The sequence below is a fragment of the Micromonospora sp. NPDC049151 genome, from assembly GCF_040648395.1.
Taxonomy (GTDB): Bacteria; Actinomycetota; Actinomycetes; order Mycobacteriales; family Micromonosporaceae; genus Micromonospora.
The window spans coordinates 1-56,980 of the sequence record NZ_JBEZDP010000019.1; the positions used below are offsets into that span (position 1 = coordinate 1).

The window sequence follows — 56,980 nt, forward strand, 5'->3', positions numbered from 1 at the left end:
ACCTGCCGCGGGCGGGGGGGGGCCGGCGGGGGGGGGGGGGGGGGCGCCGCCCCCCCCCCCCCCCCACGCCGTGCCTCACCCGCGGCGCGCCGCGCTGAGTTCGGCCTCGATCAGGTCGGCGGCCCGGTCCGCGCCCCCGGCGGCGCGGGCCTGCCGCTTCAGCTCGGCGCTGCGGGCCACCACCGTCGGGTCCGAGGTGAGGGCCAGCAGCGTCTGGCGCAGCTCCACGGCGGTGACGCCGGCCGAGTCGACGACCCGGGCGACGCCGAGGGCGGCCAGCTGCTCGGCGTTGGCGAACTGGTCGGCCGCCTGTGGCACGGCGATCATCGGCGTCCCGCAGTAGAGACCTTCGCTGCTGCCGCCCATGCCGGCGTGGGTGACGAAGGCATCCGCCTGTTCCAGGACGGCCAGCTGCGGTACCCACCGGTGGACCTCCACGCTGTCCGGGACGGGACCGAGCTCGGCCGGGTCGACGTGCGTGCCGATCTGCAGCACGGTGTGCCAGCCGGGCAGGTCGCCGAAGGCGGCGACGCAGCGGCGGTAGAACTCGGGCCGCCGGGTGAAGGCGGAGCCGAGCGAGACGAGCAGCACCTTCTCGGCGTGCTCCGGCCGTACCCAGGAACCCTGGTCGGAGCGGTCGGCCAGGACCGGGCCGACGAAGCTGTAGACCGACCGGTCCACCCGGTCGGCGTTCGGCTGGAGCGCCTCCGGCGGCAGGACGAGACTGCGGAGCGGCCGTCCCTGGAACGCCATGCTGTCGGTGACAGACGAACCCTCCGTGGTCAGCCACGCCGTGAACCGTCGGTAGTAGTCGGCGCCGCGCGGATCGGCCCGCATCGCCTCGACCACGGGTGCCATCTCCTGCTCGTAGCCGTCCCAGGCGACGAACGTCGAGGAGAGCTGTACGGCCGGAATCCCCCACTGCTCGCCGAGCAGCCGGGCCGGCGCGCCGGCGATGTCGTAGAGGAACAGGTCCGGCCGGTCGTCGTCGTAGGCGGCCCGCAGCTGCGGCAGCATGGCGATCGCGTCGTCGAGGAAGAGCGTGAGCTGCTCGATCGGGTCGTCGGTGCCGGCGCCGCCGTCGGCGGGCAGCGTCGAGGCGTACGGCTTCAGCTCCGCGCCGGTGGATCGGATGACCTCGGCGAAGGCGGGGTCGTTGGCATAGGTGACCCGGTGACCGCGCCGCACGAGGGTACGGATGATCTCCAAGCTCGGGTTGACGTGGCCGTGGAACGGAATGCTGACCATGGCGATGTGCGGCACGGGGTCTCCTGAGTTTCGCTGAGACGAGACGTTGCGTCTCGCCACAGCGGAGCACGGCGCCGCCATCCCGTCAAGACGATACGTCTCGTCTCGCTGTAGGCTCGCGGCGTGACCCCGCAGCCCACCCGCCGCAACGAGCAGTCCCGCCGCGCGATCCTCGCCGCCGCCCTGGAGCTGCTGACCGAGACCGGATACCCGGCCCTGACCGTCGAGGCGATCGCCGCCCGCGCCGGAGTCGGCAAGCAGACCATCTACCGCTGGTGGCGTGGCAAGGGCGCGGTCATCCTGGAGGCGCTCGCCGACGACATGCCGGAGGTCATCGTCCTGCCCGACACCGGTGACCTGCGGGCCGACCTGCGTGAGGTGCTGCGGGCCACCGTCGCCGAGTTCGCCGACCCCCGGCTGTCCGCCACCACCCGTGCCATCACCATCGAGACACTCGCCGACGAGGACCTTGCCGCCCAGGCGCGCGACCGGCTGCTCCGTCCCCAACTGAATGCGGTCCGCGTACGCCTGGAGGCCGCCCGCGAGGCCGGCCAGGTCCGCCCCGACGCGGCACTGGACCAGGTGGTGGAACTGCTGTTCGGCCCGCTCTACCACCGCTGGCTGCTGCGCAACGGCCCGCTGACCGACGACTACGCCGACGGGATCGTCGACCTGGTCGTCGCCGCGGTCACCCCGTCAGCGGGCGCCGGCCGCTAGCCAGTCGTCGAAGCTGGTCGGCGCGATACGCGCGCCGTCCCCGGGCAACAGCACGTCGCCGGCCATCGACGTGCCGTACAAGCCCGACCAGGTCGGGATAAGCCGGACCCGGCGGCCGCGCGCCTCATGGGTACGCCGAGCCATGTCGACGAGATCCTCCGTCGCGGGTCCGGCGATGTCGACGTGGCGTCCCCGCGGTTCGCCGACAGCGACCTCGGCGAGGATGTCGGCGACGTCCCGGGGTGCGATCGGTTGCACCAGCAGCGGCGCGACGGTGGCGGCGCCGTCGCGCTCGGTCCAGCCGGTGACCATGGCGGCGAAGTCGTGGAACTGGGTGGCCGGGACGATCGTCCACGGCACCGGCCCACCTGCCACCAGCCGCTCCTGCTCCCGCTTGCCCGCGTAGTGGGCGTTGTCGTCGACCCGGTGGATGCCGACGATCGACAGCAGCACGTGGTGCCGTACGCCGGCGCGCTGCTCGGCTGCCAGGAGATTGCGCGTGAGGCCGCCGAGATACGCCATCGTCTCGGAACGATCGCCCGCCGCCACGTTCGTCGTGTCGACCACCGACTCGACGCCGGTGAGCGCCTCGTCCAGCCCGTCGCCGGTCATCAGATCCACGCCCAGTGAGCGGCTGATGCGTACGACGTCGTGGCCCTGCCGCTCCAGCGCGGCGACGGTGAGGGCTCCGATCCTGCCTGTGGCTCCGGCAACCGCGATCCGCATCGCCATCGGCCTCCTCTCGGATGCGACCGCCTCACCGTAGTCGGCGGAGCGGTCTGAGGCGGTCCCGCATCGCGCGCACATAACTGTCATTATGGTGCAGTGACGGTTTGCACCCTTTGTCGGGTCAACTTATTGGATTACTATTACCGATAATCCGGTAATCAGGTTCGGCGCGGGGGTTCCCTCGGCGCCGAGGTTTGACAGGATCGAGGCATGCGAGCCGCGAGCCGGAGATGGGGGCACCTCGTCCTGACCCCCTGTCTGCTGCTCGCGACGACCGGTTGCACCAGTGAGGACGATTCGGAGCGACCTGAACCTGCCGGCTCCGACTCCACCTCCCCCGGCGCACCGGCCGCGACGCTGCCACCACTGCCTGAGGGCGGACAGCGCCTGCGGTGCGCCGATGCGGTTGCCGCGACTCCGGCTCCGGGTGATGGGTACCGGGTCGTGGCCGACGCCGTGGCGGTGCCGTCGACTGTGGTGCGACCCGACGACTCAACCGACGCACGAGGGCCGACGCGTCTCTTCGCCAAATGGGGCCTGTACGTGCGCGCCGGAACAGCAGTGGAAATTCGGGTGGCGCCCGGCTGGGCGGATCGCGCCCGCATCGGGTGGGGCCCGGGTGCCGTCCCGGCGACCACGGTGCAGGTCGGGGCGTGCCCGGCCGCTTCAGCCACGTGGTCGGTCTACACCGGCGGCACCTGGGTGGCGGGCCCGGCGTGCGTGCCGCTGGTGATCCGTTCCCAGGGACGGCAGGTCGAGGTGCGTCTCGCGATAGGCGCCGCGTGTGATGACAGCACCTAGCGTACGAACGGCCTGACGACCTCGAAGGGCTCCGGGAACCGTACGGCGATGCCGCTCTCCCGGCTCTTGCCGTCGAGAAACGCCCTGGCCACGGCGAACCTGTCGAAGAACCCTGGCAGCGGCCGCAGCCCGCGGTCCAGGGAGACGAAGAAGTCGTCCCAGTGGATCGGCACGATCAGGGCGGGCCGGGTCGCGTCCACCACGTGCCGCCAGTAGTCGTCCCGGAACCGTTCGGACTGCACACCCAGCGCGCCGATCGCGAGGTGGAGGACGTCGACGTCGAGCCCGTCGAACGCGTGCGGGACGAAGTTGGCGCTCGGGTGGATCAGCAGCGAGCCGTCGGGGTGGGTGATGAGGAAGGAGAAGCATCCGCCGTCGCGGTACCTGCTCGCCCGGACCGGCGGGACGAGCGGCTTCTCGATCGTGCCGGGGAACCGGTTGCCCGGGCTGTGGAGGCCGCCGAATACGCGCACGGTGAACGCGCCGACGCGGTACTCGCAGCCGTCGGCGATCCGGGTCATCGACTGTTCGCCGAGGCCCGCGCCGCGTCCCACGTTCAGCGTCGACTCGGAGCCGAACAGCCTGCCGCCGAGGTGCTTGACGACAGCGGGGGCGTCCATGACGTGGTCGTAGTGGGAGTGGGAGACGAAGAGCGCGTCGAGGCGGGACACGCCGGCCCGGGAGAGCGCGGCGGTGATCCGCCCGAGGTCGGGAGCCACGCGACCAAGCGCGACGCGCAGCAGAGAGGGCCTGCTCAGGAAGCCGTCGATCAGGATGCCCGAGGTCCCGTCGGACACGTGCACTGTCGACGTGCCGAAGAAGGTGGACTCGACCGACGCTCCACTGGAGCCCATTCGCACATGGTAGTGCCGTCGCTACGGCGAATACCATGCCGCGGTGATCAAGAACCAGCCGGAACCTCCGGCCGACCCGGAACAGTTCCGGGCGCAGCGGCGAACCTGGAAGCCGTAGGCGCTGGAGACGAGCATCGGTGAGCTCTCGCGCAGTGTGGACGGTTAGCCCGGCGCGATGATCGCCCGTCGTCGATAGGGTGACCGGATGGACGAAGACGCACGACGCCGGCACTCGTCGTCGTTCGGCGCGGCGGCCACCGCGTACGCCGAACACCGTCCGGACTACGCGCGCGCCGCCGTGCGGTGGGCGCTCGAACCCGCGCCCGGTACGCGGGTGCTCGACCTCGGCGCGGGCACCGGCAAGCTCACCATGACGCTGGCCGAGGTGAGCGGCGACGTGACGGCGGTCGAGCCGGACGAGGCGATGCTGGCCGAGCTGCGCCGCGCCGCACCGGGCGTACGCGCGTTGCCCGGCAGCGCCGAGATGATCCCGCTGCCGGACGCCGCCGTCGACGCCGTGGTGGCCGGCAACGCCATGCACTGGTTCGACATGGCCGTGGCCGGGCCGGAGATCGCCCGGGTCCTCTCCCCCGGCGGCGTCCTGGCCGGGTTGTGGAACGTGGTGGACGACCGGGTCGACTGGGTGGCCGGGCTCGCGGCGGTCAGCGGAAGCGCCGCCATCGGCCCCCGGGACACGCCCGCGAGCTGGCGCGCGGCCACGGCCGGCATGCACCTGCCGACGGCGGGCGAGGCCCGGTTCGGCTCGCCCGAGCAGGCGGAGTTCCCGCACGGGCAGCGCCGTACCGCCGATTCGCTCGTGGCAACGCTCGCCACCCGGGCCGGGATGCTGGTCATGCCGGAGCGGGAACGTACGCGGACGCTGGACCGCATCCGCGCGTACCTGGCGAGCCGGCCGGAGACGGCCGACGGGGAGTTCACGCTGCCGATGCTCACCTGCGTGCTGCGGGTACGGCGCAGGTGAACAGCGCCGACGTCCGGGCCGCCGCCACCGGGATGACGGCCGTGCTGCGGCCCGCCGTCGGGCGGGACTGGACGGTACGCGCCGGGGATCTGGACTGGTCCTGCTGGACCACCGCCGCGCACATCGCGCACGACCTGACCGCGTACGCCGGTCAGGTGTCCGGCCGGCCCGGCGGCGGCTATCTCCCGTTCGACCTGCGGGTACGCGCGGACGCCGCGCCCGCCGAGGTGCTGACCGTCGCGGGGGCGGCGGCCGGGATGCTCGCCGCCACCATCGACGCCGCGAGCCCGGACGACCGGGCGTGGCACTTCGGCCCGTGCGATCCGGGCGGCTTCGCCGCGATGGGCGTGGCCGAGATCCTGCTGCACACCCACGACCTGACCCGAGGGCTCGGGCTGGACTGGTCGCCACCGGCCGAGCTGTGCGCCCGGGTGGTGCGCCGGTTGTTCCCGGACGCGCCGGAGGGCGACCCGGCGCCGGTGCTGCTGTGGCTGACCGGACGCGCACCGCTCGGCCACCGGCCACGACGTACCGCGTGGACCTGGCAGGCGGCGCGCCCCTGAGCGCGTGTCAGCGGCGCCACCAGCGCCAACGGAGGCGCGGGCGGGTCCGGGCGGCGTGCGGCGGCGCGGGCGCCGTGACGAGCGGCGTGACGCGTTCCCGGTCGGCACGCCAGCGGCGCACCGCCTCCTCGACGTTCACCGGGCGGACGACCACGCGTGGCCCGGTCGGGGTACGCAGCCAGGCCACCACCTCGGTGTTGAGCGCCGCCACGTACGACCGGACGGCCTCCTCGGTGGGCAGGTCGCGCAGCTCGGCCGAAAGCTGTTCGATGCGGCGGCGCAGTTGCAGCGGCGTGGGCAGCAGCAGGTCGGACGGGATCTGCTCGCGCTCCATGAAGCTGCGGATCCACCAGCCCTCGTCGTAGGGCATGTCGCGCCCCGGGATCGGCTTGCCGGCGCCCGGCAGGTTGTCGAACTCGCCGCGCTCCTGGGCCGAGCGGATCTGCGCCTCGACCGCGGCCTCCCAGCCTGTCGTCACCGCCGTCACCTCCCGTACCCACGGTAGCCGCCACCGTCCGGCAAGGGTCAGCGTCGCGCGGCGCCGGGCTGTTCCCGGGCGCCGGGCGACGCCGCCGCGTAGCGTGCCACCGGGTACGAAAGGGGTGACGGCGTGCGGGAGTGGCTCATCGGCCTCGCTGTGGCGACGGCCTGCCTGGTCGTGAGCTGGGGGGTGCTGGTGCTGCTGGCCCGGCGTCTGCCGCCGGGGCTGCTGCGCGATCTGGCCGCGTTCGTGCCCGACTGCGTGACGGCGGTGCGGCGGCTGCGCCGCGACCCGCGCGTGCCCCGCCGCGCCCGGGTCGCGATTGTCGTCGCCGGACTCTGGGTGGCCAGCCCGATCGACCTGATCCCGGAGTTCCTGCCGGTGATCGGCCCGCTCGACGACATCGTGGTGGTGGCGCTCGCGCTGCGCTATGCCGCCCGGCAGGTGCCCCGGCAGGTGCTGCTCGACGCGTGGCCGGGCGAACCGCGTCTGCTGCTGCGCCTGCTCGGCCCGGCCGCTGCCGCCCGAACCGACAGGTGAGCGCCGCCGGCGTCAGGGCCGGTGGCGGACGTGGCGGTGGCCGTCGCGCGGGTACGGCGGGCGGGCCGGCAGCACCTCGGCGAAGGCGTACCCGCTCTTCTCCGCCACCCGGCAGGAGGCCTCGTTGTCGACCTGGTGCAGCAGCTCCAGGTGGGTCAGCCCGGTGGCGGCGAACCGGGCGAACGCCCACGCGGTGACCGCCTCCACCGCTCGTGGCGCGACGCCCCGGCCGCGTGCCGGCGCGGCCGTCCAGTAGCCGACCTCGGCGGCCGGGCGGCCCGGGCGGACGTCCTTGAGCACCACGCAGGCCACCACCCGGTCCTCCTCCAGCACCGCGAACATGAACCGGTGCCCGGCGGCCCAGCCCTGGTGGCTGCGGCGCAGGAACACCCGCGCCTGCGCCGGCCCGGTCACCGGATGGCTGGTCCAGGCGCGCAGCACCGGATCCCGGTACGCCTCGATCAGCGCGTCGGCGTCACCGTCGCGCCACGGGCGCAGCAGCAGACCGGGCGCGGTCGAAGTGGCCGGCGCGGACAGCACGATCGACATGCGACAAGTATCACCGCCGCCCTCCGATCACGTGACCCGCACAACACCCCCATCAGCGCCCCACGGGTACCCGCGGACAACGGCAACCGGCGTAGGGTCCGGTTCACTGGCGGCAACGGGGAGGCGACATGGTGACTGTCGGCGCGGTCATGGGAATCGCCCTGGTGGCGCTCGGTCTGGTGCTCACGCCCGGGCCGAACATGGTCTACCTGGTGTCCCGGTCGGTGACGCAGGGGCGGCGGGCCGGGCTGGTGTCGCTGCTCGGCGTGGCCGCCGGGTTCCTTGTCTACCTGGCCGCCGCGGTGGCCGGCATCGCGACGGTGTTCGTGCTGGTGCCGCCGCTGTACACGGCGGTGAAGCTGGCCGGTGCGGCGTACCTGCTGTGGCTGGCCTGGCGGACGCTACGCCCGGGCGGCACGTCGGCGTTCACCCCGGCGCCGCTGCCGCCGGACCGGCCCCGGCGTCTGTTCACCATGGGCCTGGTCACCAACCTGCTCAACCCGAAGATCGCCATCCTGTACGTGTCGCTGCTGCCGCAGTTCGTCGACCCTTCGCGCGGGCACGTGGCGGTGCAGAGTCTGCTGCTCGGCCTGACGCAGATCGTGGTCGCGCTGACCGTGAACGCGCTCATCGTGCTCAGCGCGGGCTCGGTGTCGGCGTTCCTCACCCGCAGGCCGGGCTGGGCGCGTCTCCAGCGGTGGGTGATGGGCACCGTGCTGGCGGCGCTCGCGGTGCGGATCGCCGCCGACCGCTCCCGCGCCGCCGTCGCCACTCCCTGACGGGGGTACGCGCGCGAACACCGTCGGGGCGGCGTCACGACGGCTCCTCGCGCACCACCGCCACGCCACCCGGTGCCACAGTCAACGCGCTCCCGACCGCCTCGCCGGTCAGCATCTCGACCCCCGCAGCCGGCACCCGCTGCGGTTCGTCGGTGTGGTTGAGCAGGTAGAGCAGGCTTCCGTCGCCGTCGTGGCGGCGTACCGCCTCGACGCCCGGCGGCGCACCTGGACAGGCCGGGGTCACACCGGCGAGCCGGGCCGCGTCGGTGAGCAGCCGCCGGTAGGTGTCGTCGTCGGGGCGGGTGGAGACGTACCAGGCGTACGCGTCTCCGACCCGGTGCCGGGTGATCGCGGGCCGGCCGTCCAGCACTCCCCCGACGTACGCGCTGACCGTCTCCGCACCGGCCGGGTGCACCGTCTCGGACCAGATCCGGCCGGTCCCGCCGCCGGTCAGCGGCACCCGCTCCCCGTCGGCGAGCGGGTGGAACTCCTCCACCCGCACGCCGAGCAGGTCCCGGTACGCGCCCGGGTAGCCGCCGAGGCGTACCCGGGCGTGCTCGTCGGCGACACCGCTGAGCCAGGTCACCAGCAGGTGCCCGCCGCCCTGGACGTGCCGGCGTACCCAGTCGACAGTGGCGTCCGAGGCGAGGTAGAGGGCGGGGAGCACGAGCAGCCGGCAACCATCGAGCGGGGCGCCCGGCGGCACCACGTCTGCGGTGACGCCCGCGTGCCACAGCGCCCGGTGCGCGGCGGCCGCCTCGCCGCAGTGGTCGAGTCCGGCGCGGGGCATCCCCGGGTGCCGCAGCGCCCAGTCGCTCGCCGCGTCGTACCCGATGGCCACCGTCGCCTCGACGCGGCCCGGCGCGGTCCCGGTGAGCCGGCCCAGCGCGGCGCCGAGCGCGGTGGCCTCCCGGAACACGCGGGTGTCCGCCCCGGCGTGCGACACCACGGCGGAGTGGAAGCGTTCCGCGCCGCCGGCCGGGGCACGCCACTGGAAGAACATCACCCCGGCGGAGCCGCGCGCGACGTGGGCGAGGCTGTGCCGGGTCATCCGGCCGGGCTCCTTGGTGTGCATCCGCCCGGCGGTGTGGAGCTGGTTGGGGGCACTCTCCATCAGCAGCCACGGCGCGGGCTTCCCGGCGCCGTGGCGGGCCCAGCCGCGGGCCAGGTCGGCGGCGAACGCGGTCTGCTCCTCCGCGCCCCTGCCGGTCGCCGACGGGTAGTGGTCGACGGCGACCAGGTCCACCTCGCGCGCCCAACGGGCGTGGTCGACAGGCACCCAGTCGCCGAGCACGTAGTTGGTGGTGATCGGCACCTGCGGGTTCGCCGCGCGCAGCAGGTCCCGCTGCTCGGTGTACGCGGACAGCAGCGTGTCGGACCAGAAGCGGCGGAAGTCGAGCAGCTGGCCGGGGTTGGCGAGGTACTGGGTGGCGCGGGGCGCGCCGACCTGCGCCCAGTCGGAGTAGTGCTGGCTCCAGAAGCTGGTGGCCCAGGCGTCGTTCAGCGCGTCGAGGTCGCCGTGGCGGGTGGTGAGCCAGCGGCGGAACGCCGCCTCGGCGTGCGGGCAGTGGCAGGTGGTGCCGTACTCGTTGTGCGCGTGCCACAGCGCCAGCGCCGGGTGGTGTGCGTAGCGCGCGGCCAGCACCTCGGTGATGTTCCGGGCCGCGTCGCGGTACGCGGGCGCGGCGGCGCAGTAGGTGTCCCGGCTGCCGTGGGTCAGCCGTACGCCGTCGGCGGTGACCGGCAGCGCGTCCGGGTGGCGCAGCGAGAACCACGGTGGCGGCGACGCGGTGGGGGTGGCAAGCGCGGCCCGGATGCCGCCCGCGTGCAGCAGGTCCAGCACGCGGTCGAGCCAGCCGAGCGTGTAGCGGCCGGGTTCGGGTTCCAGCCGGGACCAGGCGAACACGCCGACGGTGACCAGGTTGACCCCGGCGGCGCGCATCAGGGCGACGTCCTCGCGCCACACCCCGGGCGGCCACTGCTCCGGGTTCCAGTCCCCGCCGTAGCAGAGCCGGCCGTCGCCCCACAGCGCTTTAGTTGGCATCCCGGCCAAAATAGGAACAGGTGCGACGGAAAGTCAATGCCGTCGATCATTGACAGTTAGTTGGGGTTCCAAAGAAACTGGCGGGACCGCCCGTGGACGCCGCGAGGAGACGCCCATGCCGTACCGCCCGCCGCTGGTCCCGTACGAGACGTTCGTGGCCGACCCGCCCGACCTGCCGGTCCGCGCCCCCGGCGAGGAGGGCGCCGACGACGTGCTGCGGGCCGAGGTAGCCGCCACCGACGCGCATGGCGTCACGCTCACCGCGACCTGCACGTCCGGCCGCACGCTCGTCGCGCGCGTCGAGGCCGCCGGCGACGGGATCATCCGGGTACGCCTCGCCGACGACCTCTCGGTCCGCAGCCGCTCCGCCGCGGCGCTGACACTGGTCCACCCGCAGCCGCACCCGGCCACCGTGACAGTCGACGGTGACCGGGTGCGAGTGAGCGCCGGCGGCGTGGTCGCCGAGCTGCGCCTGGACCCGTGGGAACTGCGGTTCCGCACTCCCGACGGGCGGCTGCTGCTCGCCTCCGACGGCGGCACCCGGGACATCAGCGGCCGGCGCCGCACGCTGCCGCTGGGACGCTCCACAGTCGACGGTGAGCCGGTCGCCTGGCACGAGAGCTTCGTCGCGCCCGGCGACGAACGGTTCGTCGGCTTCGGCGAGAAGTTCACGCCGCTGGACAAGCGCGGCCAGCGCCCGCTGATGTGGAACTTCGACGCCTTCGGCGGGGAGTCCGACCGCTCGCACAAGAACGTCCCCTTCTACCTGTCCGACCGCGGCTACGGCGTCCTGGTCGACAGCGGGCTGCCGGTGCAGTTCGACATGTGCGCCAGCACCCACAGCACCGTGCAGATCCTCGTCCCGGACGACCTGCTCGACTACTACGTGCTGGCCGGTCCCACCCCGGCCCAGGTGCTCGACCGGCTGGACACGCTCACCGGGCGGCCGTACCTGCCGCCGAGGTGGGCGTTCGGCGCGTGGATCTCCTCCGGCTTCTTCCCGGACAGCCAGCAGCGGGTGCTGGAACGTGCCCGGCGCCTCCGCGAGCGGGACATCCCCTGCGACGTGCTGCACCTGGACTGCTACTGGCAGGTCGCCGGGCACTGGTCGGACCTGCGCTGGGACGCCGACGCCTTCCCCGACCCGGACGGCATGCTCAAGGACCTCACCGAGCAGGGCTTCCGGGTGTGCCTGTGGATGAACCCTTACCTGATGACCGGCAGCCCGCTCTACGCCGAGGCCGAGGCCGCCGGGTACTTCCTGCGCCGCCCCGACGGCGAGACGTACGTCGCCGACACCTGGCACGGCAGCTACCCGGCCGGGGCCATCGTGGACCTCACCAACCCGGCCGCGGTGCGCTGGTTCCAGGGGCTGCTGCGGCCCCTGCTGGCCCAGGGCGTCGCGGTGTTCAAGACCGACTTCGCCGAGGGTGTGCCGGCCGACGCGGTGGCACACAACGGCCTGACCGGCGTCGAACTGCACAACGTGTACGCGCTGCTGTACAACGACGCGGTGGCCGATGTCACCGAGGAGGTCGCCGGGCACCGCGCGGTGTGGGCGCGCTCGTCGTACCTGGGCGGGCAGCGGCACAGCGCGCAGTGGAGCGGCGACGTCAACGCCACCTGGCCCGGTATGGCCAGCACGCTGCGTGGCGGCCTGTCCCACGGGCTGTCCGGGGTGCCGTTCTGGAGCCACGACACCGGCGGCTTCAACGGCACCCCCGAGCCGGACCTCTACGTGCGCTGGACCCAGTTCGGCGCGCTCTCCCCGCTGGTGCGGCTGCACGGCACCACCAGCCGGCTGCCGTGGGAGTTCCCGCCCGAGGCGGAACGGCACGCGGTGGACGCGCTGCGGTTGCGCTACCGGCTGCTGCCGTACCTCTGGTCGGCCGCGGTGGCGAGCGCCCGTACCGGCGGTCCGATGATGCGGGCGCTGCTCGTCGACACCCCGGACGACCCGGTCGCGTGGGCCACCGACCTCCAGTACCGCCTCGGCCCCGACCTGCTGGTGGCGCCGGTGCTCGACCCGTCCGGCGAGCGCGCCGTCTACCTGCCGGCCGGCGACGACTGGCTCGACGCGTACACCGGGCAGCGGCACCCCGGCGGACGGCACCTGCGGGTGAGCGTGCCGCTGGACCGGCTGCCGCTGTACGTGCGGCACGGCGCGCTGGTCCCCGTGGTGGCGCCCGCCGCGACGGTCGGGACGGGCCCGTTCCGGGACGTCACGCTCGTGGCCTGGGGCGGCGTCGACGGCGTGAGCGTGGTGCGGGACCCCGACGGCGACACCACAGTCACCGCCGTGCGCGACGGCGACACGCTGCGCGTACGCGTGGAGGGGCCGCTGGACGTGCGGCGCGTCAGCGTGGTCGGGACGGACCCGCCGCGCCGGGTCGTGCTCGACGGCGAACCGGTGCCGCTGACGCCGTTCGCGCAGTGGTTCGGCGGCGGGGACCGGCCGGCCGGGATCTCCCCTATTTAGTTTAAGCTGTAGCCGAACCCACGGCCGGGCGCAGGAGGCGGGCAGTACGTGATCAGCATCGACCGGCCGACGGCCGACCTCGGCGACGTGCGGGTGACCAACCGGGCCGCCGTGCTCCGGCACGTCCGCCGGCACGCCCCCTGCTCCCGGGCGGATGTGGCCGCGCGGACCGGCCTGAACAAGGCGACCGTCTCCAGCCTGGTCGCCGAGCTGATCGAGCACGGCCTGCTGCGCGAGACCGGGCTGACCGAGAACCGGGTGGGCCGCCCGGCCACCATGCTCGTCCTCGACGGCGCGCGTTACGTCGGGCTCGGCCTGCGCGTGGGCGCGGACGAACTGGTGGCGGTCGCCGCCGGACTCGGTGGCGACCCGGTGCTCACCTGGCGGCGCGCGTTCCCCGCCGCCACCGCCGCTCCCGAGGAGACGGTGAAGGCGCTCGCCGCGCTGGCCCGGCGTGCCGTCACCCGGGTCGGGGCGGACCGTACGGTGCTCGGCCTGACAGTCGCCGTACCAGGGCTGGTGGACCCCGACGGCGACGTGCCGGCCGCCCCGGCGCTGGGCTGGCGCGGCGTGCCGCTGGCCGCGTCGGTCCGCCGCGCGCTGCGTGATCCCGGCTTCCCCGTCGCCGTCGACACCGAGGCCAACCTGGCCGTGCTGGCCGAGCGGCGGCACGGCCCGTACGCCGCCACGACCGACCTGGTCCACCTCACCGGCGGCCCGGCGATCGGCGCGGGCCTGATCAGCGGCGGCCGGCTGTTGCGCGGCGGCCGGGGCTTCGCCGGGGACATCGGCCACCTGCCACTGGCCGCCGACGGCCCGCCGTGTGACTGCGGACGGCGCGGCTGCCTCACCGCGCTGCTCGGCGTGGACGCGGTGATCGGCCGTCTGCTGCCGGACGCCGGGCGGGTCACCGACCATCTGCCGGAGATCGAACGTGTCCAGGCCCTGGCCCGCGCCGGGGACGAGCCGGTACGCACCGGGCTCACCGAGATCGGCAGGCTGCTCGGGCAGGCGGCGTCGGTGCTGGCCGGGCTGCTCGACCCGGAGGTGGTGGTGGTCGGCGGCCACCTGGCGGCGCTCGCGCCGTGGCTGCTGCCCGCCGCCCACGCCGAGATCGCGTCCCGCGCACCGGTCCCGCCCGGCGTGCGGCTGGAGGCCAGCACGCTCGGGTCCGCTGCGGGTGCGCTGGGCGGGGCCACCGCCGCGCTGGCCGGGGTGGAGGCGGGGCGGCTGCCCGCCGGATGACCTCTTGACCGCACCGGCCGGAAGGTGTCAACCTCGGTAGCGCCGCGTTCCGGGACCGGGCAATCCCGAAGCGGCGTGTTTTTCGGCGGTTGTCGAAGCGCTTCACCACCGCTCCGGGCCGACCCCGCCGACCGGCCACCACCACCCTTGACTCGCGTGCGCGCCGCCGTCCCACCGGCTCGATCGTCGAAGCGCTTCGACGGTCGAGCGGCGACCCGTACGCCGACCGGAGGCGCCCACCATGACCGACCCCGTCCCCCACCGTCTCGACGACCTGCTGGCCCGGCTCACGCTGCCGGAGAAGCTCGGCCTGCTGCACCAGTGGCAGGCGCCGGTGCCCCGGCTCGGCCTGCGCCCGTTCCGCACCGGCACCGAGGCGCTGCACGGCGTCGCGTGGCTCGGCACCGCCACCGTCTTCCCCCAGGCGATCGGCCTGGCCGCGAGCTGGAACCCGGACCTCATCCGGGCGGTCGGCGCCGCCGTCGGCGACGAGGTGCGGGTCAAGCACCGGGCCGACCCGGACCGCGTCGGGCTCAACGTGTGGGCGCCGGTGGTCAACCCGCTGCGCGACCCCCGCTGGGGACGCAACGAGGAGGGCTGGTCCGAGGACCCGTGGCTGACCGGCCGGCTCGCCACCGCGTACGGCCTCGGGTTGCGCGGCGACCACCCGATCCGGCTGCGTACCGCGCCGACCCTCAAGCACTTCCTCGGCTACAACAACGAGACCGACCGGGCCACCACCTCCAGCGACCTGCCGCCGCGGGTACTGCACGAGTACGAGCTGCCCGCCTTCCGCGCCCCCCTCGCCGCCGGCGCGGCGGTGGCAGTGATGGCGTCGTACAACCTGGTCGACGGCGTACCGGCGCACCTGAGCCCGCTGATCGAGGGCGAGCTGCGCGGCTACGCCAACGACGACATCATGGTGGTCGGCGACGCCGGAGCCGTCGGCAACATCGCCGGAGTGCAGGAGTACCTGCCCGACCACGTAGCGGGCTTCGCCGCCGCGCTGCGCGCCGGCATCGACAGCTTCACCGAGGACGACGAGGACAGCGCCCCCACAGTGGACCGGCTCGGCGAGGCGCTGGCACGCGGTCTGATCGAGCCCGCCCACGTGGACCGGGCGGTGCGCCGGATCCTGTCCGTGCGGCTGCGCCTGGGCGACCTGGACCCCGACCCCCACGACGACGTGCCGCCCGACACGCTCGACAGCCTCGCCCACCGGGAACTCGCCCGCGAGGCCGCCCGCCAGTCGGTGGTGCTGCTGCGCAACGACGGCCTGCTGCCGCTGCGCCCCGGCACCCGGGTCGCGGTGCTCGGCCCGCTCGCCGACTCCGTGCTCACCGACTGGTACAGCGGCACCCCGCCGTACGCGATCAGCGCCTACGCCGGGCTGCTCGGGCGCCTGCCCGAGGTGACCACCCACCCCGGCACGGACCGGATCACGCTGCACGCCGGCGACCGGGCGGTACGCCACGACGAGGGTGGCGCGCTGACGCTCGGCGGCACGGCGGCCGAGTTCGACGTGGTCGACTGGGGACAGGACGTGGTGGCGCTGCGCGCCGTGGACACCGGCCGGTACGTCGGCGCCGACGACGCCGGGGCGCTCGTCGCCGACCGCGACGGACCCGGTGGCTGGGTGGTCCGCGAGACGTTCCGCCTGCACCACCGGCCCGACGGCACCGCGCTGCTGCACCACCTGGCCACCGGCCGGCACGTCGCCGTCGACCCGCACGGACGGCTGAGCGTCGCCACCGGCGACCCGGCCGCGTTCACGGTGACGCTGCTCGCGGACGGGGCCGCAGCCGCCGCCGCGCTCGCCGCCGCAGCCGACGTGGCGGTGGTGGTGCTCGGCAACCACCCGATGGTCAACGGCCGGGAGACCGAGGACCGCGCCGACCTGGCGCTGCCCACCGGTCAGGCGGAGCTGTTGCGGGCGGTGCACGCCGCGAACCCGCGTACCGTGCTGGCGCTGACCAGCAGCTACCCGTACGCGGCCGGCTGGGCGCAGGAGCACCTGCCGGCCGTGCTGTGGAGCGCCCACGGCGGTCAGGAACACGGCAACGGGCTCGCCGACGTGCTGCTCGGCGCCGCCGACCCGGGCGGGCGGCTCACCCAGACCTGGTACGCCGACGCCGCCGAACTGCCCGACCTGCTCGACTACGACGTCATCGGCGCCGACGCCACGTACCTCTACCACCGGGGCGACCCGCTGTACCCGTTCGGCCACGGGCTCAGCTACGCCGAGTTCGACTACGCTGACCTCCGGTTGAGCACCGCCACGGCGCGCGCCGGCGAGGAGGTGGAGGTGAGCGTCGAGGTCACCAACACGGGCCGCCGCCCGGGCACCGAGGTCGTGCAGCTCTACACCCGGCAGCGCCACTCCCGGGTCAAGCAGCCGCTGCGGCAGCTGCGCGACTTCGCCCGCGTCACGCTGGATCCGGGCTGCGCCACCCGGGTGACGCTGCGCGTGCGTACCGCCGACCTGGCCTGGTGGGACGAGACGCGCGCCGCGATGGTGGTGGAGGACGCCGTCCACTCGGTGCTGGTCGGCCGGTCCGCGCGCGACATCCGGCTCGTCGGCGCGCTCACCGTGACCGGCGGCGACGCGACAGCCGAACCGGCGGGGGCCAGCTTCGGGGCGGCCCGGTGACCGGCCGGAGCCCCGGTGAGCAGGTCACCATCGCCGACGTGGCCCGCCACGCCGGGGTGGCCGCCAGCACCGTGTCGTACGTGCTCAGCGGCAAACGCACCATCTCGGCCACCACCCGCGGCCGGGTGCTCGCCAGCGTCCGCGCACTCGGCTACCACCCGCACGCCGGGGCCCGCGCGCTGGCCAGCCGCAAGGCCAACGTGATCGCGCTGGTGCTGCCGCTGCGTACCGGCATGCAGGTGCCGGTGGTGATGCGCTTCGCCACCGCGGTGGTCACCACGGCCCGCCGCCACGACCACGACGTGCTGCTGGTCACCGCCGACGAGGGACCGGCCGGGCTGCACCGGATCGCCGGCAGCGCGCTCGTCGACGGCGTGCTGCTGATGGACGTCGAGCTGGAGGACTCCCGGGTGCCGCTGCTGCGCGAGCTGGCGCTACCCGGCGTCCTGATCGGGCATCCCGCCGACAGCACCGGGCTGGCCTGCGTGGACCTCGACTTCCGGCGCGCGGGCGAGCTGTGCGTGGAACACCTGGCCGCCGCCGGGCACCGGCGGATCGCGCTGCTCGGCGCCCCGGCGGCCGTCTACGACCGGGGCACCGGGTTCGCCCACCGCACCCGTGCCGGGGTACGCGCCGCGGCCGAGCGGCTTGGCGTCGACGCGGTGACCCGGCCCTGCGAGGAGGGGCCGGCCGCGGTACGCCGCGACCTGGAGGCGCTGCTCGCCGACCATCCGGACGTCACCGGGCTGGTGGTGCAGAACGAGTCGGCGGTCGGGCCGGTGCTCGCCACGCTGCCCCTGCTGGGCCGCCGGGTGCCCGGGGACACCTCGGTCGTCGCGATCTGCCCGGACGAGCTGGCCGAGCAATCAGGGCTCACCTGCGTACCGGTGCCCGCCGAGGAGGTCGGCCGGCAGGCGGTGGCGTTGCTGATGCGGCGGCTGAGCGGCGAGCCGGTGCCGGAGGTGACGCTGCTGGAACCGCACCTCACAGTGCGGGACACCAGCAGGTGACCGCGCACGGCATCCACGACACCGCGCCGGCCGCCGACTGGACCGACGCGTTCCTCACCGGAAACGGTGAGCTGGGGCTGATGGTCCACGGGCTGCCGCACGCGGAACGGATCGTGGTCAACCACCACCGGCTCGTCCTGCCCAACGGCAGCCGGCACGCCCGCGCGCCCGAGCTGGCCGGCCGGATGCCGCACATCCGCGCGCTCGTGCTCGCCGGGCGGCGGGCCGAGGCCGCCCGGCTGCTCACCGGCGGCCGGGATCTGGAGTGGACCCAGTCGTTCCACCCCGGGTACGCGCTCACCGTCGACGCCGTGCCCGGACCGGTACGCGACTACCGGCGCGACACCGACTTCACCACCGGGCAGGTGACAGTCGAGTGGTCGGGCGGGCGGCGGCGCTGCTTCGCCTCCCGCGCCGACGGCGTCGCCGTGCTGCACCTCGACCAGGGCGACTGCGTGGTGGGGGCGACGGGTGAACTGCCCGGCCGGCCGGCCGACGTGGTCTACGAGCACGCCGCGTACCGCCGTGACGGGCTGGTGTTCCTGCGGGTACGCGCCCGCTACCCGGACGCCGGCGGCGCGTACGGCTTCGAGGGGCTGACGCTGCTGCGCGGCGACGTGAGCGTCGACGGCGACCGGGTGCGGGTACGCGGACCGGCGCTGCTCACCACGCTCGTGGACCGGCCCGACGCGCCGCCCTGGCGTACCCGGGGATCGGAACGGCGACTCGCCGCGCTGGCCGGGGACTACGACGAACTGCTGGCCCGGCACGTGCCCCGCCACGCCGGACCGTACACCCGGGTCGGCCTGGACCTCGGCGTGCCCGCCGCCGACCGGGCGTTACCAGTCGGTGAGTTGCTGGCCCGGCAGGCCGCCGCGCCGGACCGGCTGGACCCGGCGCTGCTGGAACGGCTGTTCCACTCCGGCCGGTACCTGCTGTTCAGCGCCAGCGGGGTGCTGCCGCCCCGGCTGACCGGGCTGTGGCTGGGCTCCTGGGACGCGGCGTGGGCCGGCGACTTCACCACCGACGCGAACCTGAACCTGCAACTCGCCGGCGCGAACGTGGGCGCGTTGCCGGAGGTGAGCGCCGCGCACGCCCGGCTGGTCGCCGCCCAGGTGGACCACTGGCGCGCGAACGCCCGCGCCGTGTACGGGGCACGCGGGCTGCTGGCGCCCAGCCGCACCGACGGCGAGCACGGGCACCTGTTCCACGTCCACCCGGACTGGCCGTTCACCGCGTGGCTCGCGGGCGCGGACTGGCTGCTGCATCCGCTGCACGAACACCACCTGGTCACCGGTGAGCCGCTGGGCGAGGTGGCCGGCTGGCTGGCCGAGGTGGCGGACTTCTTCGCCGACGTGCTGACCGTCGTGGACGGCCGGCCGGCGCTGGTGCCGTCGTACTCGCCGGAGACCGGCCCCTACGACGACACCGGCCGCGTCGCGCCCGTCGCCGTCAACGCCACCATGGACGTCGCCGCCGCCCGGCACGCGCTGCGGCTGGCCGCCGAGGTGACCGGCGACGACAGGTGGGCCGGGGTACGGCCGCCCGGCTACCTGGTCGACGGGCGCGGCGCACTGGCCGAGTGGGCGTGGCCCGGCAGTGCCGGCGACGAGGACCACAGGCACGTCAGCCACCTGTATCCGGTGTGGCCGCTGGACGAGATCGATCCGGACGACACCCCGGAGCTGGCCGCCGCCGCGCACCGGGCGCTGACCTTACGCGGAGACGAGGACCGGTCCGCGCACGGCAGCCTGCACCGGGCCCTGGCGGCGGCACGGCTGCGCGACGGCGGGCTGGTAGCGGCGAACGTGCGCGAGATCGTCGGCGCGGACATGTTCTTCCGGTCGCTGATGAGCGCGCACAACCCGGGCCGGACCACGTACAACGCCGACGCCGCGCACGCGCTGCCGGCGGTGCTGATCGAGTCGCTGGTGCGGTCCCGTCCGGGGATGCTGCGGTTGCTGCCCGCGCCGCTGCCGGACCTGCCCGCCGGGACGCTACGCGGGATCACCTGCCGGGGCCGGGTCACCGTCGAGGAGCTGACCTGGGCGCCGGGCCGGGTCCGGGCGCGGCTGGTGTCGCCGGTTCCGCAGCGCGTGACCGTGTACGGCCCGAGCGGCCGTCACGCGGTCGATCTGGTTCCGGACCGGGCTTACGAGGTGGTGTTCGGCTAGATGTTGTCGGGCTGGCGCAGCGCCGGGTGGCGCTGCCCCGGCGCGGCGTACCAGGGCGGCGCGTCGTCGGTGAGCGCGGTGCCGATCCGCAGCCGGGACCAGTCGTCCAGGTCGGGCAGCGCGTCCGGGGCGAACCAGGCCACCGCCAGCGACTCGTCGCCGTCGGCCGTCGGCGCCCCGCCGACCGCACGGCAGCGGAACCAGATGTTGAGGTATTCGCAGGCGTCGCCGTTGGGGTAGACCACCGGGTGGGTGGCCACGCCGGCGAGCCGGTCGATGGCCACCCGCACGCCCGTCTCCTCGCGGACCTCGCGCACCAGCGCGTCGGCGGGCTGCTCACCCGGGTCCACGGTGCCGGCCGGGACCGACCAGCGGCCGTTGTCGCAGCGGCGGGCCAGCAGCACCCGTCCCGCGTCGTCGGTGACCACGCCGCTGACGCCGTACAGCATCAGCAGGTCGTGGCCGACGTGCCGGCGCAGCCGGGCGATGTAGGGCGAGACGGCCATACGAGCACGCTACCGGCGGTCCTGCCGGTGCCGCCGGACCATCCCCTCGGCCAGCGTCGCGCCGTCCAGGTCACCGGCGGCCAGCCGCCCGGCGACGGTACGGCGCACCATCCGGTCGGCCAGCGCCGGAGCGTGCCGGGCCAGCGCCAGTTCGATCCGGCCGCGCCGGGTGGTGGCCACGTCGCGTGGCGCGCGCCGGGCGGTGGCGGCGCGCAGGATCGCCGCGACGACCCCGTCGACCGGCTCCGGGCGGGAGACCCCGTTCAGCGACAGCCCGGCCGCCACAGTGCTGTCGTGGATCGGGGAGGCGACCATGCTGGGGTAGACGACGCTGACGCCGACGTGCGTGCCGACCTCGTGGCGCAGCGCGTCGGCGTACGCGACGAGCGCCCGCTTGCTCACCCCGTACGCGGCGGCCAGCGGCAGCGGCAGGACTGCCATCCGGCTGGCCACGAAGATCACCCGGCCGCGGGCGGCCTCCAGGGCCGGCATCGCGGCGGCTGTGGTCCGCCAGGCGGCGAGCAGGTTCACCTCGATCTGGCGGCGTACCACCTCGTCAGGTGGCAGCTCGGCGGGCGCGGGCCCGCCCACACCGGCGTTGTTGATGAGCAGGTCGAGCCCGCCGAGCCGGTCGACGGCCGCCGCCACGGCCGGTGGCGTCGCGGCCGGATCGGTCAGGTCGACGCCGAGCACCGGCGGGGTGGCGTCGGGGTCGGCGTGCAGGTCCAGCCCGACCACGTGGGCACCGGCGGCGGTCAGTGCCGCGCCCAGGTGCTGCCCGAACGTGCCCCGGGCGCCGGTGACAAGCACCCGCCGCCCGGCCAGCCCGCGCACCGCGCCGGTTCCGGTCCGCCGCGCCCCGGCGGCCGGGTCCCGGCCGCTCATCGGGCCGCTCCGGCGCGACGCCGACCGGCGGCCAGTTCCCGGCCCAGTTCGGCCAGGTAGACGTCGAAGTCGACGCGCATGTGCGGGCGGCGCTGGCCCCACCGGGCGGTGGCGGCGCGCAGCTCGTCGCGGCAGGCGGCGGCCTGGCGGGCCGGATCCGGTGGCGCCCAGGTGCCGGCCAGGCGCGCGGCCACCAGCCGGGCCTGCGCCTCGACCAGGGGGAACGCCGCGCCGGTGGACTGCATGAGCCCGACGAACGCCAGCCCGGGGGCGTCCAGGTGGAACACGTGCCGGTACAGCGGCAGCCGGTCCGCGCCGTCGCCGAGCAGCGCCGGGTCGAGGAACGGCACCTCGACCCGGTAGCCGGTGCACCAGATCACCAGGTCGACCTCGTCGTGGCGGCCGTCGGTGAACTCGGCCCGGTGGCCGTCGAGGCGGGCGATGCCGGGCCGGGCCTGGATGTCGCCGTGGGTCAGCCGGGACAGCAGCGCGTCGGACAGCGTCGGGTGGTCCTGGAGGAAGCCGTGCGCCGGTGCGGGCAGCCCGTACCTGCTGGGCGGACCGACCGCCGTGGTGATCATGGTCTGGCTGATCCGCTGCCGCAGCCGCCACGGCAGCCGCCGGGCCAGTGCGCCGTTGAGCGTGTCCGAGGGGCGGCCGAGCAGGTACTTCGGCACCACCCACACGCCCCGGCGCAGCGACAGCAGTGTGCGTTCGGCGGCGTACGAGGCGTCGACGGCGATGTCCATGGCGGAGTTGCCGCCGCCGACCACGAGCACCCGGCGTCCGGCGAGCTGTTCGGGCCCCCGGTAGTCGTGGCTGTGCATCTGCTCGGCGGTGCACTCGCCCGGGTACGGCTCGGGTCGCTTCGGCACCCGATTGTGCCCGTTGGCGACCACCACCGCCTCGACGTCGACCTCGACCGGGCCGTCCGGCCCGGTGGCACGTACCCGCCAGCCGTCTCCGGTGCGGGTGACCCGGTCGACTGTGTGCCGCAGCCGTACCGCCTCGCGCAGCCCGAACCGGTCGGCGTAGTCGCCGAGGTAGCCCGCGATCCGGGTGTGGTCGGGGTAGTCCGGCCAGTCGGCGGGCATCGGGTGGTCGGCGAACTCGGTACGCCCCTTGCTGGTGTTCAGGTGCAGCGTGCGGTACGCGGGCGAGCCGGGCGACCCGTACACCCAGAGGCCGCCGAGCGTGTCCGCGGTCTCGAACGCCACCGCCGGGACACCCGCGTCGGCGAGCGCCTTGAGCGTGGCCAGTCCGGCGGCCCCGGCGCCGACGACAGCGACCCTCGGTGTGGCCATGCCCGCCTCCTTAATCCAACGACCGATGGATAATCTCCGGAGCGGGGGCCGGCGTCAAGCCCGGGTGCCGTCCGGGCCGCCCTGGTACAGCGCGTCGAGGAACCGGTGCACGAACGCCCGGAACTCGCGCCGCTCCCGCGCGCCGGACCCGGCCCCGGCGGCCAGCGCCACCACGTGCCCGTGCACCGCCCAGACCAGGGACCGCACCGTCACGTGCGGGGTCGGCTCGGTCAGCGCGCCCGCCTCGGCCGCGGCCAGCAGCAGCTCCTCGACCAGCCCGTACAGCGGCGCGGCGTAGCGGCGGTCCAGTTCGCCGTGCCGCTGCGGCTCCAGCCAGCGGCGCAGCCACAGCGCGGTGGTCTCCGGCCGGTCCTCCAGGAAGTCGACGAACACGTCCACCAGGTCGTGCAGCGCCCGCAGCGCGTCCTGCGGGCCCGCTGCCAGGGCCGCCCGGGCGCGCTCCCCGGCCGCCTCGATCACCTCCCGTTCGGCGCTGAACACCCGGGCGAAGCAGGCGTCGTACAGCTGCGCCTTGGTGCCGGTGTGGTGCGCGACGGTGGCCGCGTCCACGCCCGCGGCGGCGGCGACGTCGCGGACGCTCACCGCGTCGAAGCCCCGCTCGGCGAACAACGCGGTGGCGGCGACGAGCACCAGGTCACGGGTCGGCCGCTGGTCGTCGCGGCGGGGCCGGCCCGGACGGCGGCGAGGCGTGGTCATCCGGCCATTGTTCCCCCTACAATCCAGCAACCGTTGGATTGGGGCCGGCGTGCCCCGAGGACAGGAGACCGCCATGACCGGGCTGGATCAGCGCTCCGACGCGGTCACCCTGCCGCGCGGCCCGCTCGTCGGGTTCGCCACCGGCTCGCTCGGCATGGGCGTCTGGGTCACCGTGCCCGGCCTGCTGCTGCTCTACTTCCTGACCGACGTGCTGGCGGTCGCGCCGTGGCTCGCCGGGCTCACCCTGCTGCTGCCGAAGATCGCCGACGTGCTGCTGCACCCGTGGATCGGGCACCGCTGCGACGTCGAGCAGGCCCGCCGGGGACACCGGCGCCGGCTGCTGCTGGCCGGCTGCGTGCTGCCGCTGGCGTTCGCCGCGCTGTTCGCGGTGCCCGGCGGCCTCACCGGCGCCGCCGCCGCGGGCTGGGTGGCGGTCTTCTTCGTCGCCGGCAACCTGCTGTTCGCCGCCTACCAGGTGCCCTACCTGGCGACCCCGGCGGACCTGCGGATCGGCTACCACGAGCGGACCCGGCTGATGGCGTTCCGGATGGTGGTGCTGACCCTCGGCATCCTCGTCTCCGGGCTCCTCGCGCCGCTGCTGGCCGGTGGCGACGACGCCACCCGGGACGGGTACCTGCTGATGGGCGTGGTGCTGGCGGCCGGGATGCTCGCCGCGATGCTGGTGGGCGTCGCCGGGATCGGCCGGTTGCGCCGTACCGCCGCCGACGCGGTCCCGCCGCACGGCCCGGGCGGGTGGCGGGCACTGGCCGCGAGCCTGCGGGACCGGCAGTTCCGCTGGCTGGTCGGCGCGTACCTGGCCATGTCCACCACCACCCACCTGGTGCTCGCCGGGGTGCCCTACTACGCCGAGTACGAGCTGGGCCGCCCCGGCCTCACCACGGTGCTGGTGGCCGCGTTCGTCGCGCCGGCACTGCTGGTAACCCCGGGCTGGCTGGCGGTGGCGCGGCGGATCGGCAAGCAACGTGCCCTGCTCGCCGGGCAGGCCGCGTTCGCCGCCGGGTCGCTGGTGCTGGCGATCGGCCGTCCGGCCGGGCTGCCGGTGCTGGTGGCCGCCGTGGCGGTGCTCGGGGTGGCGTTCGCCGGCATGCAATTGCTGCCGTTCTCGATGCTGCCCGACGTGATCCGCGCGGCCGGCGGCACCGAGCGGGCCGGCACGTACACCGGGGTGTGGACCGCCACCGAGGCCACCGGCGCGGCGCTGGGCCCCTACGCGTACGCGTTGTGCCTGGCCGCCGGCGGGTTCGTGGCCTCGACCGCCGGGCAGAGCGTGACCCAGTCCCCGGCCGCGCTGGACGCGCTGCGCTACGGCTTCGGGCTGCTGCCCGCCGTCGTGATGGTGGTGGCGGTGCTGCTGCAACGCCGCTACACCCTCGACGGCGCGGCCCGCGCGGACGCCGCCGGATAGACTTCGCCCCCGATGGACGCCGAGCCCGCCACCGACATCCGACCCTGCGCCCACTGCGGACGCGACGTGCCGCAACGTGTCGGCGCGGGCCGTCCGTTCCGCTACTGCCGGGACAACGACGGCGCCTGCCAGCGGGCCGCCCGCAACTCGCGGATGCGCCACCGCAACTCCCCCGGCCTGCCGGGGCAGGTGGCGCGCACCTGGGAGGCGGTGGACCGGCTCGACCAGATCGTGGAGACGCTCACCGAGGCGCTGCACGCCGAACTGTCCCCGGCCGGTGTGGAACGGCAGCTCGCCGAACTGCGCGCGGAGACCGCCACGCAGGTGGCCGCCGCGCACGCCGAACGCGACGAGGCCCGCCGGGAGGCCGAGGACGCCGCCGCGACAGCCGCCCGCGACCGGCAGCAGGCCCGCGCCGCGTACGCCGAACGCGACGCCGCCGCCGACCGCGCCGAGCGGGCGGAGGCCACGGCCTCGGCGGCGGCCGAGCGGGCCGCCGCGGCCGAGGACGCCCGCGACGCCGCCCGCGCCGAGGCGGGCGCGGCGCAGGCCCTGCGGGTGCAGGCCGAACGCGACCGCGACGCGGCCCGGCACGAACTGCGCACGGTACGCACCGAACGCGACGCCGAACGCCGCCGCGCGGGCGAGCTGACCGCCGAGCGGGACGCCGCCCGCGCCGACGCCGAGCGGGCCACCCGATCCGCAGCCGAGGCCCTGGACCGGGCCGAACAGTCCCGTGCCGAGGCCGACCGGGCCCGCGCCGAGACGCAGGCCGCCCAGGGCCGGGCCGCCGAGGCGGACCGTTCCGCCCGGGCCGCGACCGAGCGGGCCGACGCGCAGGCCGCCGCCGCACAGCAGGCCCGGGCCGAGCGGGACCGCGCCGACACTGCGCTGGAACGCGTCCGCGCCGAGGCTTCCGCCGCCGTCGAGCGGGCCCGCGCCGAGACGGCCGGCGCGGTGGAGCAGGCCGCCGCCCGTACCGCCGAGCGGGACGCGCTGGCAGCGGAGCTGGCCGAGGCGCGGCGGGCCGCGAGCGCCGCCGAGGCCCGGGCGGCCGACCTGGCCGCGCGGACGGCGACGATCGAGGCGGACCGGGACGCCGCGCAGCGCCGGGCCGGGCAGCTCGCCGACCAGGTGAGCGATCTGGCGACGGCGCTGGCGCGGCTCGGCACGCGTACCGGCTGAGCGGCCACGGGCTGGGAACGGGGCAGCGCCGCACCCGGCCCGGCGGCGAGGATCAGGGCATGGGAAAGACGTACGAGCGCATCGACGGCCGGCTGCGGGACTTCGTCGAGGCGCAGCCGATGTTCTTCGTGGCCACCGCCCCGCTGTCAGGTGACGGCACCGTCAACCTGTCTCCGAAGGGGCTGCGCGGCTGCTTCGCGGTGCTCGACGAGCACACCGTGGCGTACCTCGACTTCGCCGGCAGCAACGCCGAGACCATCGCCCACCTGCGGGAGAACGGCCGCATCACGCTGATGTGGTGCGCCTTCACCGGCCCGCCGAACATCGTGCGGGTGCACGGGCGCGGCGAGCCGGTGTTCCGCGACGACCCGCGCTGGCCCGACCTGCTGACCCACTTCCCGGACATCGACCCCGGCCCGCACGGCCTGCGGGCGATCATCGTGGTGCACGCCGAGCTGATCCGCGACACATGCGGTTACGCGGTGCCGTTCATGACCTACGACGCCGACCGGGACCTGCACGAGCGCCGGTTCGCCCGGGAGGACGACACGTCGCTGAGCGCGTACTTCGCCGGCAAGGACCACATCGCCACCAGCATCGACGGGCTGCCCGGGCTGCCGCTGCCGCTGCCACCGACCCCGGCGGTGTGAGCCCGGTCAGTGGATGCCGGCCATCAGGTGCCGGATCTGGCGGGTGAACATCACCGCGGCCAGGCCCAGCACCACCGAGGCCAGCCCGAAGGTCAGGAAGTACACCGGCTGGGACCAGGTGCCGGCCAGCCGCGCCACCTGACCGCCGATGGCGTCACCGACCGCGGTGGCCAGGAACCACAGGCCCAGCATCTGGCTGGCGTACTTGACCGGGGCGAGTTTCGTGGTGGCGGACAGGCCGACCGGGCTCAGCGACAGCTCACCGGCGACCTGGATCGCGTACACCGCGACCAGCCACAGCGGTGAGACCAGGTCGCCACCGACTGCTGCCCGCGCGGCGGCGGCCATCAGCACGAACGACAGGCCGTTGAGCACCAGGCCGACGGCGAACTTCGTGGGCGTGGACACCCGGTGGCCGAGTTTGAGCCACAGCGCGGCGGCCAACGACGCGCCGATGATGATCAGGATCGGGTTCACCGACTGCAGCCAGGACGCCGGGAACGTGAACCCGCCCACCGACCGGTCGGTCTGGTCGGCGGCGAAGATGTTCAGCACCGACCCGGCCTGGTCGTAGATGAGCCAGAACGCGGCGGCGAACAGGAACAGCCACACGTACGCCTTCATCCGGCTGCGTTCGGTGGCGCTGATCTCCCGGTCGGTGAGGATCCGCGCGAAGTAGCCGACCGTCACCAGCACCGTCACCACGGTCAGCAGGTTGACCACCGTGTCGACGGTGAACCAGCCGGCCAGCAGCAGCACCAGCAGCACGGCGAGCAGCACGACGCTCGCCACGCCGACGCGGGTCAGCGCGCGCCGCCGGTCCGCGCCGAGCAGCGGGTCCGCGGGGCGGGCACCCGCGTCGCCCAGGTTGCGGCGGCCCAGCACGTACTGGAGCACACCGAAGGTCATGCCGACCGCCGCGGCGCCGAACCCCAGGTGCCAGTTGATCTTCTCGCCGAGGAAGCCGGTGATCAGCGGGGCGATGAACGCGCCCAGGTTGATGCCCATGTAGAAGATGGAGAACCCGGCGTCGCGGCGCGGCGAGTCCCGCTCGTACAGGTCGCCGACCATGGTGGAGATGTTCGGCTTGAGCAGGCCGGTGCCGGCCACGATCAGCGCCATGCCGGCGAACACGCTCCACCCGGTCGGGATCGCCATCACGTAGTGGCCGGCGGCGATCACCACGCCGCCCCAGAGCACGCTGCGGCGCGCGCCGATCAGCCGGTCGGCGACCCAGCCGCCGGGCAGCGCCATCAGGTAGACCATGGCGTTGTAGGTGCCGTACACGGCGTTGGCGCTGGACTCGCCGAGGTCCAGGCCGCCGTCGGCGACCGCGGCGGTCAGGTACAGCACCAGGATCGCCCGCATGCCGTAGAAGCTGAACCGCTCCCACATCTCGGTGAGGAAGAGCGTGGACAGCGCGCGGGGATGACCGAAGAAGGTCTTCCCGGCGGGCGGTCGAGCCCCGACCGGCGCGTCACTGCTCATCGTCACCTCCGGCACGCAAACAGGTGGGTAACATCCCCGTTGGCAGGCGAAACACTCCACCGATTCGGCCCGGCCGGGGACGACCCCGCCGGGCAGCTGTCATGGCCGGTTACCCTTGACACTCCCGACCCGCGTACGGCCCTGCCGCCGTGGGCCCGGGGAATGGGCGAGCGGTCACCGGCCGTTACACCCGAAGACCAGCACCACGAACGAGGGGAAGTCGATCATGGGCGAGCGCATGCTGCGCGGTAGCCGGCTGGGCGCGGTCAGCTACGAGTCCGACCGCAACACGGAGCTCGCGCCACGCCAGACCCGCGAGTACCTCTGCGCCAAGGGCCACCAGTTCGAGGTGCCGTTCGCCGTCGACGCCGAGGTCCCCACGACCTGGGAGTGCAAGTTCGACGGCAGCGTCGCCCGCCTGGTCGACGGCACCGAGCCGGAGCAGAAGAAGGCCAAGCCGCCGCGTACCCACTGGGACATGCTGCTGGAGCGGCGCTCGATCGCCGAGCTGGAGGACATCCTCGCCGAACGGCTCCAGGAGGTCCGTACCCGCCGCGGTCGTGCCTGACCGTCCGTAACGCGCGGAAACGCCCCCGGGATCACCCGGGGGCGTTTCGCTGTCTCCACGCGCCTCAGCGGTCGACGATCTCACCCTCGATGGCCTTGCCCGGGTCGATGACCGGCTGCGGCGACGGCGACGAGGCCGGGGCGGGCTCCGGGGCCGGCTGCGGCGCACCCCGGTACACACGCACCCGGCGCGGCCCGAACAGGTCACCGGCGACCATCGACGACACCCGCCGCTCGGTGGCCCGGCGCACCCCGCCGCCGGCCAGCCGGCGCAGCGGCGGCACCAGCAACAGCAGCCCCACCACACCGCTGAACAGGCCCGGCAGCGCCAGCAGCAACGCACCCAGCAGGCCGATCAGCCCGTCGGTCACCTCGGGGCCCGGCGGCCGGCCGGCCTGAGCCGCGGCGCGGAAGCCGCGCCACGCCCGCATGCCCTCGCGGCGCAGCAGCACCAGGCCCAGCAGGGACGCCCCGAACACCAGCAGCACCGCCACACCGAACCCGACGGCCCGGCCGACCAGCACGAAAACGGTCAGCTCCAGCAACGCGAGCAGCAGCAGGGCCGGTGGTACGAACTTCAGTCCTCGGCGCATCTCACCTCATCCGACCGGGGTCATCACGCCCGTCAAGCATGACACGCCCTCGCTCAAGGCCAGCGCGCGAGCGCATCCGGGCGCGACGGCGTGGCCGCCAGGCGGTCCCGCACGCCCCAACGGGTGACCCGCCACAGCGCCTCCGCCACGATCAGCGGGCTCATCTTGCTGTCGCCGTGTTCCCGCTCGGCGAACGTGATGGGCACCTCCACGATCCGCACCCCGGCCCGGTGCGCCAGCCGCGACAGCTCCACCTGGAACGCGTACCCCTGGGACCGCACCGAGTCCAGGTCGATCGCGTCCAGCGCGCTGGACCGGTACACCCGGTAGCCGCCGGTGGCGTCGCTGACCGGCATGCCCAGCGCCAGCCGCGCGTACAGGTTGCCGGCCCGGGACAGCAGCAGCCGCCGCCACGGCCAGTTCAGCACCCGCGCGCCCCGGGTCCACCGGGAGCCGATCACCACGTCGGCGTCGCGGGCGGCGTGCAGCAGCGCCGGCAGGTCCTCCGGGGCGTGCGAGCCGTCGGCGTCCATCTCCACCACCGCGTCGTAGCCGCGTGCGCGCGCCCAGGCGAACCCGGCCAGGTAGGCCGCGCCGAGCCCTTCCTTGCCGGCCCGGTGCAGCACGTGCACCCGCGGGTCGCCGCCGGCGATCCTGTCGGCGATCGCGCCGGTGCCGTCGGGGCTGTTGTCGTCGGCGACGAGGACGTCCACCGCCGGCGCCGCCTCGCGTACCCGGGCGACGATGCGCCCGACGTTGCCGGCCTCGTTGTAGGTGGGGATGACCACCAGGACCCGTCCCACCCCGGGATGCCCGACCGTCCGCCTGTCGGCTGCCACGCCCACCGTCGCACCGCCTCTCGTCGGCTCAGCCGGGAGCGACCTCCCGGCGCCGGCGCAGCACCGCCGCGCCGGCCAGGGCCGCGACCGCCAGCGCCGTCAGCGCCACCTCCGGCCACACTCCGGCCGTGGTCGCCGGGGTACGCCCGTCGCCGAGTTCCATCTGCCGCACCACCACAGCGGCGGTGTTGAACCCGGTCGCACCGTCTACCCGCCCGTCCGGGGAAACGAACCCGGACACCCCGACCGTGGAGGCCATCAACGCGGCCCGGCCGTGCTCCACGGCCCGCAGCCGCACCATGGCCAACTGCTGGCGGGCCTCGGCCACGTCGAACGTGGCGTTGTTCGTCTGCACCACCAGCAGCTGCGCGCCGCCGGTGACCGTGTCGCGGACGAGGCCGTCGTAGGCGACCTCGAAGCAGATCACGTCGCCGAGCACGGCCGGGCCGGTGTTCAGCACGCCGGGACGGTCACCGGCGACGAAATCGGACCGGACCCGGTCGACCTGGGAACTGACCTTGCGGGCGATGGACCGCAACGGCACGTACTCGGCGAACGGCACCGGATGCCGCTTCGTGTACACCTGGTCCAGATCCGGGCCGGTTCCCGGCCGCCACAGCAGCCCCGCGTTGCGCACCTCACCCTGGCCGGGACCGACCAGCACCGCGCCGACCAGGATCGGCGCGCCGATCGCGTCGGCCGCCCGGGAGATCCGCTCCCCCGCGCCCGGGTTGCGCAACGGGTCGATGTCGCTGGAGTTCTCCGGCCACACCACCACGTCGGGGCGGTCCTGCCCGCCCTCGGCGACCCGCCGCGCCAGCTCCAGCGTCGCGTCGACGTGGTTGTTCAGCACCGCCTGCCGCTGCGCGTTGAAGTCCAGCCCGAGGCGCGGCACGTTGCCCTGCACGATGGCGACGGTGACGGTGTCGCCCGCGCCGCGTACCCCCGTCGGCACGGCCGTGCCGGCGGCGAGCAGCGCCACCAGCGCGGCGGTGAGCCCGGCCACCGGCCGCCACTGCCCGGGCGCGCGCCGCCAGTCCCGCCACGCGGCGGTGACCAGCAGCCCACCGGCGACCGCGACGGCGAACGTGACCAGCGGGGCGCCGCCGAGCGCGGCCAGCTTCAACAGCGGCGAGGTGTCCTGGCTGAACGCCAGCCGCCCCCACGGGAACCCGCCGAACGGGGTGCGGTCACGCAGCGCCTCCTGCCCCACCCACAGCACACCGGTGAGCAACGGCCACGCCGCCCGGTGCCGGTCGGCGAGCGGCGACACCCACGCGGCGGCGGCGCCCAGCAGCGCCAGATAGGCGGCCTGCAGCAGCGACAGCAGCGCCCACGGCAGGTAACCGGTGTGCAGGTTGGTCCACTCCAGCAGCGGCGCGAACAACGCCACCCCGGTCAGGAAGCCCAGCCCGGCGCCGGCGCGCAGCCGCCGCCGGTGCACCGCGGCGGCCAGCAACGCCACACCGACCGGCGCCAGGGGCCACCACCCGTACTGCGGGAACGCCAGCAGCAGCGCCACCCCGGCCAGCACGGCGGTCGGCACGGCGAGCGTCAGCGGCAGGGGACGCGTGCCGCCGTCACCGGGTGCCCCGTCGGTGGCACGCGGCTGTTCCCGGTCCAGCGTCGTCACCGGCATCTCCCCACGATCACGGGCCGAAGGCTACCCGCCCGGACCGTCGCGGGACCGAACCGGTGTGGGGCGTGCCACCGCCCGCGCGCGGACAGGCGACAATCGGGCGCATGCGGTTCGGTGTGCTCGGCGCGACCCAGGCGTACGCCGCCGACGGCAGCGTGCTGCCCGTCACCGGCGGGCGGCTGCGCGCGCTGCTGGTGCTGCTCCTGCTCGACGCCGGCCGCACCGTGGCGCCGCAGCGCCTCGTCGACGGCGTGTACGGCGACCGGCCGCCCGGGCAGGCCGCGAACGCGTTGCAGTCGCAGGTGTCGCGGCTGCGCCGGCTGCTGCCCGGCGTGCCCGTCGAGTTCGGCCCGGCCGGCTACCGGCTGGCGATCGATCCGCAGCGGGTCGACGTGCACCGGTTCACCGGCCTGGCCGGGGCCGGGCGGGCCGCGCTGGCCGCCGGTGATCCGGCCGGCGCGGTGGCGCTGCTGCGCGACGCGCTGGCCCTGTGGCGCGGCGAACCCCTCGCGGACGTGACGGACGCGCCGTTCGCCGGCGTGGAGGCGGCCCGGCTGCGGGCGGCCCGACTGGCCGCGGTCGAGGACCGCGTGGAGGCGGAACTGGCGCTGGCGCCGGCCGCCGAGCCGCTGATCGCCGAGCTGCGGGACCTGGTGGCGGCGCATCCGCTGCGGGAACGGCTGCACGGGCTGCTGATGCGTGCCCTGCACGGCGCCGGTCGCCGCGCCGAGGCGCTCGCCGTCTACGCCGACGCCCGCCGGGTGCTGGCCGAGGAGCTGGGCACCGACCCGTCGGCGGAGCTGGCCGCGCTGCACACGGCGCTGCTGCGCGACGACGCCGCGCCGCCCGCCCGGCTGCCGAGCCCGCTGACCAGCTTCGTCGGCCGGGACGGGGAACTGCGGCGCGTCGGGGAGCTGCTCGGCGCGGCCCGGCTGGTCACCCTGCACGGGCCGGGCGGCGCCGGCAAGACCCGGCTGGCCACCACAGTCGCGTCCGGCCACGACGGGCCGGTGTGCCTGGTGGAGCTGGCCGGTGTGGCGCCCGGCGCGCCGGTCGCGCCCGCGGTGCTGGCCGCGCTGGACCTGCGCGACGCCGGCCTGCGCACGCCCGGCGGACCGGCCGACCTGACCGCCCGGCTGGTGGCGGCGCTGGCCGACCGGCGGCTGCTGCTGGTGCTGGACAACTGCGAACACGTGATCGACGACGCGGCCCGCCTGACCGGCCGGCTGCTCGCCGCCGCGCCGGGGCTGCAGGTGCTCGCCACCAGCCGGGAGCCGCTGGGCCTCACCGGTGAGGCGCTGTGCCCGGTCGGCGGGCTGCCCGCGCCGGACGGGCCGGCCGCACCGGAGGCCGCCGCCGGGTACCCGGCGGTGCGGCTGTTCACCGACCGGGCCGCCGACGTGTCGCCCGGGTTCGGTCTCGATGCCGCCACCACCCCGGCGGTGCTGCGGATCTGCCGTACCCTCGACGGGCTGCCGCTGGCCCTGGAGCTGGCCGCGGCGCGGCTGCGGGCCCTGCCGGTGACGCAGGTCGCGGCCCGCCTGGACGACCGGTTCCGGCTGCTGCGCCGCGGCGACCGCACCGCGGCTCCCCGGCACCGCACGCTGGAGGCGGTCGTGGGGTGGAGCTGGGATCTGCTCGACGAGCCGGAGCGGCGGCTGGCCGCCCGGATGAGCGTGTTCGCCGGTGCCGCCGACCTGGGCGCCGTGCAGGCGGTGTGCGCGCCGGACAGCGGGGACGTCCTGGACGTGCTCACCGGCCTGGTGGACAAGTCGCTGGTGGAGGCCACCGGCGGCCGCTACCGGATGCTGGAGACGATCCGCGAGTTCGCGGCGGCCCGGCTCGCCGAGCGCGGCGACACCGCGCGGATGCGGGCCGCGCACGCCGCGTACTTCCTGGATCTGGCGCGGGCCGGCGACGCGGCGCTGCGCGGCGGCGGCCAGGACCGGTGGCTGCGCCGCCTCGACGCCGCCCGCGACGACCTGCACGCGGCGCTGCGGCGCGCTGACACCGCGACCGGGTTGCGGCTGGTCGCGGCGCTGGCATTCTACTGGTGGCTGCGGGGCCTGCGCGGGGAGGGCGCGGCGCTCGCCCGGCGACTGGTCGGCCGGCTCGACGGCCCGCCCGACGGCCTGGCCGAGGAGTACGCGCTGGCCCTGCTGATCGCCACGCTCGCCGGTGGTGGCGAACGCGGCGAGGTCGACGCCGCGTCGCGGATCCTGTGGACCCTGGCCCGGCCGCCCCGGTATCCGTTCCTGCTGTACCTGTCCGGCATGGCCAGCGGTCCGCCGTCGCCGGAGGACGCGGCGGCGCTGCACGAGCAGGCCGTCCGGGACCGGCTGCTCGGCGCCGACCCGTGGAGCCGGGCGCTGGGCATGCTGGGCACCGCGATGGTCAGCCTGCTGCACGGCCGTCACGCCCAGGCCCACGCCGACCTGGACGGCGCGCTGGCCGGTTTCCGGGCCCTCGACGACCGCTGGGGCATGATCGTGACGCTGTCCACCGTCGCCGAGGCCGCCTACCGCACCGGCGACGTCGCGGCGGCGGCAGCCCCGATGGCGGAGGCGCTGGACCTGGCCGGGCAGCTCGGCTCCACACTGGACCTGGCGGAACTGCTGCGGACCCGCGCCGACGGGCGGCTGGACGCCGGTGACCTGACCGGCGCGGCCGAGGACTACCGGCGGGTGCGGCGCATCGCCGGGCCGGCCGGCGCGCCGGAACTGGTCGCCGCCGCGTACCTGGGTCTCGGCGAGATCGCCCGCCGCGACGGCGACCCGCGGGAGGCGCGGACGCTGTGCGAGCGGGCGGTGGCGGAGTGCCCGTCGGGCTGGTTCGGCGCCGATGTGGTGCGGCTCGCGGCACTGGTGACGCTCGGGCAGCTCGCCGACGCCACCGGCGACCCGGCTGCGGCCCGCGTCCACTACCGGCAGGTCCTCACCGCCGGCGTCGGGGTGTGGGACGTGCCGGTGGTGGCCGCGGCGGCCGACGGGCTGGCCCGGCCGCTGCTGCGCGACGGCGACCACGAGACGGCGGCCCGGCTGCTGGGCGCGGCGGCGGCGCTGCTGGCGGGCACCGGCGCGGCAGGCGCCCCGGCCGGCACGCCGACCGCTGTCGCGCTGCGGGAACACCTCGGTGAGGCGGCCTTCACCACCGCGTACACCCATGGTGCGGGCCTGCCCCGGCAACGGGCGCTGGCGCTGCTCGACGGCCGCTGACCGGCGCGACACGGCCCGGTGCGCGCGCGGTACGCGCCCGGTCAGCGCCGCCGGTGACGCTGACGCCATGACCGACGACGCGACGGCCGTGCTGGCCGACGGGATACGAAAGACGTACGGACGCACCACCGCCCTGGACGGCTTCGACCTGGCCGTGCCGGCCGGCACCGTGTACGGGGTGCTCGGCCCCAACGGGGCGGGCAAGACCACGGCGGTGCGGATCCTCACCACGCTGCTGCGTTTCGACGCCGGCCGGGCCCGGGTGGCCGGGTACGACGTCGCCGCCGACCCGGACCGGGTCCGTGAGGCGATCAGCCTGACCGGCCAGTACGCGGCGGTCGACGAGGTGCTCAGCGGACGGCAGAACCTGGTGCTGTTCGCCCGGCTACGGCGGTTGTCCGCGCGCCGGGCCCGCCGCCGCGCCGACGAGTTGCTGGACCGGTTCGGCCTCACCGAGGCGGCGGACCGGTCGGCGGGCGGCTACTCCGGTGGGATGCGCCGCCGTCTGGACCTCGCGGCCAGCCTGGTGGTGCCACCACGCGTGCTGTTCCTCGACGAGCCGACCACCGGCCTGGATCCGCGCAGCCGCAACGGCCTGTGGACGGCGGTGCGGGAACTGGTCGCCGACGGCACCACGGTGCTGCTGACCACCCAGTACCTGCAGGAGGCCGACCACCTCGCCGACCGGGTGTGCGTCATCGACACCGGCCGGGTCGTGGCCGAGGGCACCCCGGAGGCGTTGAAGGCGCGCATCGGCGCCGACCGGCTGGAACTGGTCGTCCGCGACGCGGCGGACCTGCCGACGGCGGCGGCCGTGGTGGAACGCGCCACCGGCGTGACCGCGACAGTGGACGCCGAGCTGCGACGCGTGGACGCGCCGGTGGCCGACCGGATCGCCGTGCTCAGCGCCGTGCTGCGGGCCCTCGACGACACCGGCATCGCCGTGGACGACGTGCTGGTGCGCCGTCCCACGCTGGACGAGGCGTTCCTGCGGCTCACCGGCGTTCCCACCGACAGCCGGCGAGTGGGGGTGGCGTCGTGAGGGCCCTGACCGACGGGTGGCTGATGGCCGGGCGGAACATGCGCCACGTCGTCCGCGCCCCGGAGGAGATCATCCTCTACTTCACCCTGCCGATCATGTTCGTGCTGGTGTTCGGCTACGTGTTCGGCAGCGGTATGACCGTGCCGGGCGACGGCAGCTACCGGGAGTTCCTGCTGCCGGGTGTGTTCGTCATGACGATGCTCTACGGCCTCGGCGCGACCGCGTCGGCGGTCGCTGTGGACGCCGGCCGGGGCGTGGTGGACCGGTTCCGGTCGCTGCCGATGGCCCGTTCGGCGCTGCTGTCCGGCCGGGCGAGCGCCGACCTGGCACGGGCGTGCCTGGAGATGACCACCCTGGTCGTGTGCGGGCTGCTGGTGGGCTGGCAGTGGCGCGACGGCGTCGGCCGGGCACTGGCGGCGGTGGCGCTGATCCTGCTGCTGCGCGTCGCGCTGACCTGGGTGGGCATCCTGTTCGGGCTGCTCGTGCCGAACCCGGACACGGTCGCGGTGGTGGTGTTCCCGCTGGCGTTCCCGCTCACCGCGCTGTCGAACGTGTTCGTGGCACCGGAGCTGATGCCGCACTGGCTGGGCGCGATCGCCGCCTGGAACCCGCTGTCGGCGACCGTCGCGGCGGCCCGGGACCTGTTCGGCAACCCGGGCCTGGGCGGGGACACGTGGCCGGCCCGGCACGCGCTGGAACTGGCGATCGCCTGGCCGCTGGCGCTGATCGCGGTGGCCGCCCCGGCTGCGGTGCGCCGCTACCGGCGGCTGGGCCGCTGACACGGGGGGACATCGGGGCGATGAAATCGGGGCGCGGCCGAAGCCGCGCCCCGATGCTCCCAGGCCCTTCCCGGCCGGTGGGGCGAAGACGATCGGCGCCGACCTTCGGACCGACCCGACGTGGACTGGCTGCCCCCGCCTGGCCGTTGTCTACTGGCCGTGCCTCTCACCCTGCCCGTACACCGGTAACCGCGGCCGGTTCGCGCCGCCCCGCCGACCCCCGCCCGCTGGACCTGGCCGCCGCAACCTTCCGGTCGCTCGGCCAGCGGACGAAGGGACGAAGCGAACAACAGCCGCTTCCCGTGGTAGGACTCAAAGACGGTACGGCGTAGACCCCCGCCGCTGTCAACCCACCCGGGCCTGTCGTGTGTTGCGACACGGCGTGTCGCGTCGGCGCGTCTCGATTCCCGAGCCCGGTTCAGGCGCCCAGATGGTGCCGCAGCACCGCCGCCGCCGCACCCGGATGCTCCTCGGCGAGCAGCCCCGCGGCGGCCAGTACGTAGTCCACGTCGACGACCGGCCGGGCCGCCCGCGGCAACGCCCACCCGCCGGCATGGTCGGTGAGCACCGCGTCGAGCACCGCCGCCGCGTCACCCGGATCGGCGTGCCGCAGCACCCCACCGGAGCCGACGAGCAGCTTCACCTCCCGCAGGTCCCGCCCGGCCCGCTCCCCCGTCGCCGCACCCCGCGCGTGCCGCCGCAACGCCACGGTCGCGGCCAGCGCGGCGATACGCCGGTCCACGGCCCGCTCGCCGTCACCGGCGGGCAGGAACCCCGGGTCGGCGGCCCGGACCGCCGCCGCTGCCGCCAGCTCCGCCTCGTCGGCCGGGTCGAGCAGCCGCTCCTCGACCGCCGCGCGCACCACACCCGGCGCGCTCCACCGCATGCCCAGGTCCCCCTCGACGGTGCGGGCCCGCCACAGCGTCCCGGCGACCTCCTGACTCGGGCCGCTGTCCCGCTCGTCGGGGGTGAGCACCGAGTACACGTCGGTGGTCGCCCCACCCACGTCCACCACCGCGAGGTCACCGCCGAGCGTGCCGGCGAGGACCTCCACGCCGGTCAGCACCGCGTCCGGGGTGGCGGCGCGGACCAGCCGCGCGAACCGCGTACCCCGGGACAGCTTCTTGCCGCCGATGACGTGCCGCAGGAACACCTCCCGGATCGCCGCCCGCGCCGACGCCGGCTCCAGCACCCCGATGCGCGGCAGCACGTTGCCCGCCGCCGTCACCGGCACCCCCGCGCCCGCCAGCAGCGCGCACAGGTCGTCCCGCACGTCGACGTTGCCCGCGAGGACCACCGGCACCCGGAAACGGGCCTTCGCCAGCCGCGTCGCGTTGTGGGTGACCGTCTCGGCGTCCCCGCCGTCGGTGCCACCCACCAGCAGCACCACGTCCGGGCGGGCCGCCCGCAACGCCGCCACGTCCGCGCCCGACATCCGGCCCGCCGCCACGTGCACCACGTTCGCGCCCGCCGACAGACCGACCCGCCGGCCCGCCTGAGCGGTGACGAGGGGCTCGTAACCCACCACCGCGAGGCGCAGCCCACCCCCGGCCGACGAACACACGTACCAGGGCACCTCAGCGACCCCGGCCGACGCGGTGGCCGCGCCGACCGCGGCGTCCAGGCCGTGCAGCACGTCAGTGCCCACCGTGGTGGGCGCCGACGCCGCCGCGACCAGCCGGCCGCCGTCGAGGTCCACCACCGCGGCCTTCGTGTACGTCGACCCGACGTCGGCGCAGACGACGACGCTCACGCCCGGCCGCCCTTCGTTCTCGCTCCTCGCGCTCACGCTGGGCCGTCCTTCGTTCGCGACTGCGGGGCTCGCAACCCCGGCTCGCTCCTCGCGCTCACGCCGACGCTGGCACGACCACCGTGCCGGTCGCGGTGACCGCCACGATCGGCTCGTCGAGCACCTCGGCGGCCGACTCGCCCCTGTCCGGGCGGCCCCGGCACACCACAGTCGCGGCGAAGTCGATGGTGCGGCTGCGGGTGCCCACCCGGGTCACCGTCGCGGTCACCTCCAGCACGTCACCGGCCTTCATCGGCGCCCGGAACTGCACGTCGGCGTACGAGGCGAACAATCCCTCGTCACCGTCGGTGCGGATGCACACCTCGGTCGCCACGTCACCGAACAACCCCAGCGCGTACGCCCCGTCGACCAGGTTGCCCGCGTAGTGGGCGTGGGAGTACGGCACATACCGGCGGTGGACGACGGTAAGACCGACACGGGAATCGCTCATCAGGTGTTCGCCTTCCTGGAGGTGATCAGGGCATGCACGAGGTAACTGGCGACCTCACCCGGGGTGGTGCCACGGCCGAAGATCCGGTCCACGCCCAGCTCACCGGTCATCGTCTCGTCGAAGCGCGGCCCGCCGACGATCAGCAGCGGCCGGCGGCCGGCCGGCATCGCCTCCCGGAACGCCGCCGACATCTCCCGCGTGTTGTGCAGGTGCGCGTCGCGCTGCGTCACCACCTGCGACACCAGCACCGCGTCCGCCTTCTCCCGCCGGGCCGCCTCGACCAACTCCGGCACACTCACCTGCGCGCCGAGGTTCGTGACCTTCAGCTCCCGGTAGTACTCAAGGCCCTTCTCGCCGGCGATGCCCTTGACGTTGAGGATCGCGTCGATGCCCACGGTGTGCGCGTCGGTGCCGATGCAGGCGCCCACCACCGACAGCTTGCGGCGCAGCCGCCGCTTCACCACCGCGTTGACCTCCTTGGCCGACAGCAGCGGATAGTCACGCTCCACCACCTGCACCTTCGCCAGGTCCACCAGGTGGTTCACCCGCCCGTACACCACGAAGAACGTGAACCCGTCGCCGATCGGCTTGGCGTGCACCAGCATCGCCGGGTCCATGCCCATCTTGTTCGCGAGCTGCACCGCCGCGCCCTCGGCCCGCTTGTCGTGCGGCACCGGCAACGTGAACGACACCTGCACCATGCCGTCACCTGTGGTGTCCCCGTACGGCCGCACGACCGTCTTCTCGCTCATGCTGTGCTGGCCGGGCATGGCCTCACGGCCCTCGCTTCGCTCGGTGCGCTCGCTCATGCCGGCTGCTCCAGGATCTCCGTGGCCGGGTTGTAGTAGTCCGCCTCGTGCCGCGCCACCCCGGAAAGGCCCTTGCCCCGGTCCGCCGGCCGCTTCATGATCCCGAACGTGCCCTCGGCGATCGCCGTCAGCAACGACTGGTCCCCGATGCGCTCCAGCAGGTCCACCGCCTCACCGAGCACCCGGTGCGCCCGCGCCTGGATGAACCCGCCCGGCGCCGGCACGAAGTCCTCGTGCAACCCGCCCGCCGCGCCCAGCACGTACCGCACGTTCTGCAGGGCGATGTCCCGGTCCGACAGCCACGGCGTCACCACCGCCTCGGTCATCATCCCCACCAGCAGGATCCCCTGCCCGGTCATCGTGCCCACCAGGTTGAAGAACCCGTCCAGCAGGTTGCCCCGGAACACGTCACCGGTCATGTGCTTCGTCGGCGGCATCCACTTCAACGGCGCGTCAGGGAACAACTCCCGCGCCAGCAACGCGTGCGCCAGCTCCAACCGGAACGACTCCGGCACATCCGGGTTGATCTCGAACGCGTGCCCCAGCCCCAGCTGCCAGTCCGCCAGCCCCGCCTCGTGCGCGAAGAACTCGTTCAGCAACTGCGACACCGTCACCGTGTGCGCCTCGTCCACCGCGTCCGCGGTGGTCAGGTAGTTGTCCTCACCGGTGTTGATGATGATCCCCGCCCGCGCGTGCACCTGCCGCGAGAACCGCTGGTCCACGAACGTGCGGATCGGGTTGATGTCGCGGAACAGGATCCCGTACATCGAGTCGTTGAGCATCATGTCCAGCCGCTCCAGGCCGGCCAGCGTCGCCATCTCCGGCATGCACAGACCCGACGCGTAGTTCGTCAACCGCACATACCGGCCCAGCTCCCGCGACGACTCGTCCAGCGCCGCCCGCATCAACCGGAAGTTCTCCTGCGTCGCGTACGTGCCGGCGAACCCCTCCCGGGTCGCCCCCTCCGGCACGTAGTCCAGCAGCGACTGCCCCGTCGACCGGATCACCGCGATCACGTCAGCGCCGGCCCGCGCCGCCGCCTGCGCCTGCGGAATGTCCTCGTAGATGTCACCCGTCGCCACGATCAGATAGATCCACGGCCGCCGCGCCGGATCACCGAACCGCTTCACCAGCCGGTCCCGCTCCGCCCGCCGCCTGTCGATGCCGCGGATCCCCGCCGCCACCGCCTTACGCGACGCCCGCCGCGCAGCCGTCGCCGCCTTCCCCGACGGCTGCGCGAACCGCACCGACCCGGCCGCCGCCTTCTGCGCCAGCAACGTCACATCGGCGATGCCCTCACGCGCCAGCGCGTCGAACACCGGCGCCGCCACCCCGTGCCCCAGGCCAACGTCCGCGACCACCGCGTCCACGAGCCGGTTCACCCACGGAATGCCGTCCGGGTCCGCGCCGGACACCCCGGCCAGCCGCAGCACCGCCCGCTCCACCGACACCGTGGTGTGGCTGCGCGCCAGATCCACCACCGGCTGCCCCGCGCGACGCGCCAACTCCCGCGCCCGCGCCACCAGCGCCGGATCCAGCCCAAGCTTCCCTGTCACGAAGACCCTTCCTGATAGATCACGTCACCGCGCAACACAGTGGCCCGGCACACCGGCAGCGGCGTCGGATCGTCCGCCCCCCGCAACTCCGGATCCTCCGCCAGCACCACCGGCAAACCCCGCTCCACGCCCGCCGGGGTGTCCCACACCGCGAACGTCGCCGGGGCCCCCAACGCCAGCACACCCTCGTTGTCCAGGTGCACCGCCCGCCACCCGCCGCGCGTGTGCGCCGCGAACGCCGCCCGCACACTCATCCGCTGCGCCGGATTGTGATGCGCCGCCGCCGCCCGCACCGACCCCCACGGATCAAGCGGCGTCACCGGCGAATCCGACCCGAACGCCAACGCCACCCCGACGCCGTGCATCGCACCCATCGGATTCGACTCCAACGACCGCGCCAACCCCAGCCGCGACTCGTACATCCGGCCCGCGCCGCCCCACAACCTGTCGAACGCCGGCTGCATGGACGCCACGATCCCGAACTCCACGAACCCGGCGATCAACGCCTTGCTCATGATCTCCGCGTGCTCCACCCGGTGCCGCGCCGCCCGCAACCGGTCCACACCCAGCGACCGCGCCGCCAGACCGAACCCCTCCAGCACCGTGCCGATCGCCGCGTCCCCGATCGCGTGGAACCCGCCCTGCAACCCGTGCGCCGCACAGTCCAGCAGATGATCACGGACCTGCTCCGCCGACACGTACCCGTGTCCGCACGCCCCCGCCTCACCGTCCAGGTACGCCGCCGACACGTGCGCCGTCCGCGACCCCAGCGCCCCGTCGGCGAACAGGTCACCACCCGCGCCCACCGCGCCCAGCTCCCGCGCCTTCGCCGCGCCCAGCAGCTCACCCCAGTACCCGTACACCTCCGGCACCCCGGCCCCCGAGATCGCCAGCAGCCCGGTGAAGTCCTCCTCGTCGGAGATGTCCGGCCCACCGCACTCGTGCACCGCCGCGATACCCAGCGACGCCGCGTGCGTCAACGCCCGCCGCTGCGCCGCCACCCGCTGCGCCCGCGTCACCGACCCGAACGCCGCCGCCCGCACCACATGATGCGCGTCGCGCCGCAACCACCCCGACGCGTCGTACCCGGCCGCCGACACCACCTCCGGGCACGCCGCCAGCAACTCCGCCGACACCAGCGCCGAATGGATCGACGCCTGCGACAGATACACCCGCCGCCCACCGGCCGCCCGACCCAGCGCCGCCGCACCCGGCAACACCGCATCCGCCCAGCCCGACTCGTCCCAGCCGTGTCCCAGCACCACCGCGTCACCCGGCAGCCGCGCCGCGAACGCCGACACCGCCTCCAGCAACTCACCAGCCGACCGCACCGCCGACAGATCCAGCCCCGACAACGCCAACCCGGTATCCGTCGCGTGCACGTGCGCGTCCACGAACGCCGGCGTCACCAGCGCACCACCCAGCTCCACCACCCGGTCCGCGCGCGGCGCCTCCGCGTCCGTACCCAACCAGGCGATCCGCCCGTCGCGCACCAGCAGCGCCGTCGCGCTCGGGTCGGCCGGACAGTGCAGCACTCCGCCGCGATACAGCGTCGAGGGGTTCGTCATGGTGTCAGTCTGCCGAAAGACGCGCCTCGAACAGGCCGCGCACCCCCGGCTCGGCCCGCAACAGATCCAGCGCCAGCGCCGCGTGCCCCGGCACGTACCCGTTGCCCACCAGCATCGTCACGTCCGCCGCCAGGCCCTCCGCGCCCAACGCCGCCGCCGCGAAACTCGTCGCCATCGAGAAGAAGATCACCGTACCGCCGTCCGCCGTGGCCAGCACCGCGCCGTGCTCACACCCCGGCACGTCCACGCACACCACGGTCACGTCCGCCGGCACACCCAGCGCCGTCGTCACCGCCGTCGACAACCCCACCGGATCCCGCGCGTCAGCCAGCGCCACCGCGTCGGCCAGCCCGGCCGCCGTCAGCGCCTCCCGCTCCGCTTCCACCGGAACCACCCCGACGGTACGGGCGGCACCCGCCCGCCGCGCCGCCGCGAGCGACAACGACCCGCTCTTGCCAGCGCCACCGATCACCGCCACCGAAACCGGACGCGGATCACCCTCGCGCGAGCGCCGCGCCACCTGCTCGGCCACCACCCGCGCCGTCAACGCCGGCGCCCCGCACACGTCCAGCACCGCCAGGGACAACTCCGGGTGCAGGTCCGGCGGCAGCACCGCCGCGATCGACCGGGCGAACAGGATCGCGTACCCGTCACACGGCACCTGCTCGCTGCGCCCGTCCCACCGGGCCAGCCCGTCGGTGATCGTCAGCGGCGTCAACGTCAGCGACACGAGCGTCGCCACCCGGTCACCCGGCTTCAGCCCCAGCGGCGAGCGGCGGCCCGCCTCCTCGACGGTGCCGATCAGCATGCCGCCGGAACCGGTCACCGGGTTCTGCATCTTCCCCCGGGTCGACACGATCTCCAGCACCTCGGCGCGGACCTTGTCCCCGTCACCGCCGTGCTTCTCCGCCAGCTGCCGGAAACTCGCCGCGTCCAGGTTCAGCCGCTCGACCCGGATCCGCACCTCGTTCGCCGCGATCCGCGGGTCCGGGTCCAGCCGCCAGGCCGCCTGCGGGAGCACCCCCGCCGGTTCCACTACTCGGTGCAGACCCACCGGTGACGTCACGCCGACCCCCTATGTCCAGCCGCCCGAACCCCTGGTCAGGACTCGCGTCGCGGGAAAACTTCCGGCAGACTAATTTCTTCACCGCAGATTTTCCAGTAGCCTACGCATCCGTTGATCAACCCGCACGCTGACGAGGAGGGGCCGTGACCCAGACCCAACCGGTGGAGACCATCCCGACGCCCCGCCCCGCACCGGTCGCCGTTCCGACCGCCGGACAGCCCTACGAATACCGCCGCGCGCCCCTCGTCGAACCCGACTGGACCCGCTTCCCCGGCTGGCGCCACGTCACCCGCGACCAGTGGGAGAACGCCCAGTGGCAACGGGTCAACTGCGTCAAGAACATCAAGCAGCTCCGCGCCGTCCTCGGCGACACCGTCGACGAGACGTTCTACGCCGACCTGGAGGCCGACCAGAAGGCGCTGGCCACCATGTCCATGCTGGTGCCGCCGCAGATGGTCAACACCATGGTGCCGCATGAGCCGATGAGCACCGAGGCGCTGCTCGCCGACCCGATCCGCCGCTACATGATCCCGGTCGCCTCCGACCGGCGCACCGACTGGCCCTCGCACCCGTACGCCAGCCGCGACAGCCTCCACGAGCACGACATGTGGGTCGCCGAGGGGCTCACCCACCGCTACCCCACCAAGGTCCTCGCCGAGCTGCTCTCCACCTGCCCGCAGTACTGCGGCCACTGCACCCGCATGGACCTCGTCGGCAACTCCACCCCTGCCGTCGACAAGCTCAAGCTCACCCTGAAGCCCGTCGACCGTTACGACGCCCACATCACCTACCTCAAGGCCCACCCCGGCGTACGCGACGTGGTCGTCTCCGGCGGTGACGTCGCCAACGTGCCGTGGCGCAACCTCGAGTCGTACCTGATGCGCCTGCTGGAGATCGAGACGATCCGCGACATCCGGCTCGCCACCAAGGCGCTCATGGGTCTGCCCCAGCACTGGCTCCAGCCCGACGTGGTCGAGGGCCTGGAGCGGGTCGCCCGCACCGCCGCCCGACGTGGCGTCAACCTGGCCATCCACACGCACGTCAACCACGCCCAGTCGCTGACCCCGCTGGTCGCCAAGGCCGCACAGACCGCACTCGACGTCGGCGTACGCGACGTGCGCAACCAGGGCGTGCTCATGCGCGGCGTCAACGCCACCAGCTCCGACCTGCTCGACCTCTGCTTCGCGCTCCAGGGCGAGGCGGGCATCCTGCCGTACTACTTCTACATGTGCGACATGATCCCCAACGCCGAGCACTGGCGGGTCCCGGTGTGGCACGCCCAGCAGCTCCAGCACGACATCATGGGTTACCTGCCCGGCTACGCCACCCCGCGGATCGTCTGCGACGTGCCGTTCGTCGGCAAGCGCTGGGTGCACATGCTCACCGACTACGACCGTGAGCGCGGCATCTCGTACTGGACGAAGAACTACCGCACCTCGATCGAGTCGGCCGACCTGGAGGCACTGAACAAGCGGTACGCCTACTACGACCCGATCGACACGCTGCCGGAGGCCGGCCAGGCCTGGTGGCTCGCGCACCGCGACGACTGATCCCGGACACCCGACGGCGGGCCACCTCTGCGATGAGGTGGCCCGCCGTTCGCGTACTCACTTGGTGAAGGCGTCCTTGGCGTCGCGGCCGGCCTGCTTGGCGTGTTCCCCGGCCTGCCGGGCGCGCGCCGTGCTCTGCTCGGAGGCGCCCTCGGCCCGCAACCGCTCGTTGTCGGTGACGTCGCCGATCCGCTCCTTGGCCATGCCGCTCATCTCCTGGGCCTTGTTCTTCGCCTTGTCGGTGAAGCTCATGTCGCCCTCCGATCGTCCGGCTGAGCCTTGCCCTTGTCGCGTCCCCGGTGCCGGTCGTCGCAAACGTTGTTGCCCGGCGTACATCGCGTAGGGCGTCCTAGGACAATAGGTTGAAGGTGGGCACCTACCGGCCCAGGTCACGCACCCGGTCCGTGACGGCGGTCAGGAACGCGGTGAGCGCCGGCGCCGGTGGCGTGTCCCGGGTGACAACCACCAGGCGACGCCGGAGGTCGGTCTCGGCGATGCCCCGGACCGCCAGCGCCGGGTCGTCCCCGGGCAGCGTCAACGCCGGCATCAGGGCGACAGCGGCCCCGGCCCGGACCAGCTCCAGCTGCACGTCCGCATCGCTGGAACGGTGCCGCAGGTCCGGTTCGTAGCCACCGAGACGGCGGCACGTCCCGACCACCATGGCGTGGTGCCCGGTGCCCTCGGCGGAGGCGGTCCATCGGACCGCAGGTCGTTGACCGCTACGTGTCCCCCGGGCCGGGCGAGACGATGAGCGGCGGGAAGCACGAGCCGCAAGGGCTCCTCGAGCAGGAGCGTGAAACGGAGCCCCGCCGGCCGAGGTCGGGGCTGGCTGTCGTACTCGTCGCCGATGACCAGGTCGACACTGCCCAGGCGCAGGCCCGGCAGGGACTGTTCGAGTTCCAGCTCGAAGATCTCCACCCGGACCCGCGGGTGCTCGGCTCCCATCCGGGCGACGGCCGGCACGAGCAGGCGGCGCGCCGCCGACTGCAGGCCGCCCGCCCGGACGGTTCCCCGGACGTCACCGTCGAGGGCGGCCAGGTCCGCCTCCGCCGCCTCCGCCGCCGACAGCAGCACCCGGGCGTGCCGGGCGAGCACGTGCCCGGCCTCGGTGAGCCGTACGCCGCGACCCGCCCGGCCCAGCAGCCGGACGCCCACCTCCTTCTCCAGCAGGGGCAAGCTGCTGCGAGACAGTCGACGGGCTGTAGCCCAGAGCCGTGGCGACAGCGGCCATCGTGCCGCGTTCCTCGAACTCCCGCAGGAAGCGCAACCGCCGCAGGTCCAGCTCGATCATGCGGGAATCCTAATGATTCAGCTGCGGAATTCATCGCTGGACCTGGGCAGTCGGCTCCGGTGATCCTTGGCGCGTGGGTGCCGCACTGTGTCTCCTGTCCGCCGCCTGTTTCGGCGCGATGGCCGTCTTCGGCAAGCTCGCGTACGACGCCGGGGTCTCCCCCACCGCGCTGCTGCTGGTGCGCTTCGGCCTGGCCGCCGTACTGCTCGGACTCGTCCTGCTCGTGCGGCCCGGCCTGCGCCGCGTGACACCGGGGCCGGGCGACGCGGGCGGCGGGCGGCCGGCGACGAGGCGCGGCCGGATCGCGGCCGTCGCCCTCGGGCTGGGCGCGGTCGGATACGCCACGCAGGCGAGCCTGTACTTCGCCGCACTGGAACTGATGGACGCGTCCCTGCTGGCGCTGATCCTCTACACGTACCCGGTCCTGGTCACAGTGGCGGCGGTGCTGCTCGGCCGGGACCGGCTCACGCGGCGACGTGGCGCGGCGCTGGTGGCCGCCTCGGGCGGGACGCTGCTGGTGCTGCTCGGCGCCGGTGGCGCGGGCTTCCATCCGCTCGGGGCGCTGCTGGCCTTCGCCGCCGCCGTCACCTACACGGTCTACATCCTGGTCTCCGACACCGTCGTGCACCGGCTGGCACCCGTGGCGCTGTCGGCGCTGGTGATGACCGGCGCCGCCGGCACCCTCGGCGGTCGCGCCCTGCTCACCGGCGGCGTCGACCTCAGCTTCGGGTGGCGCGGATGGTTCTGGCTGGCCGCCATCGCCGTGGTCTCCACGGTCGTGGCGATGCTGGCCTTCTTCGCCGGCCTGAAGCGGACCGGTCCGTCGACCGCGGCCATCCTGTCCACCTTCGAACCGGTGGTCACCGCCGCGCTGGCCACGCTCACCCTCGGCGAGACACTGACCCCCGCGCAGCTCGCCGGGGGCGCGCTGGTGCTGGTCTCCGTCGCGGTCCTGCAACTGCGTTCCGGCCGCGCGCCGGACCGGGAACAGGCGCCCGGCCGGCCGGAGCCGGCACGCGACACCGAGCCCGCGCCGGCGACCCGGTAGCGCCGCCTTCCCGGTATACCTTCGGCGGGCCGGCTCCGCCCCGGCGTGGTTGACTGGGCCGGTGAACGAGATCCTGCTGATCCGGCACGGCGAGACCACCTGGAGCGCCGCCCACCAGCACACCTCGTACACCGATCTCGACCTGACCCCCGACGGCGAGCGGCAGGCGGCCGCGCTGGCCCCGTTGCTCGCCGGCCGGCGCTTCGCCCGGGTGCTGTCCAGCCCCCGGCGGCGCGCCACCCGCACCGCCGCCCTGGCCGGGCTCACCGTCGACGCGGTCGAACCCGACCTGGCCGAGTGGAACTACGGCGAGTACGAGGGCCGCACCACCGCGGACATCCAGCGGGAACGGCCGGGCTGGTCGATCTGGACCGACGGCGGCCCCGGCGGCGAGTCACCGCACCAGGTGGGCGACCGCCTGGACCGGGTCCTGGACCGGGTCGCAGCGCTGCTGGAGCAGGGCGACGTCGCAGTGGTCGGGCACGGACACAGCCTGCGGGTGCTCGGCGCGCGCTGGATCGGGCTGCCGCCCTCGGCCGGCGCGCTGCTGCGGCTGGACACCGCGACGCTCAGCGTGCTCGGACACGAGCACGGCCGGCGGGTGATCAGGCGGTGGAACCTGCCGGCTCCGACGCCGGCCGGGGACGCCCCCGACCGGACAGCTCGCCACTGATCTTCGGCGGCCGGTTCTCGTACGGCGTGGACAGCACCACCGTCGTGCGCGTGGTGACGTTCGCGGAGGTGCGGATCTCCTGCAGCACCCGTTCCAGGTCGGCCGGGCTGGCCACCCGCACCAGCAGGAGATAGAAGTCCTCCCCCGCCACCGAGTAGCACGAGTCGATCTCGGGCAGGTGCGCCAGCCGATCCGGCGCGTCGTCCGGCTGCGACGGGTCGAACGGCCGGATCGCCACGAACGCGGTCAGCGGCAGATCCAGCGCCTCGAACGACACCCGCGCGGCGTACCCCTTGATCACCCCGCGCTGCTCCAGCCGGCGGACCCGCTGGTGCACGGCCGACACCGACAGGCCCACCCGCTCGGCCAGGTCCGTGTACGACAGCCGACCGTCCCCGGTCAGCGCGGCGACGATGGCACGGTCGATCTCCTCCACGCGCTGCACCCTAGCCGGAAAAGCGCTCCCACGCCGCACCCGGCCCGCCGCGGTGACCCTCAGCGCGCCGTCCGGTCGCGCACCGCGTCCGCGGCGTAGTTCAGCACCTCCGCCATGTCCTCCTCGTCCAGGAACGGCAGGTCGGTGAGGATGTCGGTGACGGACATGCCCTCGGCCATCATGGCCAGCAGGGTGGCCACGGGGATGCGTGACTGCCGCACGCAGGGCGCACCCCCCATGACGTCGGGGTCCACGGTGATCCGGGGGAAGGTCACCGCGACAGGCTAGCCCCTCGCCAGCGCGCGGGAGATGACCAGCCGCTGGATCTGGTTGGTGCCCTCGACGATCTGCAGCACCTTGGCCTCGCGCATGTACCGCTCGACCGGGTGGTCGACGACGTACCCGGCGCCGCCGAGCACCTGCACCGCGTCGGTGGTCACCCGCATCGCCACGTCGGTGGCGAACAGCTTCGCCTTCGCCGCCTCGATCGAGTACGGGCGGCCCGCGTCGCGCAGCCGCGCGGCGGCGAGCGTGAGCGCCCGGGCCGCGGAGATCTGGGTGGCGGCGTCGGCCAGGTTGAACCCGAGCCCCTGGAAGTCGATGATCGGGCGGCCGAACTGACTGCGCTCCCGGGCATACCCGACGGCGTAGTCCAGCGCGCCCTGGGCCAGGCCCACCGCGCACGCGGCGATGCCCAGGCGACCCGAGTCCAGCGCGGACATGGCGATGGTGAACCCGGCGCCCTCGCCGCCGATCAGCCGCTCCGCCGGCACCCGGGCGTCGTCGAAGGCGATCTGCGCGATCGGCGAGGCGTGCAGGCCCATGGTGCGCTCGGCGGCCTGCGGGTGGATGCCCGGGGTGGACCGGTCGGCCAGCAGGCAGGAGATGCCCTTCGGGCCGGGGCCGCCGGTGCGGCAGAAGATGTTGTAGAAGTCGGCGACCCGGGCGTGCGTGATCCACGCCTTGGTGCCGGTCACCACGTACCCGCCGCCGTCGCGTACCGCCCGCGTGGTCAGCGACGCGGCGTCCGAGCCACCCTGCGGCTCGGAGAGGCAGTACGCCCCGAGCAGCTCCCCCCCGATCATGTCGGGCAGCAGTTTGCGCTGCTCGTCGGTGCCGAACTGGGCCAGCGGGTAGCAGGACAGCGTGTGCACGCTGACCGCCTCGGCCACGGCGAGCCACCGGCTGGCGAGGATCTCCAGCACCTGGAGGTACACCTCGTAGGGCTGGTCGGCGCCGCCGTGTTCCTCGGCGTACGGCAGGCCGAGCAGGCCGGCCCGGCCCAGGGTGCGCAGCACCTCCCGGGGGAACTCGCCGCGGGACTCGAACCCGGCGGCTGCCGGGGCCAGCTCGCGGTCGGCGAGTTCGGTGGCGAGGTCCAGCAGGTCGTGGGCCTCGCCGGTGGGCAGGATCCGGTCGACGTTCATAGCGCGGTGAGCTCCGTGGGGTGGGTGAGCCGGTGCGGCGTCCGGGGTACGGACACGTTCAGCTTAACGGTCGTTCGGGTAGGGCAGGGAGCGCCTCCGCGCACACCCCGTGGTCGCCACTTGACCAGACCGTCAGAATGGTGCGTGCTCGGCCGTCATCGATCGGAGGGTGCCGATGGATTACGCCGCCGGTGTCGGAGACCGGACAGTCTACGTGAGACGGTCTCCCCTACTGCGATCATGGACGTCCATCGCCGCCGCCCGTCGCCGTGCCGTCGCGGCACCGCAGGTCGGCCCTGTTCCCCAGCCGCGTGACGAACCGGATGGCACATGACGCAGCTTCCGTCTCCCGGCGCCGATCCCCGGCACCGCATCGAGGAGGAACTGGTCGAGCTGCTGTCCGGGATGCGCCTGCTCCAGGAGGCCGACAGCCGCCAGCAATTGGTCGTCCGGCTGCGCGAGCGGCTGTCCGACCAGGGCCTCGACGACTACCGCAACCCCCGCGCGCAGAGCGCGGAGATCGTCCGCGGCTGCCGGGGCGACCTGGGCGCCCTGGTCGACGTCGTCGCCCTCTTCGGGCCGGCCGCGGCTCAGCTCGGCCGGCTGCACCGGCTGCGCCACGAGATGGACGTGGTGGAGCTGCTGACCCCCGAGGACTGGACCAGGCTGCGCCCGGCGCTGTCCACGCACCGACCGGACTCGCTCGGCTGGCTCTACCAGCGGGCCACCGCCCACACGACCGCCACGCCCCCGTCGTGGTGCGTCAGCGCCTGGGACGTCTTCGTCTACCTGACCGGCCAGAACGCGCCCGCACGCGGGCTGCCCCCGAACATGCTCTTCCTGGTCCTGCTGGAGCACGAGGTGGACACCGCCACGGCCCGCGCGATCCGCGACCGCAACCAGCGGCAGGCCAGCCTGCTGGGCCTGACCGGGGACCTAGACCTGCGGCGGGCGCGGGTCAACGCCGGCGACCAGACCCCCGAGCCGTACGTCTACCTGGTGATCCAGGTCGAGCCGGACCTCGCCCCCGGCAGCACCGTCTACACCGTCTCCCACTACCGGCAGTGGCAGGGCGCGCAGGGCTGGCACTCCCGCCGCCACGGCCAGCTCACCGACGTCGCGTACGCGGACCTGGAGGCGACTGTGGAGCGGATCGTCCACCAGATGGAGATCGAGTGGTCGGACCGGCGGGCCGACGTCGCCGTCGAGCTGGTCCTGCCGGTGGAGCTGCTCAACGAGGACGTCGCCTGGTGGCGTAAGGAGGCGGCCAGCGCCCACCTGGAGCAGAAGGTGCTGGCGATGGACTACCCGGTGGTCGTCCGCAGTCTCGACCGGCTGCGCCAGCCCGAATGGCACCGCGCGTGGCGGCGCCGCTGGGAACACCTCCAGGCCGAGCCGGCGCACAGCCGCCTCTTCCGCAGCCGGCCCGATGGCACGGCGTACTTCACCCGGCTGGAGGCCGAGCTGACCGCCGACCTGAGCTGGTCGACGCTGCTGCTCAGCTCCGCGCCGGCGACGCCGCCGGAGAACCGGTTCGGCTTCAAGGAAGTGATGACCGCCCTGCGGGCGGGCCTGCCGGTGATCGTCTGGCACCGCACCCGCCCGTCCGACACCGAGTTCTGGGAGGAGATCCGGGACATGACCGCCGACGGACGCATCGCGCGCCTCCCGGTGCACGCCCGGCGGGCGCGGCTGGACGCGCTCGCCCTGGAGCCGCACACCGACCGCCACAACGGCCGCCACCTGGTGGTGCTCTGGGACGACCCGGACCGCACCCCGGAGCTGAACCGGCCGGACGACCGGCTGGGGTGGCCGGCATGAGCGCGCCGGAGAGCGCCGGCTGGCGCGTCTACCGGGGCACCGGGGAACCGATCGACCCGGCCGAGCGGGACCGGCGCTGGCCGGCACCGCCACGCTGGCGTGCCTTCGACGGCGGGCCGGACGAGCCGCCGGCGCCCGCCGAGGATCCGGACCGGGAGCGCCGGCTCGGCCCGGTCACGACCCGCCAGCCGGACCCGCGCGAGGTGGACGTCGTCAACGCGGCGCTGCTGCTCCGCCGCCCGCTGCTGGTCACCGGCCGGGCCGGGTCCGGCCGGTCCAGCCTGGCCTACCGGATCGCCCGGGAGCTGGGCCTCGGCCGGGTGCTGCACTGGCCGGTCAGCACGCACGACACGGTCCGCGCCGGCCTCTGGCAGCACGACCCGCTCGGGCGGGTGCGCGCCGGGCAGAGCCCCGGCCGGTCCGTCGGGGAGGAACTCGGCGAGCACCTCAGTCTCGGGCCTCTGGGCACCGCGCTGCTGCCCTACCGCACCCCCCGGGTGCTGCTCATCGACGAGCTGGACCAGAGCGACATCGACCTGCCCCAGCAGTTGCGTACCGTGTTCGACGACGGCGGCTTCGCCGTTCCCGAGCTGGTCCGGGCGGCGCCGCGCAGCCCCGAGGTGACGGTGCACACGGCCGACCCGGGCGGCCGGGCAACGGTGCGCGGCGGCCGGATCCGGTGCCACGAGTTCCCGCTCGTGGTGATGACCTGCACCGAGGACCGGGCGTTCCCGCCGGCGTTCCTGCGCCACTGCCTGCGGCTGCGGATGGCCGACCCGGACGAGGCGACCCTGCTGGGGATGGTGGAGGCCCACTTCGCCGAGCGCCCTGCGGCCGCCGCGGGGCTGGTGCGGGCGTTCCTGGACCGGCAACGCGATCCGGACCCGCCGACGCTGGACCAGCTCCTCGACGCGGTGCAGCTCGCCACCGCCGACGGCGGCGAGGCCGACTGGGACCGTCTCGCCGAGGTGCTGTGGCGTGGCGGGCCGACGGCGGACCCGGAATGACGGTGCCGGCCCGGCTCGCCGTCGGCCCGGCCGGTGCCGGCACGGCCTCCGGCGAGGAGAACCTCGCCGAGGTGCTGCGTCCCTTCCGGCGGCTGGTCTCGCCGCGGGAACTGATCGTGTACGACGAGGAGGCCACCGCCGCGCAGGCCGAGGCGGGCCTGGTCCGGCCCGTGCTGCGGCGGGCCGCCCGGGCTCGCTGGGACGCGGTGCTCGTGGTGGACGACCACCCGTCGATGTCGGTCTGGTCGGCCCGGGTGCGGACCTTCGTCACGCTGCTGCGCCGGCACGTGGCCTTCCACGACGTACGCGTGTGCCGCCTCGATACCGGCGGAACCGGCCCCGAGGAGGTGATGCTGCGCCACGGTCGTCACGGCCCGGCCGTGCCCGCGGGGACGGGACTGCCGGCGGTACGGCGGCACCGGATCGTCCTGGTGCTCTCCGACGGGGCCGCCCCGGCCTGGCGCAGCGGCGCGGCGCTGCCGCACCTGCGCGCGTGGGCGCAACGCCACCCGGTGGCCGTCGTGCACCTGCTGCCGCAGCAGATGTGGCACCGGGGCGGCCTCGCCGCGCAGCGTCTGGGCCTGCGGGCGCCCCGGGCCGGGGTGCCGAACGCCCGCCTGTGGTGGCGGCAGCCGGACCCGCTGCGGGCGCTGCCCGACCTGGGCCGCCGGGCGGACCCCGACGCCATCCCGGTGCCCGTGGTGGAGCTGCGGACCCGCTGGCTGGCCGCCTGGGTGGACCTGATCGCGGGCCGTCATCCGCGCTGGGTCGACCTGCCCGCCGTGCTGGCGTACGCCCGGGCGCCGCAACCGCCGCGACGGCGGGCGCCGCAGCGGTGGGATCCGGCGGCGGCGCTACGCGAGTTCGTCTCCTGGGCCTCACCGACGGCGCTGCGGCTGGCCACCGGCCTGGCCGCGGCGCCGCTGGAGCCGGCGGTGATCGCGGTGGTCCGCGACGAGGTGGTGCCGGAGGCCGGCGACGTGCACCTCGCCGAGGTGTTCACCGGGCCGCTGGTCGAGCCGCGGCCGGGGCGGGCGGGCGTCGACTTCCGCCCCGGCGTCCGGGAGGAGCTGCTGGCGATCGGCCGCCGGGCCGACACGGTACGGGTCTGGCGGACGGTCGCGGCCCGGCTCGGCCCGGAGCGGCCGGAGCTGGCGGCGTGGGGCCGCGTGCTGTCCGATCCGGACGGCACGCCGCTGGACCCGGCCGGTTCCGTCGCCCGGATCGAGACGGCGGTGCTGCGCGCGCTGTCCGGGCGCTATCTGCGGCGGGCCCGGCGGCTGCGCGAGGCGATCGAGCCGGACACGCCGGGCGAACGCGACGTCCGCGACACTCCCGCATCGCGGGGCACGAATGTCATCATGGCGGTAGGCGAAGATGCCGACGTCCCCCGTAGCGTCCCCGCTGAAGGAGCCGGTTTGTCGTCGACCCCAGTGGACGCCACCACCCCCAGCCGGACCCCCGCCGTCTGGGGCAACGTCCCGCCCCGCAACCCGAACTTCACCGGCCGCGCCGACCTGCTCGCCCTGCTGCACCGCCAGATTCAGGGCGGCACCACGGCGGTGCTGCCGCACGCGCTGCACGGCATGGGCGGGGTGGGCAAATCGCATCTCGCCGTCGAGTACGTCTACCAGCATCAGGGCGAGTACGACCTGATCTGGTGGATCCCCGCCGAGCGCGCCACCCAGATCGGCGCCTCGCTGGTCGAGCTGGCCCACCGGATGAACCTGACCGCCGGGCCGGACGTGGGCAGCGCCCGCCTCGCGGTGCAGGAGGCGCTGCGGCTCGGGCGGCCCTACCCGCGCTGGCTGCTGATCTTCGACAACGCGGAGAGCCCCGAGGTGCTCCTGCCGTACCTGCCCATCGGCGGTTCCGGCAGCATCATGATCACCTCGCGCAACCCGCAGTGGGCCTCCATGGCGCGCACGCTCGAGGTGAACGTCTTCAGCCGTACCGAGAGCGTCGAGCTGCTCCGCCGGCGCGGCCCGGAACTCACCGACGAGGAGGCCGACCGGCTCGCCGAGGCGCTCGGCGACCTGCCACTGGCTTTGGAGCAGGCCGCCGCCTGGCGGGCCGAGACCGGCATGCCGGCCGAGGAGTATCTGCGGCTGTTCGAGGAGAAGCGGGTCGAGCTGCTCGAACAGGCGCCCCCGATGGACTACCAGCTGCCGGTGGCGGCCGCGTGGAACGTCTCGCTGGACCGGCTGGTGGTCGCCAACCCGGCCGCGTTCCGGCTGTTGCAGGTGTGTTCCTTCCTCGCCCCGGAGCCCATCCCCCGCACGCTGTTCAGCGGCGCGCAGAACGCCGACATCCACCCCGACCTCAACGGCGCGCTGCGCGACCCGATGCGGCTCGGCCGGGCGATCCGCGACATCAACAGGTACGCGCTGGCCCGGGTCATCCACCGCACCAACTCGATCCAGATGCACCGGCTGATCCAGGCGGTGCTCCTGGACCGGATGAACGACGCCGAACGCGACGCCATGCGCGCCAGCGCCCACCGGCTGCTCGCCACCGGCGACCGCAACGACCCGGACACGCCCGGCAACTGGCCGAGCTACGCCGACCTGTACCCGCACGTGCTGGTCTCCGGCGCGGTCGAGTCCGCCCAGGGCTGGGTGCATCAACTCGTCTACAACGAGGCCCGCTACCTCTACTGGTGGGGCGACATGGAGGCGTCGCTGGAGCTGTCCCGGCACGCCTACCAGACCTGGCGGGAGCGGCTCGGCGAGACCGACCCGATGACGCTCCAGGTCGGCCAGTGGCTCGGTTTCATGCTCTACCGGCTCGGCCGGCACTCCGAGGCCGCCGACCTGAACACCCGGATCCTGCGGGCCCACGAGAGCGCCACCGCCGAGGACACCGAGGAGCTGTTGAGCGCCCTCGGCGCGGTCGCCGCCGACCTGCGGGTCGCCGGCGACTTCACCCAGGCCCTCCGGATCGACGAGGACGTCTACCGGCGGCACGTGGCCCTGCTCGGCGAGGACGACCCGAGCACGCTCAACGCCGCCCACAACCTCGCCGTCAGCCTGCGCCTCACCGGCGACATGCGGCGGGCATTCGCCGTCGACCAGGCCACCTACGCGCACCGGGTGCTGCTGTTCGGCGAGGACCACGCACAGACGCTGGAGTCCCTGCTGAACCTCATCATCGACCGGCGGGAACTGGGCGAGTACCTGCCCGCCCGGGCCGAGATGCAGAACGTGGTGGACCGGCTGCCGCTGGTCTGGGGCAGCGCCCAGACGCAGACGCTGCTGGCCCGCCGCCGGCTGGCCTCCGCGGTGCGCAAGGCAGGTGACCACGTCGCCGCCCGCGCCCTCTCCCAGGAGGTACGCGACGGCTTCGCCGCCCGGTACGGCGAGGCCCACCCGGACACGCTGCTCGCCGCGTTCGGTCTCGCCGTCGACCTGCGCGCCACCGGCGAACTGGACGCCGCGGCGCAGCTCAGCGAGGAGATCGGCGAGCACTACCGGCAACTGTTCGGCGACGAGCACCCGTACACGGTGGCGGCCCGGGCGAACGCGGCGATCGTGCACCGGCTGCGCGGAGACGCGGCGCGGGCGCGGTCGATGAACGAGGCGGGCCTGGCGGTGCTGACCCGCCGCCTGGGCGGGGACCATCCGCTGGCTCTCGCCGCGTCCATCAACCTCGGCAACGACCTCTACGTGCTCGGCGAGCACCGGGCCGCGTACGAGCTTGACCAGGCGACGGTGGAGCGGGCGCGGGAGGTGTTCGGGCCGGAGCACCCGACCGCGCTGATCGCGCTGGGCAACCTCGCGATGGATCTGATCGCACTCGGCCGGGACAC

48 protein-coding genes (1 of these 48 cut by a window edge) are annotated in these 56,980 nt (G+C 74.5%); 22 read left to right on the plus strand and 26 right to left on the minus strand.

Translation table 11 applies throughout. The features are described from left to right. Positions 1-75 precede the first annotated feature (75 nt). Positions 76-1,263 carry a macrolide family glycosyltransferase gene (locus AB0B20_RS21005; protein ID WP_357472645.1) on the minus strand — a complete coding sequence of 396 codons (1,188 nt, stop codon included), beginning with the start codon at positions 1,261-1,263 and terminating at the stop codon, positions 76-78. 108 nt (positions 1,264-1,371) lie between these two features. Here AB0B20_RS21005 and AB0B20_RS21010 point away from each other — a divergent pair, with 108 nt between their 5' ends. Then, positions 1,372-1,965, plus strand: coding sequence for a TetR/AcrR family transcriptional regulator (locus AB0B20_RS21010; protein ID WP_357472648.1), 594 nt, complete (start codon positions 1,372-1,374; stop codon positions 1,963-1,965). Here AB0B20_RS21010 and AB0B20_RS21015 read toward each other — a convergent pair. Together AB0B20_RS21015 and AB0B20_RS21020 are read right to left on the minus strand one after the other, a co-directional pair. Next, positions 1,945-2,691 (minus strand): NAD(P)H-binding protein, encoded by a 747-nt coding sequence (locus AB0B20_RS21015; RefSeq protein ID WP_357472829.1) that lies wholly within the window; start codon positions 2,689-2,691, stop codon positions 1,945-1,947. The genes AB0B20_RS21010 and AB0B20_RS21015 overlap by 21 nt on opposite strands. Positions 2,692-3,491: 800 nt before the next feature. After that, a complete protein-coding gene (locus AB0B20_RS21020) occupies positions 3,492-4,349 on the minus strand; it encodes an MBL fold metallo-hydrolase (protein WP_357472651.1) in 858 nt (285 codons plus the stop codon). Between the two features lie 205 nt (positions 4,350-4,554). Here AB0B20_RS21020 and AB0B20_RS21025 point away from each other — a divergent pair, with 205 nt between their 5' ends. Continuing rightward, positions 4,555-5,331, plus strand: a complete 777-nt coding sequence (locus AB0B20_RS21025; RefSeq protein ID WP_357472654.1) for a class I SAM-dependent methyltransferase — start codon at positions 4,555-4,557, stop codon at positions 5,329-5,331. Beyond that, positions 5,328-5,894, plus strand: coding sequence for a maleylpyruvate isomerase N-terminal domain-containing protein (locus AB0B20_RS21030; protein ID WP_357472657.1), 567 nt, complete (start codon positions 5,328-5,330; stop codon positions 5,892-5,894). Before AB0B20_RS21025 ends, AB0B20_RS21030 begins: the two co-directional genes overlap by 4 nt. A gap of 7 nt (positions 5,895-5,901) precedes the next feature. Here the strand turns inward: AB0B20_RS21030 and AB0B20_RS21035 are convergent, their stop codons facing one another. Beyond that, positions 5,902-6,372: a DUF1992 domain-containing protein gene (locus AB0B20_RS21035; RefSeq protein WP_357472662.1), complete on the minus strand. Its 471-nt coding sequence runs from the start codon at positions 6,370-6,372 to the stop codon at positions 5,902-5,904. A 132-nt stretch (positions 6,373-6,504) separates the two neighbouring features. On the opposite strand from AB0B20_RS21035, the gene AB0B20_RS21040 reads away from it, so the two are divergent. Beyond that, positions 6,505-6,915: a DUF1232 domain-containing protein gene (locus AB0B20_RS21040; RefSeq protein ID WP_357387325.1), complete on the plus strand. Its 411-nt coding sequence runs from the start codon at positions 6,505-6,507 to the stop codon at positions 6,913-6,915. Between the two features lie 12 nt (positions 6,916-6,927). Here AB0B20_RS21040 and AB0B20_RS21045 read toward each other — a convergent pair whose 3' ends face one another. After that, a complete protein-coding gene (locus AB0B20_RS21045) occupies positions 6,928-7,464 on the minus strand; it encodes a GNAT family N-acetyltransferase (RefSeq protein ID WP_357387323.1) in 537 nt (178 codons plus the stop codon). Positions 7,465-7,592: 128 nt separating this feature from the next. Here AB0B20_RS21045 and AB0B20_RS21050 point away from each other — a divergent pair, with 128 nt between their 5' ends. Next, positions 7,593-8,243, plus strand: a complete 651-nt coding sequence (locus tag AB0B20_RS21050) for a LysE family translocator (protein ID WP_357387321.1) — start codon at positions 7,593-7,595, stop codon at positions 8,241-8,243. Between the two features lie 34 nt (positions 8,244-8,277). Here the strand turns inward: AB0B20_RS21050 and AB0B20_RS21055 are convergent, their stop codons facing one another. Beyond that, on the minus strand, positions 8,278-10,287 hold the full coding sequence (locus AB0B20_RS21055) for a beta-galactosidase (RefSeq protein ID WP_357472665.1): 2,010 nt from the start codon (positions 10,285-10,287) through the stop codon (positions 8,278-8,280). A gap of 115 nt (positions 10,288-10,402) precedes the next feature. Here AB0B20_RS21055 and AB0B20_RS21060 point away from each other — a divergent pair, with 115 nt between their 5' ends. From AB0B20_RS21060 to AB0B20_RS21080, 5 genes are all read left to right on the plus strand, one after another. After that, the gene (locus AB0B20_RS21060) at positions 10,403-12,766 is read left to right on the plus strand and encodes a TIM-barrel domain-containing protein (protein ID WP_357472668.1); all 2,364 of its coding nucleotides are present in this window, start codon (positions 10,403-10,405) and stop codon (positions 12,764-12,766) included. Positions 12,767-12,814: 48 nt separating this feature from the next. Further along, a complete protein-coding gene (locus AB0B20_RS21065) occupies positions 12,815-14,011 on the plus strand; it encodes an ROK family transcriptional regulator (RefSeq protein ID WP_357387315.1) in 1,197 nt (398 codons plus the stop codon). A 241-nt stretch (positions 14,012-14,252) separates the two neighbouring features. Further along, the gene (locus tag AB0B20_RS21070; RefSeq protein WP_357387313.1) at positions 14,253-16,661 is read left to right on the plus strand and encodes a glycoside hydrolase family 3 C-terminal domain-containing protein; all 2,409 of its coding nucleotides are present in this window, start codon (positions 14,253-14,255) and stop codon (positions 16,659-16,661) included. Next, complete coding sequence (locus tag AB0B20_RS21075; protein ID WP_357387311.1) at positions 16,658-17,671, plus strand: LacI family DNA-binding transcriptional regulator; 1,014 nt, start codon at positions 16,658-16,660, stop codon at positions 17,669-17,671. The genes AB0B20_RS21070 and AB0B20_RS21075 overlap by 4 nt, the downstream gene beginning before the upstream one ends. After that, on the plus strand, positions 17,668-19,845 hold the full coding sequence (locus tag AB0B20_RS21080) for a glycoside hydrolase family 95 protein (RefSeq protein WP_357387309.1): 2,178 nt from the start codon (positions 17,668-17,670) through the stop codon (positions 19,843-19,845). The genes AB0B20_RS21075 and AB0B20_RS21080 overlap by 4 nt, the downstream gene beginning before the upstream one ends. Here the strand turns inward: AB0B20_RS21080 and AB0B20_RS21085 are convergent. Genes AB0B20_RS21085 through AB0B20_RS21100 form a run of 4 tightly spaced genes read right to left on the minus strand, consistent with a single transcriptional unit; the run spans position 19,842 to position 23,257 of the window. After that, on the minus strand, positions 19,842-20,351 hold the full coding sequence (locus AB0B20_RS21085; protein ID WP_357387307.1) for an NUDIX domain-containing protein: 510 nt from the start codon (positions 20,349-20,351) through the stop codon (positions 19,842-19,844). The genes AB0B20_RS21080 and AB0B20_RS21085 overlap by 4 nt on opposite strands. Positions 20,352-20,360: 9 nt before the next feature. Further along, the gene (locus AB0B20_RS21090) at positions 20,361-21,236 is read right to left on the minus strand and encodes an SDR family NAD(P)-dependent oxidoreductase (RefSeq protein ID WP_357387305.1); all 876 of its coding nucleotides are present in this window, start codon (positions 21,234-21,236) and stop codon (positions 20,361-20,363) included. Then, on the minus strand, positions 21,233-22,540 hold the full coding sequence (locus tag AB0B20_RS21095) for an NAD(P)-binding domain-containing protein (protein WP_357472672.1): 1,308 nt from the start codon (positions 22,538-22,540) through the stop codon (positions 21,233-21,235). Before AB0B20_RS21095 ends, AB0B20_RS21090 begins: the two co-directional genes overlap by 4 nt. A gap of 54 nt (positions 22,541-22,594) precedes the next feature. Beyond that, entirely contained in the window at positions 22,595-23,257 is a 663-nt protein-coding gene (locus AB0B20_RS21100; RefSeq protein ID WP_357472675.1) for a TetR/AcrR family transcriptional regulator, read from the minus strand. 73 nt (positions 23,258-23,330) lie between these two features. On the opposite strand from AB0B20_RS21100, the gene AB0B20_RS21105 reads away from it, so the two are divergent. The 3 genes from AB0B20_RS21105 to AB0B20_RS21115 are packed head-to-tail and all read left to right on the plus strand — an operon-like array spanning position 23,331 to position 26,518. Beyond that, a complete protein-coding gene (locus tag AB0B20_RS21105; protein WP_357387299.1) occupies positions 23,331-24,683 on the plus strand; it encodes an MFS transporter in 1,353 nt (450 codons plus the stop codon). 12 nt (positions 24,684-24,695) lie between these two features. Further along, positions 24,696-25,868, plus strand: coding sequence for a hypothetical protein (locus AB0B20_RS21110; RefSeq protein ID WP_357472678.1), 1,173 nt, complete (start codon positions 24,696-24,698; stop codon positions 25,866-25,868). A 59-nt stretch (positions 25,869-25,927) separates the two neighbouring features. Next, complete coding sequence (locus AB0B20_RS21115) at positions 25,928-26,518, plus strand: pyridoxamine 5'-phosphate oxidase family protein (RefSeq protein WP_357472681.1); 591 nt, start codon at positions 25,928-25,930, stop codon at positions 26,516-26,518. A gap of 6 nt (positions 26,519-26,524) precedes the next feature. On the opposite strand, the gene AB0B20_RS21120 is transcribed toward AB0B20_RS21115, so the two are convergent. Further along, positions 26,525-28,006: a peptide MFS transporter gene (locus AB0B20_RS21120; RefSeq protein WP_357472684.1), complete on the minus strand. Its 1,482-nt coding sequence runs from the start codon at positions 28,004-28,006 to the stop codon at positions 26,525-26,527. 226 nt (positions 28,007-28,232) lie between these two features. Between AB0B20_RS21120 and AB0B20_RS21125 the strand changes: the two genes are divergently transcribed. After that, complete coding sequence (locus AB0B20_RS21125; RefSeq protein WP_007070998.1) at positions 28,233-28,574, plus strand: RNA polymerase-binding protein RbpA; 342 nt, start codon at positions 28,233-28,235, stop codon at positions 28,572-28,574. 64 nt (positions 28,575-28,638) lie between these two features. Here the strand turns inward: AB0B20_RS21125 and AB0B20_RS21130 are convergent, their stop codons facing one another. The 3 genes from AB0B20_RS21130 to lnt are packed head-to-tail and all read right to left on the minus strand — an operon-like array spanning position 28,639 to position 31,638. Then, positions 28,639-29,166 (minus strand): FxsA family protein, encoded by a 528-nt coding sequence (locus tag AB0B20_RS21130; protein WP_357472687.1) that lies wholly within the window; start codon positions 29,164-29,166, stop codon positions 28,639-28,641. 53 nt (positions 29,167-29,219) lie between these two features. Beyond that, positions 29,220-30,011 (minus strand): polyprenol monophosphomannose synthase, encoded by a 792-nt coding sequence (locus tag AB0B20_RS21135; protein WP_357472690.1) that lies wholly within the window; start codon positions 30,009-30,011, stop codon positions 29,220-29,222. Positions 30,012-30,033: 22 nt separating this feature from the next. Next, entirely contained in the window at positions 30,034-31,638 is a 1,605-nt protein-coding gene (lnt, locus tag AB0B20_RS21140; protein WP_357472693.1) for an apolipoprotein N-acyltransferase, read from the minus strand. A 110-nt stretch (positions 31,639-31,748) separates the two neighbouring features. Here lnt and AB0B20_RS21145 point away from each other — a divergent pair, with 110 nt between their 5' ends. From AB0B20_RS21145 to AB0B20_RS21155, 3 genes are all read left to right on the plus strand, one after another. Further along, positions 31,749-34,859, plus strand: a complete 3,111-nt coding sequence (locus tag AB0B20_RS21145; RefSeq protein ID WP_357472696.1) for a BTAD domain-containing putative transcriptional regulator — start codon at positions 31,749-31,751, stop codon at positions 34,857-34,859. Between the two features lie 67 nt (positions 34,860-34,926). After that, on the plus strand, positions 34,927-35,901 hold the full coding sequence (locus AB0B20_RS21150) for an ATP-binding cassette domain-containing protein (RefSeq protein ID WP_357472699.1): 975 nt from the start codon (positions 34,927-34,929) through the stop codon (positions 35,899-35,901). Then, entirely contained in the window at positions 35,898-36,680 is a 783-nt protein-coding gene (locus AB0B20_RS21155; protein ID WP_357472702.1) for an ABC transporter permease, read from the plus strand. The genes AB0B20_RS21150 and AB0B20_RS21155 overlap by 4 nt, the downstream gene beginning before the upstream one ends. Before the next feature lie 418 nt (positions 36,681-37,098). Here the strand turns inward: AB0B20_RS21155 and AB0B20_RS21160 are convergent, their stop codons facing one another. From AB0B20_RS21160 to AB0B20_RS21185, 6 genes are all read right to left on the minus strand, one after another. Further along, positions 37,099-38,433 carry a glutamate mutase L gene (locus AB0B20_RS21160; RefSeq protein WP_357472832.1) on the minus strand — a complete coding sequence of 445 codons (1,335 nt, stop codon included), beginning with the start codon at positions 38,431-38,433 and terminating at the stop codon, positions 37,099-37,101. 94 nt (positions 38,434-38,527) lie between these two features. Beyond that, on the minus strand, positions 38,528-38,920 hold the full coding sequence (locus AB0B20_RS21165; RefSeq protein ID WP_357384626.1) for a hotdog domain-containing protein: 393 nt from the start codon (positions 38,918-38,920) through the stop codon (positions 38,528-38,530). Further along, on the minus strand, positions 38,920-39,672 hold the full coding sequence (locus AB0B20_RS21170) for an OAM dimerization domain-containing protein (RefSeq protein ID WP_357384624.1): 753 nt from the start codon (positions 39,670-39,672) through the stop codon (positions 38,920-38,922). The genes AB0B20_RS21165 and AB0B20_RS21170 overlap by 1 nt, the downstream gene beginning before the upstream one ends. Before the next feature lie 53 nt (positions 39,673-39,725). After that, positions 39,726-41,285 carry a lysine 5,6-aminomutase subunit alpha gene (locus AB0B20_RS21175; protein WP_357472706.1) on the minus strand — a complete coding sequence of 520 codons (1,560 nt, stop codon included), beginning with the start codon at positions 41,283-41,285 and terminating at the stop codon, positions 39,726-39,728. Then, the gene (locus tag AB0B20_RS21180; protein ID WP_357472709.1) at positions 41,282-42,853 is read right to left on the minus strand and encodes an amidohydrolase family protein; all 1,572 of its coding nucleotides are present in this window, start codon (positions 42,851-42,853) and stop codon (positions 41,282-41,284) included. Before AB0B20_RS21180 ends, AB0B20_RS21175 begins: the two co-directional genes overlap by 4 nt. 4 nt (positions 42,854-42,857) lie before the next feature. After that, positions 42,858-43,919 carry a zinc-binding alcohol dehydrogenase gene (locus tag AB0B20_RS21185; RefSeq protein ID WP_357472712.1) on the minus strand — a complete coding sequence of 354 codons (1,062 nt, stop codon included), beginning with the start codon at positions 43,917-43,919 and terminating at the stop codon, positions 42,858-42,860. A 143-nt stretch (positions 43,920-44,062) separates the two neighbouring features. On the opposite strand from AB0B20_RS21185, the gene AB0B20_RS21190 reads away from it, so the two are divergent. Then, entirely contained in the window at positions 44,063-45,469 is a 1,407-nt protein-coding gene (locus tag AB0B20_RS21190; RefSeq protein WP_357472715.1) for a lysine 2,3-aminomutase, read from the plus strand. Positions 45,470-45,526: 57 nt separating this feature from the next. Here the strand turns inward: AB0B20_RS21190 and AB0B20_RS21195 are convergent, their stop codons facing one another. The 3 genes from AB0B20_RS21195 to AB0B20_RS21205 form a co-directional block, all read right to left on the minus strand. Then, positions 45,527-45,721 (minus strand): CsbD family protein, encoded by a 195-nt coding sequence (locus tag AB0B20_RS21195; RefSeq protein WP_174534135.1) that lies wholly within the window; start codon positions 45,719-45,721, stop codon positions 45,527-45,529. Positions 45,722-45,845: 124 nt separating this feature from the next. Beyond that, a complete protein-coding gene (locus tag AB0B20_RS21200; protein ID WP_357472718.1) occupies positions 45,846-46,130 on the minus strand; it encodes a LysR family transcriptional regulator substrate-binding protein in 285 nt (94 codons plus the stop codon). Continuing rightward, the gene (locus AB0B20_RS21205) at positions 46,016-46,645 is read right to left on the minus strand and encodes a LysR family transcriptional regulator (protein WP_357472721.1); all 630 of its coding nucleotides are present in this window, start codon (positions 46,643-46,645) and stop codon (positions 46,016-46,018) included. Before AB0B20_RS21205 ends, AB0B20_RS21200 begins: the two co-directional genes overlap by 115 nt. 188 nt (positions 46,646-46,833) lie before the next feature. Between AB0B20_RS21205 and AB0B20_RS21210 the strand changes: the two genes are divergently transcribed. Together AB0B20_RS21210 and AB0B20_RS21215 are read left to right on the plus strand one after the other, a co-directional pair. After that, positions 46,834-47,808, plus strand: coding sequence for a DMT family transporter (locus tag AB0B20_RS21210; protein WP_357472724.1), 975 nt, complete (start codon positions 46,834-46,836; stop codon positions 47,806-47,808). Between the two features lie 61 nt (positions 47,809-47,869). Beyond that, complete coding sequence (locus AB0B20_RS21215) at positions 47,870-48,481, plus strand: histidine phosphatase family protein (protein WP_357472727.1); 612 nt, start codon at positions 47,870-47,872, stop codon at positions 48,479-48,481. Here AB0B20_RS21215 and AB0B20_RS21220 read toward each other — a convergent pair. The 3 genes from AB0B20_RS21220 to AB0B20_RS21230 are packed head-to-tail and all read right to left on the minus strand — an operon-like array spanning position 48,414 to position 50,344. Beyond that, positions 48,414-48,917 carry an Lrp/AsnC family transcriptional regulator gene (locus tag AB0B20_RS21220; RefSeq protein ID WP_357384608.1) on the minus strand — a complete coding sequence of 168 codons (504 nt, stop codon included), beginning with the start codon at positions 48,915-48,917 and terminating at the stop codon, positions 48,414-48,416. The two genes, AB0B20_RS21215 and AB0B20_RS21220, sit on opposite strands and share 68 nt — an antisense overlap. Positions 48,918-48,976: 59 nt before the next feature. Next, the gene (locus AB0B20_RS21225; protein WP_013286269.1) at positions 48,977-49,192 is read right to left on the minus strand and encodes a DUF433 domain-containing protein; all 216 of its coding nucleotides are present in this window, start codon (positions 49,190-49,192) and stop codon (positions 48,977-48,979) included. 9 nt (positions 49,193-49,201) lie between these two features. Then, positions 49,202-50,344 carry an acyl-CoA dehydrogenase family protein gene (locus AB0B20_RS21230; RefSeq protein WP_357384605.1) on the minus strand — a complete coding sequence of 381 codons (1,143 nt, stop codon included), beginning with the start codon at positions 50,342-50,344 and terminating at the stop codon, positions 49,202-49,204. 330 nt (positions 50,345-50,674) lie between these two features. Between AB0B20_RS21230 and AB0B20_RS21235 the strand changes: the two genes are divergently transcribed. Both AB0B20_RS21235 and fxsT read left to right on the plus strand, forming a co-directional pair. Beyond that, the gene (locus AB0B20_RS21235) at positions 50,675-52,165 is read left to right on the plus strand and encodes a hypothetical protein (protein WP_357384603.1); all 1,491 of its coding nucleotides are present in this window, start codon (positions 50,675-50,677) and stop codon (positions 52,163-52,165) included. Positions 52,166-52,844: 679 nt separating this feature from the next. Then, positions 52,845-56,980, plus strand: the 5' portion of a protein-coding gene (fxsT, locus tag AB0B20_RS21240) for an FxSxx-COOH system tetratricopeptide repeat protein (RefSeq protein WP_357472730.1). 133 nt of this gene lie beyond the right edge of the window; only the first 4,136 of its 4,269 coding nucleotides appear in the window; its start codon is at positions 52,845-52,847; its stop codon lies beyond the right edge, outside the window.

What these genes read in the sequence shown, in the direction of transcription:
- AB0B20_RS21015 (WP_357472829.1), bottom strand. Translation starts at nt 2,691, where the DNA reads ATGCGGATCGCGGTTGCCGGAGCCACAGGCAGGATCGGAGCCCTCACC.
- AB0B20_RS21020 (WP_357472651.1), bottom strand. Translation starts at nt 4,349, where the DNA reads ATGGGCTCCAGTGGAGCGTCGGTCGAGTCCACCTTCTTCGGCACGTCG.
- AB0B20_RS21025 (WP_357472654.1), top strand. Translation starts at nt 4,555, where the DNA reads ATGGACGAAGACGCACGACGCCGGCACTCGTCGTCGTTCGGCGCGGCG.
- AB0B20_RS21045 (WP_357387323.1), bottom strand. Translation starts at nt 7,464, where the DNA reads ATGTCGATCGTGCTGTCCGCGCCGGCCACTTCGACCGCGCCCGGTCTG.
- AB0B20_RS21050 (WP_357387321.1), top strand. Translation starts at nt 7,593, where the DNA reads ATGGTGACTGTCGGCGCGGTCATGGGAATCGCCCTGGTGGCGCTCGGT.
- AB0B20_RS21055 (WP_357472665.1), bottom strand. Translation starts at nt 10,287, where the DNA reads ATGCCAACTAAAGCGCTGTGGGGCGACGGCCGGCTCTGCTACGGCGGG.
- AB0B20_RS21060 (WP_357472668.1), top strand. Translation starts at nt 10,403, where the DNA reads ATGCCGTACCGCCCGCCGCTGGTCCCGTACGAGACGTTCGTGGCCGAC.
- AB0B20_RS21070 (WP_357387313.1), top strand. Translation starts at nt 14,253, where the DNA reads ATGACCGACCCCGTCCCCCACCGTCTCGACGACCTGCTGGCCCGGCTC.
- AB0B20_RS21085 (WP_357387307.1), bottom strand. Translation starts at nt 20,351, where the DNA reads ATGGCCGTCTCGCCCTACATCGCCCGGCTGCGCCGGCACGTCGGCCAC.
- AB0B20_RS21090 (WP_357387305.1), bottom strand. Translation starts at nt 21,236, where the DNA reads ATGAGCGGCCGGGACCCGGCCGCCGGGGCGCGGCGGACCGGAACCGGC.
- AB0B20_RS21095 (WP_357472672.1), bottom strand. Translation starts at nt 22,540, where the DNA reads ATGGCCACACCGAGGGTCGCTGTCGTCGGCGCCGGGGCCGCCGGACTG.
- AB0B20_RS21100 (WP_357472675.1), bottom strand. Translation starts at nt 23,257, where the DNA reads ATGACCACGCCTCGCCGCCGTCCGGGCCGGCCCCGCCGCGACGACCAG.
- AB0B20_RS21105 (WP_357387299.1), top strand. Translation starts at nt 23,331, where the DNA reads ATGACCGGGCTGGATCAGCGCTCCGACGCGGTCACCCTGCCGCGCGGC.
- AB0B20_RS21110 (WP_357472678.1), top strand. Translation starts at nt 24,696, where the DNA reads ATGGACGCCGAGCCCGCCACCGACATCCGACCCTGCGCCCACTGCGGA.
- AB0B20_RS21115 (WP_357472681.1), top strand. Translation starts at nt 25,928, where the DNA reads ATGGGAAAGACGTACGAGCGCATCGACGGCCGGCTGCGGGACTTCGTC.
- AB0B20_RS21120 (WP_357472684.1), bottom strand. Translation starts at nt 28,006, where the DNA reads ATGAGCAGTGACGCGCCGGTCGGGGCTCGACCGCCCGCCGGGAAGACC.
- AB0B20_RS21125 (WP_007070998.1), top strand. Translation starts at nt 28,233, where the DNA reads ATGGGCGAGCGCATGCTGCGCGGTAGCCGGCTGGGCGCGGTCAGCTAC.
- AB0B20_RS21130 (WP_357472687.1), bottom strand. Translation starts at nt 29,166, where the DNA reads ATGCGCCGAGGACTGAAGTTCGTACCACCGGCCCTGCTGCTGCTCGCG.
- AB0B20_RS21145 (WP_357472696.1), top strand. Translation starts at nt 31,749, where the DNA reads ATGCGGTTCGGTGTGCTCGGCGCGACCCAGGCGTACGCCGCCGACGGC.
- AB0B20_RS21150 (WP_357472699.1), top strand. Translation starts at nt 34,927, where the DNA reads ATGACCGACGACGCGACGGCCGTGCTGGCCGACGGGATACGAAAGACG.
- AB0B20_RS21165 (WP_357384626.1), bottom strand. Translation starts at nt 38,920, where the DNA reads ATGAGCGATTCCCGTGTCGGTCTTACCGTCGTCCACCGCCGGTATGTG.
- AB0B20_RS21170 (WP_357384624.1), bottom strand. Translation starts at nt 39,672, where the DNA reads ATGAGCGAGAAGACGGTCGTGCGGCCGTACGGGGACACCACAGGTGAC.
- AB0B20_RS21180 (WP_357472709.1), bottom strand. Translation starts at nt 42,853, where the DNA reads ATGACGAACCCCTCGACGCTGTATCGCGGCGGAGTGCTGCACTGTCCG.
- AB0B20_RS21195 (WP_174534135.1), bottom strand. Translation starts at nt 45,721, where the DNA reads ATGAGCTTCACCGACAAGGCGAAGAACAAGGCCCAGGAGATGAGCGGC.
- AB0B20_RS21200 (WP_357472718.1), bottom strand. Translation starts at nt 46,130, where the DNA reads ATGGTGGTCGGGACGTGCCGCCGTCTCGGTGGCTACGAACCGGACCTG.
- AB0B20_RS21230 (WP_357384605.1), bottom strand. Translation starts at nt 50,344, where the DNA reads ATGAACGTCGACCGGATCCTGCCCACCGGCGAGGCCCACGACCTGCTG.
- AB0B20_RS21235 (WP_357384603.1), top strand. Translation starts at nt 50,675, where the DNA reads ATGACGCAGCTTCCGTCTCCCGGCGCCGATCCCCGGCACCGCATCGAG.